This window comes from Streptomyces sp. NPDC006687, assembly GCF_040636215.1.
In the GTDB taxonomy this organism is placed as follows: Bacteria; Actinomycetota; Actinomycetes; order Streptomycetales; family Streptomycetaceae; genus Streptomyces.
Genome location: NZ_JBEYJJ010000010.1, coordinates 56,408 through 111,873 on the forward strand (window position 1 = coordinate 56,408; position 55,466 = coordinate 111,873).

Below are 55,466 nucleotides of genomic sequence, written 5' to 3' on the forward strand. Positions count from 1 at the left end.
GGGGCTCCGCCCCGGACCCCGCGCCTCAAACGCCGGCGGGGCTGGAATTGGTGCGGCCCGCCGGCCGCCCGCGGCTGGGTTCGCCGCGGAGCGGGGCCGGCGTTTGAGCGCACCGGGCGCGGAAGGCGCGGTGCCGGGGTCCGGGGCGGAGCCTTGGGAACGGTCGAAGTGGGGGTCCCCCCAGACTGAGTCCGGGGGAGGGTGGGGGGCGGCTCCGCGCAGCGGAAGGCGGCGGCACTACGCGGGCTTCGTGGCCGACAGGACCGCGGCCGTGGTGACCACCTGGGCGAAGTCGCCGCCGTGGAGGTTGACCGCGGTGGCCGCGGAGAGCTGGTCGGCGGTCAGGGTCAGGCCGGCCGGGCCCGTGAGGTCGAACGTGTGGGTGGCGTCCAGCGGGACCAGGACCTCGTAGCCGAGGTTGCCCGCCATCCGGGCGGTGGTCTCCACGCACATGTTCGTCTGGATGCCGGTCACCACCAGCTGCCGGATGCCCCGTCCGGCCAGCCACTCCCCCAGGTCGGGCGTGCCGTAGAAGGACGAGTTGACGGTCTTGGTGACCAGCAGGGACTCCTGCCCCAGCCGGCCGGCGACGAAGTCCTTGAAGGCGTGGCCGGGCTGGTCCGGTGCGAGGACGGAGCCGGGGCGGCGGGAGGCGTGCCGGACCAGCACCACCGGGCGGCCGGACTCCTGCCAGGCGTCCATCAGGGCGGCGATGTTCTCCTCGGCGGCCGGGTTGTTGCGCGGACCCCAGAAGGAGGGGTCGTCGAAGCCCTTCTGCACGTCGATGACGATCAGGGCACTGTCGGGGGCGATCTCGATCGCGTTCTCGGTCATGGGTCGATCATGTCCGTCGGGCCGCGGGCACCCCAGCGGCTCCGGGGACGCGAAACGATGAGATCCTGCCGGCCTGGCAGGATGGACCGATGCACCGCGTCGCCATCGTCGCCCAGCCCGGGATACGGGCCTTCGACCTCGCCGTCATCACCGAGGTCTGGGGTCCCGACCGCAGCCGCACCGGCGTACCCCCGTTCGAGCTGCGCCGCTGCGCGCTGGAGCCGGGGCCCATCACCCTGCCCGGCGGCCTCACCCTCGCCCCCGACCGGGGCCTGGACTGGCTGGACGAGGCCGATCTGGTCGTCGTACCGGCGCTCGCCGAGCCCGGCGACCCGACGCCGGGGCCGGTGCTGGCCGCCCTGCGGCGGGCGCACGCCCGGGGAGTGCCGGTGGCGGCGCTGTGCGCGGGGGCCTTCGTCCTGGCCGAGGCGGGACTGCTGGACGGCCGCCGGGCGGTGACGCACTGGTGGCTGGCCCCGCAGCTGGCCGCCCGCTACCCGGCGGTGCTGGTGGAGGAGGCCCCGCTGTTCGTGGAGGACGACGGGCTGTGGACCTCCGCCGGGGTCGCCTCCGGCATCGACCTGTGCCTGCACCTGGTGCGCGAGGCCCACGGCGCGGAGGCCGCCGCGGCCATCGCCCGCTCGATGGTCACGGGCCCCTTCCGCGCCGGGGACCACGCCCAGTACCTCGACCGGCCCACCCCGGGGGCCGACCGCACCGCCGAGGCGCTGGCCGCCGTACGCCAGCGGGCCCTGCGCCGGCTGCACGAGCCGCTGGACGTGGCCACCCTGGCCCGGTGGGCGGGGATGTCCCCGCGCTCCTTCGCCCGGCACTTCGCGGCCGCGACCGGCACCACCCCCCACAAATGGCTGCTCGGCCGACGGCTGGACGAGGCCCGCAAGCTCCTGGAACGCACCGACCACCCGGTGCCCGAAGTGGCCCGCCGGGCGGGCTTCGCCAGCGAGGTCACCTTCCGCCAGCACTTCCGGACGGCCTTCGGGCGCGGCCCGCGCGCGTACCGCACGGCGGCGGCCAACGCTCTCCCGGGCGGAGACAGTGTTAGAAAGGGCTCATGACCGGACGTTCGGGTCGGCACAGGGATACGCGGTCGGCGGGCCTGCTCGCGCGCATCTCGCTGGCCCGGGACAGCCTCGCCGGCCAGGTGTTCTCCCTCCAGGCCCTCATCGTGCTGCTTCTGATCACGGCCGCCGCCCTGGCGCTGGTCTTCCAGGCCCGCCACGACAGCGAGAAGGACGCCCGCAACCGCTCCCTCGCCGCCGCCGAAGCCTTCGCCCACGCCCCGGGGCTGCCCGCCGCCCTGGCGGCCGCCGATCCCACCGCCGAGCTCCAGCCGCTCGCCGACGGCGCCCGCAAGGCGTCCGGGCTCGACTTCATCGCCGTCATGACCCCCGACGGCGTCCGCTACACCGACGCCCGGCCCGACCTGATCGGCAAGCGCGCCACCGGCGACCTCGCCCGGGCGGCCGCCGGGCACTCCTTCACGGAGGTCTTCCGGGGCGCCCCCAGTGACGCCGTCCGCGCCGTGGTCCCCGTACGGGACGCGCAGGGCAAGGTGGTCGGGCTGGTCTCCACCGGCATAGAGGTCACCAACGTGGGCCAGACGGTCCAGGGCCAGCTGCCGCTGCTGATCGCCGCCGCCGTGGCCGCCCTGCTGCTGGGGACCGCGGGCGCCGCCCTGGTCAGCGGGCGGCTGCGACGCCAGACCCGGGGCCTGGGCGCCGCCGAGCTGGCCCGGATGAACGAGCACCACGAGGCGGTGCTGCACGCGGTGCGCGAGGGCGTGCTGATCGTCGGCGGCGACCACCGGCTGCTCCTCGCCAACGACGAGGCCCGCCGGCTGCTGGACCTGCCGCCCGACGCCGAGCAGCGGCACGTGGGCGAGCTCGGGCTCGATCCGGGCACCGCGGAACTGCTGCTGTCCGGGCGGGTGGCGACGGACGAGGTCCACCTGGCGGGCGACCGGCTCCTCGCCGTCAACGTACGGCCCACCGCGCCCTTCGCCGGGCGCCCCTCGGGCAGTGTGATGACCCTGCGCGACACCACCGAGCTCGCCGCGCTCTCCGGCCGCGCCGAGGTGGCCCGGGAGCGGCTCCAGCTGCTGTACGACGCGGGGGTGCGGATCGGCACCACCCTGGACGTGGCACGCACGGCGGAGGAGCTGTCGGACGTGGCCGTGCCGCGCTTCGCCGACTTCGTCACCGTCGAGCTGCTGGAGCCGGTGCTGCGCGGGGAGGAGCCCTCGCCGGTGGCGGGGATGCACACCAGGATGCGCCGGGCGGCGATGACGGGCGTACGCACCGACCAGCCGCTCCAGCCGGTCGGGGACACCATCGTCTTCGCGGTGCCGGACGCCCCGATGGCGGAGGCCCTGGACGCCGGGAGGGCGGTGCTGGCCGCCGACCTGAACGCCGCGCGGGGCTGGCGGGCGGCCGACGCGGACGGGACGCGGGTGGCCCTGGAGTACGGGTTCCACTCGCTGATCTCCGTACCGCTCCAGGCGCGGGGCGTGGTGCTGGGAATGGCGAACTTCTGGCGGGCGGCGGACACCCCGGAGGCGTTTGACGAGGAGGACCTGTCCTTCGCGGAGGAGCTGGCGGCGCGCGCGGCCGTCTCCATCGACAACGCCCGCCGCTACACCCGCGAGCACGCCACCGCCGTGACCCTCCAGCGCAGTCTGCTGCCGCGGGTGCTGCCGGACGTGTCCGCGGTGGAGACCGCCTTCCGGTACCTGCCGGCGAAGGCGGGGGTGGGCGGGGACTGGTTCGACGTGATCCCGCTGCCGGGGGCGCGGGTGGCGCTGGTGGTGGGCGACGTGGTGGGCCACGGGGTGCACGCGGCGGCGACGATGGGCCGGCTGCGCACGGCGGTGCACAACTTCTCGACGCTGGACATGCCGCCCGACGAGCTGCTGGGGCACCTGGACGAGCTCATCGACCGCATCGACCAGTTGGAGGGCGGCGCGGCGGCCGAGGGCGCCGACGCGGACGAGGAGCTCGGGCAGGTGGCCGAGGAGGCGACCGGGATCACCGGCGCCACCTGCCTGTACGCCGTCTACGACCCGGTGTCGGGGCAGTGCGTCATGGCCAGCGCCGGCCACCCGGGGCCCGCCCTGGTCCACCCCGACGGGCGGGTGGAGTTCCTCCAGCTGCCGACCGGGCTCCCGCTCGGGGTGGGCGGGATGCCCTTCGAGGCGGCGCGGCTGGCCCTGCCGGAGGGCAGCCGGCTGGTGCTGTTCACCGACGGTCTGCTGGAGGACCGCGACCGGGACTTCGACGCCGGGCTGGAGCTGCTGGGCCGGACCCTGGCCCGGCCGGAACGCAGTCCCGAGCAGGCGTGTGCGGACGTCCTCGCGGCGATGCTGTTCCCGGCGCCGAGCGACGACATCGCGCTGCTGATCGCCGAGACGCGGCGGCTGGATCCGCACCTGATCGCGGAGTGGGAGGTCCCCGACGACCCGTCGGCCGTCTCGCGGGTGCGGCGCACGGCGGCCGCGCAGCTGGAGGCGTGGGGGCTGGAGGACCTCTCGTTCACCGCCGAGCTGGTGCTGAGCGAGCTGATCACCAACGCGATCCGGTACGGAGGCGAGCCGATCCGGGTCCGCCTGCTGAACGACCGGAACCTGATCTGCGAGGTCTCCGACGCCAGCAGCACCTCCCCGCACCTGCGGTACGCGGCCACCACCGACGAGGGCGGCCGCGGGCTGTTCCTCGTCGCCCAGTACGCGGAGCGGTGGGGCACCCGCTACACGGAGCGGGGCAAGGTCATCTGGGCGGAGCTGTCACCCGCCTCGGGCGCGGAGCAGGCGCAGCCGTTCGAGCTGGACCTGGACGCCCTGGGGGACGCGGACTGGTGACCCCGCCCGGGGCTACGCCGTGGTGCGGGCCAGCAGGACCGCCACGTCGTCCTGCGGGGCGGCGGGCAGCAGCCGGGCCAGGATGTCCTCGCACAGCTCCTCCAGCGGCCGGGCGGGCCCGCGCAGGGCCCGGGCGAGCCGTTCCATGCCCTCGTCCAGGTCCCGGCCGCGGGCCTCGATCAGCCCGTCGGTGTAGAGGGCGAGGAGACTGCCGGGGGGCAGCGGGACGGTCTCGGTGCGGAAGGTGCGCCCGCCGGTGCCCAGGGGGGTGCCGGAGGGGCCGCGCAGGAAGGTGACCGTGCCGTCGGCGGAGACCAGGGCGGGCGGCGGGTGGCCGGCGCGGGCGATGACGCAGCCGCCGGTGGCCGCGTCGTGGACGGCGTAGACGCAGGTGGCCATGGTGTCCTCGCCGAGGTCGGAGACGGCGGCGTCCAGGGAGCGGAGCATCCGCGCGGGCGGTACGTCGTGCCGGGCGAGGGTGCGGACGGCGGTGCGCAGCTGGCCCATGACGGCGGCGGCGTGGATGCCGTGGCCCATCACGTCGCCGATGACCAGGCCGGTGCGGCCGCGGGGCAGCTGGATGACGTCGTACCAGTCGCCGCCGACGTCGTGCTCGCTGGCCGGCAGGTAGCGGCCGGTGAGCTCCAGGCCGGGGACGCCGGGCAGGGCGCTGTTGGTGAGGCTGCGCTGGAGGGTGAGGGCGGCGTGGCGCTGGCTGGTGTACATGCGGGCGTTGTCGATGTTGAGGGCGGCCCGGGCGACGAGTTCGTCGATGAGGACGCAGTCCTGCGCGTCGAAGGGCTCGCGGCTGCGCAGCCGGGTGACGGCGACGGCGCCGAGCACCTTGCCGCGGGCGACGAGCGGGACCATCCGGGCCGAGCCGAGGGCGGCGAGGTAGGCGCGCAGGGCCCCGGCGCGGGGGTCGGTGATCAGGGCGGGGACGTCGGTGGCGTAGAGGTTCATGGGCACGCCCTCGGCGAGGACCCGTTCGTAGACGGACCCGGCGGGGATCTGGATCTTCTGGCCGGGGGCCAGACGGTCGGTGGGGGCGCCGGGGTCGGGAAAGGTGGCGGCGAGGCGGCGCAGCACCCCGTGGGTGGCGGCGGGGGCCGCGTGGGTCTCGTCGGGGTCCAGGACGGCTTCGAGGAGCTGGACGTCGGCGGAGTCGGCGAGCTGCGGGACCAGCAGGTCCACGATCTCCTGGGCGGTGCGGCCCAGGTCGAGGGTGGTGCCGATGCGGGTTCCGGCCTCGGCGAGGAGGGCGAAGCGGGTGCGGGCCCGTTCGGCCTCCAGCTGGGCGCGCTGGCCCTCGGTGATGTCGATGAGGGAGGCGATCAGGCCGAGGACGCGGCCGCTGCCGTCGAGGAGCGGGGCGTAGGAGCAGGACCAGGTGCGGTCGTGGCCGGGGTCGGCGGGGGTGCGGCCGGTGCGGCGGACGTCGAGGACGGGGGTCCCCCGTTCGAGCACCTGGCGCATGGTGGCTTCGAGGGCGGTGGCGTTGACCCCGGGGACCACCTCGGTGAGGCGTCTGCCCAGGTGGTCGGCAGCGGGGACGCCGTTCATCCGGGCGAGGGCGTCGTTGACGCGTACGAAGCGCAGGTCGGGGCCGAGGGTGGCGAGTCCGATCGGGGACTGGGTGAACAGGCTCTGGAGGGCGGCGAGGGAGTCCCGCATGCGCAGGACCTCGGAGGTCTCGACCGCGATGAGGAGGGCGCCGGTGCGGCCCCCGGGGTCGGTGGCGGGCACGATCCACATCTCCATCGCGACCCGGTGGCCGTCGCGATGGCGGACGGGCAGCGTGCCGACGACGGTCTCGCCGGCCTGGACGCGGCGGGTCAGCTCCTCGGCGAGGTCCCGGTTGGTGTCGGGGACGAGGACGGCCGTGCCGGGCCGGCCGATGATGTCCTGGGGGCGGTGGCCGAGGAGTTCCTGGGCCGCCAGGGACCACTCCACGACGCGCCCGTCCGCATCCTCCCGCCACAGGGCGATCGGCAACAGCTCGCGCAGGACGCCCGCGTACCCGACGGCCGCCTCGGGCGGATCGGGCACCCTGCTCGCCGACTGGTACGTGTCCAATACACCGACCTCACCCCGGGGGGTCCAATTCGTACCGATTCACCCTATCCGAGCGCTCGGCCCGGGGCGCTGCGGCGCCGGGGCCTCCCCCGGCGCCGGCCGCCTCTCAGAAGTCGACCTGGGCGCGGACGTCGGCCCGGCCCACGGACTCCAGCTCCCAGGTGGTGCAGTACAGGCGGCGGATGTACTCGATGTCGGCGTTGCGGGCGGCGGCCTCGCGCACCGGGTACATCACGGTGAGCTCGTACGATCTCTCGCGGTTGATGTCGCCGTCCTTGTCACGCCACTGGCCGCGCCCCTCCTGGAGGGTCAGCCCGGAGGGGAACCGGGGGGTGATGACGTCGGCGACGAACTTGTTGAACTCCTCCTCGGTGATGGGCGGGTTCCCGTTGTGCCGGCCCGTGCCGAAGTACAGGTGCGTGGAGATGTACGGGCTGCCCTGCTCGGCGGCGGGCTGCGCGGCCGGGGCGGCCGAGGCGGCGGGCGTGCCGAAGGCGGCCTGTGACACCGGGCCGCCGAAGGCGAGCAGGAGGGCCGCCGTGGCCAGCAGGCCGGCCGCGGGCGTGGAGATCCTGATCCGTGGGGAGCGCATGTCGTCGTCCTGTCCGTGGGTGTGAGTGGGGTGGGGGGTGGGGCTGGGGGTGTGCGTCCGGCCGCGTCGCGGACGGCGGGGGCCGGTCAGGCCGGCAGGGATTCCCGCAGGTGGGCCGCCGCGTCCCGGAGCGGGGCCGGGACTCCGGGGCGGCGGCGCAGGCCGGCCGCCGTGGCGGCGAGGGTCTCGGTGGTGCGGACGGAGCCGATGCGGGCGGCGCCGGGGGCCACCCGGCCGATCAGCTCCTCCGCCTCCCGCCAGGCCCCGGCCCCGGCGAAGGCCGCGAGGAGCTGCGCGGTGAACAGGTGCCGGTAGGCGGGGCCGGGCGCGGTGGCCGCCTCGTACAGCAGGGGGACGGCCCGGTCCCAGCGCCGCAGCCGGGCCTGGACCCAGCCCTGGTGGCCGAGCAGCTCGGTCTCGTCGATCCACCAGGCCCAGTGCGGGTCGCGGCGCGAGACCCCGTCCAGGAAGCGGCTCCGGGCCCGGGCGATCAGTTCCAGGGGCTCGCGCCGGGCGCCGAGCAGGGCGGTGGCATGGGCCCGGCGGATCAGGACGAGGCTGGCGACCCGGGCCGGCAGCGGGCGCGGCCCGGCCACCCGGGCGGCGGCTTCGAGGGCGGCGCGGGGGCGGCCGGTGTGGGTGGTGAGCATGCTGTGGTTGAGCAGGGTCAGCCGGGCCGTCCAGCGGTCCCCGCAGAGCCCGGCCAGGGCCAGCGCGCGGGCGTTCATCCGGTGGGCGGCGCGGTAGCGGCCGGCGTCGAAGAGGATCCAGCCGATGACCTCGGACAGCTCGGCGAGCGCGGCGAGCCGGTCGGCGCCGAGGCCGCACAGCGAGGCGGGGTCGGCCCACAGCTGCGGGATCCCGCGCACGGATTCCCGTACGGCGGCCACGGCGGCGGTCGCGCCGTGCCCGGTGTCGAGGGCCACCAGACGGGCGACGGCCCGGGCGGCGCGGGGGGCCAGCCCCGCGGGGTCCCCGGCCTCCCCCTGCGGCGGCGTCATGACAGCAGGCCGGCGCCGGCCCGGCCGGGGCGGCCCTGTCCGAGCTGCTGGAAGGACGAGGCGACCTGGCTGAGCCACTCCACCTCGTCGCGGAAGTCCTCGTACGGGGGACGGACGGGGATCTCGGAGGCGTCGGCGCGTTCGGCCCGCTCCTCGGCCGGCCGGCTGAGCACCGCGCGCAGCTGGAGGGCCTCCCCCAGCGGCGAGGTGGGGTCCTCGGGCAGCTCCAGGGAGCGGGCCACCCGCGAGAAGTCCTCCAGGGACAGCGAGGTGCGCAGGATCAGCTGGCCGTCGCGGATCTCGATGACCCGGCGGTAGAGGCGGTAGTGGGGGTCCCGGGGCGGCACCAGGTCGCGCAGCCAGGACCGCGGCGGGTCCAGGGCGATGTCGGGCGACGCCTGGTACAGCGCCCACCACAGGGGCCGCAGCCGGCGCCAGGAGCGGTAGGAGCGGATCCAGCCCCGGGCGCGGGTGATCCGGATGCCCCAGGAGGGGATGGTCCAGCCGGCGATCTGGAGCAGGGCGCCGACGCTGCCGGCCGTCCACTGGACGGGGTCGAGGGCGCTGCCGTCGAAGTCCAGGCGGGTCCCGGCGATCTGCACGCCGCGGGTGACGCAGTAGACCAGGATCATGCTGGCGCCGACGGTGACGGTGCGCATGCCGACCTTGAGCCACTGGCGGTTGGCCATGGTGGTGAAGCGCAGCGACAGCCGTACGGTCTCGAACTGGCCGACCGCGCAGATCAGCAGGTAGAAGGACATGTACACGGCGTAGCCGCCGTGCTGGATGCTGAGCAGGATCGTGGAGGTCGCCGTCTCGGAGTGGGCCACCGGGCCGACGGCGAAGGAGGAGACGACCAGCACCGCGAGCGCGGCGCCGAAGCCGAGCACGCGGCGGCGTGCCATGCGGCGGGCCTCGGCGGGCGGCGAGGACCAGTAGACGAGGACGACCTGCTGCGCGGCGGTGAGCACCACGACCGCGGCCTGGGTGATCAGCGAGGTGATGTTGGGCAGCCCGAAGAAGGCGGAGATGTGCAGCCGCAGCGCGTCGAGGTCGACCAGGAAGCTGATGCCGGAGCAGAGGAAGTAGGTGCACAGCGCCCACAGGGCGACGTCGTGCCGTCGGCGCAGCAGGTCCGGGAGCCGGTAGGCGAAGGCCGCGAGGCCGACGAAGGCGCAGACCCACGCGAGGATCGCGTAGATCACGCCGGCCCCTGCTCGGGCCTGCCCAGGCCGCTCTCGATCCGGGCCACGATCTCGGCGGCCTCCTCCGGCACCCCCCAGGCGGGTTCGGTCCAGCGCTTGTTGGCGCGGGCCAGGATCAGGGAGGCCATCGTCTCGGCCTCCTGCTCCTCGTCGTCGCTGTAGCGGGAGCGCATGAGCACGCCGCGGACGGCCTCGGGGTCGACCTCGGAGAACAGCAGGCCCGCTTCGCCGGCCCCACCCGCACCGCCCGCACCGCTCGCCCCGCCTGTCGCGCCCGTACCGTCCGGCTCCTGTGCGGCGGGACCGGTTTGGTCCAGTCGCAGGGAGCCCTTGTGGTCGAAGGCGATATGGGCCAGTTCGTGGGCGATGATGTGTTCCTTGTGCGACGCCGAAGCCGCCTTCTCGAAGGCGATGATGTCGAAGTCATCTGTTTTCAGCCATATCCCGAACAGGTGGCGTTCGGGAAAGGCCGTGGGGATCAGATGGATGGGACGCCCGCGCTGCGCGCTGAGGTACGCGTGGAGTTCGTCGATGCCGCAGCCGTGCTCCATGCCCCATTCCGCGAGCAGTCCCTCGCAGGTCCGGCGTACCTTCTTCAGCCGACGCCTGATGGTCCGGTCCTCCGACGCCGGTAACGCGGAGCCAGGCAACTTCATCCCTCAGTCCTCCGGCGAACCCAGCGGTCGACAACGCGGCCATGATGCCACAGGGCCAACTCGCCACCGGGGGACGTGAGTTCTATCCGGCCATTCTCCAGGGGCCTTCGACCGGCGCGCACCGCCGGTTCAGCGGCCGGCGAGCACCCCGGCCACTCCCCGTGCGAGGCAGCCGATCCGGTCCGCGCCGATACCCGCGATGTTGATCCGGCCGGCGGTGGTCCCGTAGATCGCGTACTGCCGCCGCAGCCTCAGCATCTCCTCGGCGGTGAGCGGCAGCATCGAGAACATCCCCCGCTGACGGGCGAGCGAAGCCGCCTGTGCCTCCCAGCCCCGCTGCGCCAACTGCGCGGCGAGCTCCGAGCGGTTGGCCTCGATACGGCCGCGCATCAGGTCGAGCTCGGCCCGCCAGGCGGCCCGCAGGCCCGCGTCCTCCAGGACGGCCGTCACGACGGCGGCCCCGTGCTCGGGCGGCATCGAGTACAGGGTCCGGGCGGCGTTCTGCAGGGCCGTCTCGGCGTGCCGCACGGCCCGCTCGGAGGCGCCCAGGACGATGGCGCAGCCGGTGCGGTCGCTGTACAGGCCGAAATTCTTCGAGCAGCTCACGGCGACGAGCATCTCCGGCACCCGCTCGGCGAGCAGGCGCGTGGCCCGCAGGTCGGCCTCCAGCCCGTCGCCGAGGCCGTGGTAGGCCAGGTCGACGAAGGGCACCCAGCCGTCGCGGGCCGCGAGGGCGGCCAGGGCCTCCCAGTCCTCGGGCTCGGGGTCCACGCCGGTGGGGTTGTGGCAGCAGCCCTGGAGCAGCACGACGTCGTCGCGGCGGGCGCGGGCCAGGTCGCGCAGCACTCCCGCCGCGTCGAAGCCGCCCTCGGCGTCGCGCCAGCCGTACGTGCGGACCCTCAGCCCGGCCGCCTCCAGGATGGGGCGGTGGTTGACGTAGGCCGGGTCGCTGATCCACACCGTGGCGCCCGGGCGGGTCCGGCAGATCAGGTCGGCCAGCAGCCGCAGCGCGCCCGAGCCGGCCACGGTCTGGACGGCCGCGGCCCGGCCGGAGGGGCCCCCGTCACCGAGGACGAGGGTGAGCAGGGCCCGGTTGAAGGCGGCGTTGCCGGACAGGCCCCGGTACTCCTTGGACTCCGAGCGCTCCGCCAGCCGGATCTCGGCCTCCCGGACGGCGGCCATGACGGGCGTCCGGCCCGTGTGGTCGCGGTAGACGCCCAGCACCAGGTTCAGCCGCTCGGCCCGCTCGTCGGAGCCGAACTCGTACGTCAGGTCCCACAGCGGGTCGGTGGGCGGCGGGGGGAGGAGCTCAAGCATCTGCGGGGACCTCGGGACGGGGGTGGACGGAGGGGCGGGTACGGGTTCCGGGGCGCCGGTTGGCGAGGACCACACCGGCGGTGATGAGGGGGACGCCGACGAGTACGGCGGCGGTGGGCGACTCGCCGAGCACGGGGACGGCGAGCAGGACGACGACGACGGGGCTGAGGCTGCCCACGACGGAGCTGCGCTCGGCGCCCAGCCGGCGGATGGCGAAGGCGTACAGCAGACCGGCGCAGAGTCCGACGCCGAGCCCCTGCACCACGAGGAACAGGGCGATGTCACCGCCGGCCGCGTGCCCCAGGCCCGTCGGCAGGACCCCGGCGAGGACCAGCAGCCCGATCACGGCGAAGGAGGGCAGGCACAGCAGGCCGATCGACCCGACGGGGTCGAGCTCCACGTCGCGCAGCCCGACGGTGTACAGGGCCCACAGGCCGCTGGCCACGAGCAGGGTGCCGGCCCCCTCCAGCACAACGGCGTCGACGGGGACGACGTAGCGCCACACCAGGGCGGCCACGCCGGCCGCGATCAGCGCGAGTCCGGCCACCTGCGTGCCCCGGGGCAGGCCGTGCCCGCGGGCCGCCATCAGGGCGGAGACGAAGAGCGGGACCATGCCGGGGACGATCGAGCCCACGAAGGCCGCCGAGGTCAGGGAGCCGCCGTGCATCGCCGCGAGGAAGAACGGCACACCGGCCCCGCAGACGATCTTCAGAGCGGCTCCGGGCCGGACCGCGGCGATGCGCCGCCTGCGCCGCCACAGGGCGGGGGCCAGCACGAGGACGGGGACGCCGAAGCGCAGCAGGGCGGCGTCGGCGGGCAGCAGGGTGGAGGCGCTGAGGGCGCGGGCGCTCAGGGCGAAGGCGGCCCAGATGGCCACGGTCACCGTGAGGGCCACCATGCCCTCGGCGTGCGGGGAGAGCCCGAACCGGCCCCGGTGGGAGGCCGGCGGGGACGCCGCGGCGGAAGGCGCGGACGCGCCGGTGGTGTGGGTCGCGCCCAAGGGATGCACTCCAGCCTGTGAGAGCGGGCCGGTCCGGCCCGTTCACCGGCAACGTTAGGGCGTGGGCCGGGGCAGCCGATTGCCAGTTCTGCCGTTCGGACATACGTTTGGGGCAGGATCTGCCAAGAATCGCTGAGAAGACACCGCGAAGACACCGCGAAGGCACCGAGAAGGCGCCACGGAACCCCCGGGAGTGGCCATGGACGCCGTCGACCTCCAGATCATCCGGGAGCTCCAGGCCGACGGACGGCTGTCCAACCAGGACCTCGCCGACCGGGTCCGGCTGTCGCCCTCGCCCTGTCTGCGCCGGGTCCGCCGGCTGGAGGAGGCGGGCCTGATCCGGGGCTACACGGCGGTGGTGGACCAGGTCGCCTTCGGGCTGCCGATCACCGTCTTCGTCCGGATCCGGCTGGAGCGGCACACGAAGGAGGCCGTCGCCGCGTTCGAGCAGCACGTGGCGGTCATCGAGCACATCCAGGACTGCTATCTGATGGCGGGCAGCAGCGACTACCTGCTCCGTGTGGTCATCGAGGACCTGGAGGCGTACGAGGCGCTGGTCCGCCACCGGATCCACGCCATCCCCGGCATCGCCTCCATCGAGTCGAGCTTCGCGTTCGGCAGCGTCAAGCAGTCCCGTACCTACCCGCGGCCCGCCCCGGGGACGGCCGCGCGGAGCCTGTGAGGCCGGGCCACGGGGCCGGGCCTCTTCAGCCGTCCCCCCGGAAGTGCGCGACGGCGTAGGCCGCGAAGTCGCGGACGGCGGCGGGCGTGAAGGCGTCGCGGGCGCGGACGAGCCACAGCACCCGGTGGCTGTCGGAGGTCGCCAGCCGCGCCCAGGCGACGCCCGCGCGCGGGCCGGCGACCCGGGCCATCGCCGGGAGCAGGGCGACGCCGAGGCCCGCGCCGGCCATGTCGAGGAGGGCGCCGGGCTCGTTTCCCTCGCAGACGATCTCGGGCCGCAGCCCGGCGCGGGCGAACAGCCGGTCGGCGAGCTCCCGCTGCCAGTGCCCGGGCCCGGGGGTGAGGAACGGCTCCCCGGCCAGTTCGGCGACGGCGACGTCCTCCCGTCCGGCCAGCCGGTGCCCGGCGGGTACGGCCAGCAGCACCTCCTCGCGCAGCAGTTCCACCGCCTCCAGCCCGGGCCCGGGGAGCGGGGCGGAGGCGAGGCAGAGGTCCGCCTCGCGGGTGCGCAGCAGGTGCGCCATCGCGTCGGCGGGGCACTGGCGCAGCCGGACGTCCACGCCGGGGTGGGCCCGGCGGTGGCCGGGGAGCAGGGCGGCGACGGTCATCAGGGTCTCGGCGGCCACCGTCACGCCGCCGCTTCCGGTGCCGGCCGCCTCGGCCAGTTCGCGGCGGCCGTCCTCCAGTTCGCCGAGCGCCCGGTCGACGCGGCGCAGGAACGCGGCGCCGTGCCGGTTCAGGCGGATGCGGCGGCCGCGGCGCTCGAAGAGCTCCACACCGAGCTCGGCCTCCAGCCGGGCGACGGTCCGGCTCACCGAGGGCTGGGCCACGCGCAGTTCGGCGGCGGCCCGGCTGATGTGCTCGTGGCGGGCGACGACCTGGAAACAGCGCAGCGCGAGCAGGTCCATGGCCCCTTTATAACCGTGCGGGCATCTTTTCATGGCCGAACCGGTCGTGGACCGCATGAACGGCCCGCGCCTAGCGTGCGGGGCATGACCGAGAACACCGCGAACGGCCCCGTCCCGTTCACCAGTTATGTCCACGCCGTCCTGGAGGTGCTGGCCCGCTCCCCCGGCCGCCCGGCCCTGATCCCGGAGCGGGGGCCGGCCGTCACGGCCGGGGAGGTGCGGGACGACGTCCTGCGGATGGCGGCGGAGCTGGCGGAGCGCGGCATCGGACGAGGCTCCGGTGTCGCCTTCCTGACCGGCAACGAGCCCGAGGCGCTCACCGCCCGGTACGCGGCGAACCTCCTCGGCGCCCGGGTGGTGTTCCTGAGCGGGGGCATGGCCCCGCAGGCCCAGGCCCAGATCGTGGAGAGCGTCGGCCCGGCGGCGCTGCTGGTGGCCCCCGGCTCCGAAGCCGGCGCCGGGGCGCTGCTGGCGCTCGCGCCGGTGCCCGTCGTACTGGCGCTGGGGCCGTCCCCGGTCCACGAGGGCCTCACGGCCGCCGCCGCGCTGCGGGCCCCCTCCCCGGTGGCGACCGCGGTCCGGCCCGGGGACGACTGGTGCCTGCGCTTCACCGGCGGCACCAGCGGGGTCCCCAAGGGGGTGCGGATGGCGCACGGCCCGTACGCCGAGGTGCTGGCCCTGTACGCCGGACGGCTCACCGCCGGGAGCCCGCCCCGGACCCTCGCCTGCACCCCGCTCGCGCACATGGCCGGCATCCTCGCCGACATCACCCTGCTGGCCTCGGGCACGGTCGTGCTCCGGCCCGGGTTCGAGGCGGGAGCGGTGCTCGCGGCCCTCGCCCGCGAGCGGATCACCGACGTCTGGCTCCTGCCGCCGCTGCTCTACGAGCTGCTGGACCACCCGGACCTGCCCGCGACCGACCTGTCCGCCCTGCGCCGCGTGTTCTACGGCGGGACCCCCGCCTCGGCGCGCCGGCTGCGGGAGGCGGCCCGGGCGCTCGGGCCGGTGCTGCACGGCTGGTACGGGCAGACGGAGGCGGGCAACATCGCCGAGGTGCTGCCGCACGAGCACGCGGTGACGGGCCCCGGCGGCCGGCCGACGGCCGGGCGGCCGGCGCCCGGGGTGACCATCGAGATCCGCGGCGACGGCGACGTACCGCTGCCCGCCGGGGAGAGCGGGGAGATCGTCGTGCGGACGCCGATGACGATGAGCGGGTACTGGGGGCAGCCCGGGGCGACCGCCGAGGTGCTGCGCGAGGGCTGGATCCGTACGGGGGACGTCGGCTGCCTCGACGCCGAGGGCCGCCTGTTCGTCCTGGACCGGCTCGGGGACCGGATCGTCGTGGTGGGCGGGCACGTCCACCCGGCGGAGGTGGAGGAGCTGCTGCTCGCCCATCCCGCCGTCGCCCGGTGCGCGGTGTTCGGGGTACGGCGGGAGGACGGGACCGAGGAGGTGCACGCGGCGGTCGTACCCGTGCCGGGGCGGGACGCGGGGCCCGGGGTGATCCGGGAGTACGTCACACAGCACAAGGGGGCGATGTACGCGCCGCACGCCGTGCACCAGGTGGAGCGGATCCCGCTCACCGGGGTCGGCAAGCCGGACAAACGGCTGCTGGCCCGCTCCCTGGGCGGGGAGCCGGGGGCTCAGGCGTAGCGGTCGAAGAGGGCCCCGACGTACTCCTCCAGCCGGGCCGCCAGCACCGCCGGGGTGAGGTCGGTCCGGCCCAGGGCGCGCCAGGGGACGGCGACCTTCTCGGCTTCCGGGGCGAAGGCGAGGGCGTCCAGCAGGCGCCAGTAGAGGTGGTCGGGCCCGGCTTCGGCGAGGGCGCCGCCCGCCGCCGTGTAGCGGTCGGCGAAGTCCAGGCCGGCCGCTGCCCCGTGCAGCAGGGCCAGGGAGGTCGCGCAGTGGGCCACGTCCAGGTCGGCCGGCCCCCAGGAGGTCTCCACCCAGTCGACGACCCCGCTGATCCTGAGGTCCTCGCCGACGCCCTCGAAGAGCACGTTGCCGGGGTGGAAGTCCCGGTGCAGGAAGTACGCCCGGTGCCGCGGGGGTTCGCCGCGGATGACCTCCACGGCCCGCCGCCACAGCTCCGGCCGCCGGGTGTGCCCGGGCGGGGTGACCCGTTCGGCGGAGGTCCACGCCTCGTAGACGCGGGGCCGGTCCTGCGGGGCCACCGCGATGCGGTGGATGTCCAGCAACTGGCAGGCCAGCAGCTCCGCGCGCCGCGCTGCCCCTTCGCCGTCGATCCGTACCGTCCCGGGGAGCAGGGACATCAGCAGGGAGGGGTGGTCGCAGTGCTCCGCCGTCGCGTCCACGGCCACGAGGGCGGCCGCCGGGACGTCCGTGGCGCCGAGCAGGCCCAGCACCGCCGCCTCACGGGTCAGCAGGGCGTCCGCGTGCCGCAGGTAGAACGGCTTGACGAAGGACCGCAGCACCAGCGAACGGGGGCCCGACGCACCGCCGTCCAGCTCCAGACGGCGCATCCGCGAGGTCCAGCCGCCCTGGAGCGGGGCGGCGCCCACGATCCGCTCCCCGCCGGGCAGCACCTTCTCCACCCAGGCACGGGTCGCGGCCCACTCCGTGCCGTCCTGCTCCTCCTGCGCGTACGTCACCATGGCCGACAGCCTAGAGGTGTACGGAGCGCGGGCGGGGGGGAAATCCAGCGGCACTCCGGTACCCCGCCGCCTAGGCTCGCCCCGTGACGGACCCTCGGATACCGCAGATCACGGCCTTCCTCTCCTCCTTCGCGCGCCGCAGGGCCGCGCGGACGGTCCCCGTTCCCGGCGGATTCGCCGCCCTGGACGACGAGTTCGCCCTCTCCTACGCCAACAACCAGCTCGTCATCGACGCGGCGACCGACCCCGAGGCGCTGCCCGGCCTGGCGGACGAGGTGCTCGGGCACCTGCCGTACCGGCTCGTCTCGGTCCTGGACGAGCAGACGGGGGCGGCCTGCGCGGGGCCGCTGCTGCGGGCCGGTTACACGCACTGCACCTACCTCGTGATGCTGCACGGCGGCCCGGTGCCCGCCGGCGGCCGGGCCGGTGAGGTGGACCTGGACGCGCTGCGCGTACCGCTCGCCCGGCGCTGGCGCGACTTCCTGCCCGACGCCGGCGCGGAGGTGATCCGTCAGCTCGTCGAGCGCCGCGAGACCGGCCGGCGCGGCGCCGCCGACGTGCGGTTCATCGGCGCCCGCACCCCGGAGGGCGAGGTCGCCGCCTGGGCCGACCTCTACCTGGACCCCGCCTCGGGCACGGCCCAGATCGAGGACCTGGTCACCTCGGAGCTCCACCTCGGGCGCGGGTACGGCGACGCCGTCCTGGCCGCCGCCCTGCGCGCGGCCGCCGACGCGCACTGCGCCACCCGCTTCCTGATCGCCGACGCGGAGGACTGGCCGCGGCACTGGTACGAGCGCCGGGGCTTCGCCGTCATCGGCCGCAGCCACGGGTTCGAGCGGTTCTGATCCCCGCGCCCCCTACCCGAGCGGCAGCCCGGGCAGGTACTGCTCGAAGAAGACCTGCCCGACCAGCTCGCGGCGGGAGCGGACGCCGGTCTTGGCGAACACCGACTTGAGGTGGTCCTGGACCGTCAGCGGGGACAGGGCCAGGCCCGCCGCGATCTGCGCCGTCGAGGCTCCGCGCAGCACCTGCCGCAGCACCTCGCACTCCCTCGGGGTCAGCGCGTAGGCCCGCAGCAGTGCGGCGATCCGGTCCGGGGGCTCGGCCGGGCCGACGGACAGGGCGATCTGCGGCGCCGGGCCCCCGTCCAGGCGCCAGCCCTCGATGCCCGCCCAGCCGCCGGTGCGGGTCGGCACGCACACCCGGCTGCCGCCCGACGTACTGCGCAGGGCGGCCGCCGCCACCCCGTACGCGGCGGCCGGCAGCCCCACGCCGGAGGCGGGCACCTCGGCCAGCTCGGCGAACCAGCCCTCGGCCGTGGCGGAGGAGGTGAGCACCTCGTACTCCGCGCTGAGCAGCACCATCGCCCGGGCCCCCGGGCCGCGCCCGCCGGGCGCGGCCGTGAGGGAGTCGCGCAGGGCCCGGCCCAGCGGGGCTGACAGCCGGGCGGCGAACTCCGTCTCGGCGGCGGAGAAGGGCGGCCCGTCGGCGGAGCGGACCATCACCAGCGCTCCCCACACCCGGCCGGCGTCGCGCAGCAGGACCCGCATCTCGTCGCCGAGGCCCTGCGGGCGGTAGATGTCGCGGTAGCGGGCGCTGCGGTCGAGCCGGCCGCCGAGCCGGGTGTGCAGGGTCCCCACGGGCGCGGTGCCCGGCCGGGCCAGGGCGGGCATCTGGAGGGCGTCGCCCTCGCGGTACTCGATGTCGAGCATCCGGGGCATCCAGCGCGCCTCCACGCCGTGCCGGTAGACACCGCCGACGTTGAGCAGGGTGTCCGGATCCAGCAGCACCCCGGCCCAGAGTGCGAAGGGGACGGTGCGCGCCAGTTCGGCGGCGGCGGCCTCCAGCACCGGTACGGGGCCGGTCGCGTCCCGCGCGGCCCGGACCGTACGCCGGTAGGCGCCCTCCCCGTACCTGGACCCGGTCATGCGTCCTCCCGATCGCCGCACGCGCCCGTCAGGGCGGCCGTGGGTACAGATTCGGCCATGGCGCTGAACGTTCGATAAACGGCCGCGGGCCGGCGACCGCGCCCCCAGATTCCTGGGATGGCGCGCCCGACGCACCGTCCGCACACTGCGGAGGACCGTGGGGTCGGGGGACGTGCGTACGGGGGAGGACCATGACGGGGAAATCAGCGGGCCGGGGGGTGCTCGACGGGGCGTTCGCCCTGCTCGACGCGTTGCGGCGGGCGGGCGGGGAGGCGGGTCTGACGGAGATCGCCGTGGCGTGCGGGGTGCCGAAGGGGACGGCCCACCGGCTGCTGGAGCAGCTGGCCGCGCTGGGGGCGGTCGAACGGCGCGGCCGCAAGTACGTCCTGGGGCCGGAGCTGTTCCGGCTGGGCCAGTCCTGGCAGCCGTATCCGGGGCTGCGGACGGCCGCGCGGATGCCGCTGCTGCGGCTGCGGATGACGACGGGCGCCAGCGCCGTCCTGGTGGTGCTGCGCGACGGGATGGCGCTGACGGTGGCCTCGGTGCCCGGGTGCGCGGAGCCGCTGGTGCCGGTGCGCGACGGGATGTGCTTCCCGCTGGCCACCGCCGCCGGGCTGGCCCTGACCAGCCGGGAGCGGGGCCCTTTCGTGGACCGGGAGCGCGTGGTGGCGGGGCTGTGCTGCGCGGCGCTGCCGGTACGGGGCCCGGGCGGCCGCGTGGTGGCCGCGCTGGCGGCGATGACCCCGTCGGACCGGCCGCTGGCCCCCTTGACGGCAGCGGTCGCCACGGCCGCCACCACCCTCACCACCCGCCTGCCCCGCCGGTGCGCCGGCGCCGGGGAGGCGGAGGCGGAGGCGGCGGGCGCCTAGCCCAGTGCCGCCTGGAAGGTGGCGTAGGCGGCGGCGTCGAAGAGGACGAAGCGGACCTCCTCCACCTGGGTGGGGGTGGTGCGGACGGTGTCGATCGCGATGCGGGCGCCGTCGTCCATCGGCCAGCCGTAGATGCCGGTGGACAGGGCGGGGAAGGCGACGGTGCGGGCGCCGAGTTCGTCGGCGACGCGCAGCGACTCGCGGTAGCAGGAGGCCAGCAGCTCCGAGCGGTCCTCCTGGCGCGACCAGACGGGGCCGACGGTGTGGATGACGTGCCGCGCCGGGAGGCGGCCCGCCGTGGTGGCGACGGCCTGGCCGGTGGCGAGGCCCTTGCCGTAGTGGGAGCGGCGCAGGTCCTCGCAGGCGGCGAGGATCTCGGGGCCGCCGCGCCGGTGGATGGCGCCGTCCACGCCCCCGCCGCCGAGCAGGGAGGAGTTGGCGGCGTTGACCACCGCGTCGGCCGTCACGGCGGTGATGTCGCCCTGGACGAGGGTGATCCGGACCATCAGCGTCCCTTTCGCAGGTGGCGCCAGACCGCCTTGGCGGCGTTGTGGCCGGACATGCCGTGCACGCCGGGGCCGGGCGGGGTGGCCGAGGAGCAGAGGAAGACCGCCGGGTGGGCGGTGGTGTAAGGGGAGAGGGTGATCTTGGGGCGGAGCAGCAGCTGGAGTCCGGCGGCGGAGCCGCAGGCGATGTCCCCGCCGACGTAGTTGGGGTTGCGGGCGGCGAGCTGCGGCGGCCCGGCGGTGGCGCGGGCGAGGACCAGGTCGCGGAAGCCCGGGGCGAAGCGCTCCAGTTGGCGTTCGACGGCTTCCGTGAGGTCCCCGTCCCAGCCCGCCGGGACGTGCCCGTACGCCCAGAAGACGTGCTTGCCCTCCGGTGCCCGGCCGGGGTCGACGAGGCTGGGCTGGGCGGTGATGAGGAAGGGGGTGCGGGGCGCGCGGCCGCCGTGGGCCAGCTGGAGGGCGGCGTCGATGTCGCGGCTGCCGGGCCCGATCTGGACGGTGCCGGCCCGCCGGGCGGCCTCGGCGGTCCAGGGGACGGGGCCGTCCAGGGCGTAGTCGAGCTTGAAGGCGGCGGCCCCGTACCGGTAGCCCTCGTAGGCCCGGCCCAGGCGGGCGATGCGGGCCAGTGCGGTCGGGGAGGTGTCGAAGACGTAGGCGCGGGCCGGCGGCAGGTCGTCGAGCCGTTTGACCTCGAAGCCGGTGTGGACGGCGCCGCCGAGGTCGGCGAGGTAGCCGGACAGGGCGTCGGAGAGGGACTGCGAGCCGCCGCGCGGCAGCGGCCAGCCGCCCGCGTGCGCGGCCAGCGCGAAGACCAGGCCGACGGCGCCGGTGCCGATGCCGTTCAGCGGGGCGATGACGTGCGCGACGAGCCCGGCGAACAGGGACCGGGCGCGGTCGTCCTGGAAGCGGCGCATCAGCCACGTGGAGGGCGGCAGACCGGTGAGGCCGAACCGGGCCAGGAGGAGCGGGTCGCGGGGCAGGGCGGTGCTGGGCAGGGACATGAAGTCCCGGGCGAGGGCGTCCCAGCGGCCGAGGTACGGCTGCACCAGCCGCCGGTACGCGCCGGCGTCCCGGGGCCCGAAGGAGGCCGCCGTCTCCGCGACGGAGCGGGAGAGCACGGCGGCCGTGCCGTCGTCGAAGGGGTGCGCCATCGGCAGCGGGGCGTGCAGCCACTCCAGCCCGTACCGCGCCAGCGGCATCGTCTTGAACACCGGCGAGCCGACCCCCAGCGGGTGCACCGCCGAGCAGGTGTCGTGCCGGAAGCCGGGGAGGGTGAGCTCCTCGGTACGGGCCCCGCCGCCGGCCGAGCCGGCGGCCTCGAAGACGGCCACCGAGTGGCCCCGGCGGGCCAGTTCGACGGCGGCCGTCAGCCCGTTGGGCCCCGCCCCCACCACGACTGCGTCGAGAATCGACAACCCTGACAGCTCCTTCGTCCGGCGCCGGCCACTGCCTCCAGCCTAGTGCGCGCCTGCGCGTCCGCTCAGCCCTCGCCGCGCAGCAACTCGCGGACGCGGACCGCGGTGGCCTCGTCGCGGCCCACCGCGAAGGGCAGGGCGTTGTCCCGGTCGATCCGGAAGGGGACGCCGTCCACCGTGCTCTGCGCCCCGCCCGCCTCCGCGACCAGCAGCAGCCCGGCCGCGTGGTCCCAGGCCGAGGGCCAGGTGAAGGCGAGGGCGTCCATCTCCCCGCGCGCCACCCTCAGGTACTCCAGGCCCGCCGAACCGCAGGGGCGGGCGGCGACTCCGGGCACCTCCAGCCGGGACAGGTGGCGCCGGTCCTCCTCGGAGGTGTACAGCGGATGGGCGGTCGCCACGCGCAGTACGGCGCCGGGCTCCGGCGAACCGCTGCGCAGGCGCTCCCCGTTGGCGTACGCGCCCTGTCCGCGCACGGCGGTGGCCAGCACGTCCAGGGCCGGGGCGTAGGTCCAGCAGGCGAGGATCTCCCCGTGCAGGGCGAGGGCGACGAGGGTGCAGAAGTGGGGGTCGCCCTCCACGAACTGCCGGGTGCCGTCGACCGGGTCGACGATCCAGACGGGGGCGTCGCCGCGCAGCGCCTTGTACACCTCGGGGTCGGCGTGCACCGCCTCCTCGCCGACGACGGCCGAACCGGGCAGCAGCCGGGTCAGCGCGGCCGTGAGCCGCACCTCGGCCAGCCGGTCGGCATCGGTGACCAGGTCGTGCGGTCCGTTCTTCTCGTCCACCTCGTGGTCGGCGAGCTGCCGGAACCGCGGCATGATCTCCGCCGCCGCGGCCTGGCGGATCGCTTCTTCGACGGCGGGCAGCTCATGGGTGAGGAATGCATCGATCATGCCCCCATCACATCACGGCGGCCCCGGAGCACCGCCACCGCGGCCGACGGGACACCTCCCGGCGGCGGGGCTAGCCTGAGAAGGGGACGTCCGTGCGTGGAGAAAGGCGGCGGGCTCATGAGGGGACGTTCCAGGAGCGCCGTGGCGGTGGCGACGATGGTGGTACTCGCGACCGGCAGCAGCGCGGTGGCGTTCGCAGACGACCTGTCGCCCAAGGAGATCTACGAACGCGCCGCACCGGCGACGGTGCGCATCATCGGCACGACCGCGTCGGGTACCGGATTCATCTATGACGCCGGGAAGGGTCTCATCGTCACCAACGCGCATGTGGTGCTGGACGAGCCGTCCCTGAGGGTCGGCGTCGAGGACCGGGCGCCGGTGGCCGCGCGGGTGCTGGGGATCGACCCGTGCGAGGACGTCGCGGTGCTGGCGTTCTCCAATCAGCAGCCCGACCTGAAGGCGCTGAAGTTCGCCGACAGCAAGAAGGTGGCGTTCGCCGACAACGTCACCGCGCTCGGGTACCCCGAGTCCATCGAGGCGCAGGGCGCGCAGAAGCCGGTGTTCACCACCGGCGCGGTGCAGAACCCGGACGTCAAGGACTCCGCGCCGAACCCGGATCTGCCGCGCTACGCCGAGACCATCCAGCACTCGGCCACCATCAACCCCGGCAACTCCGGCGGACCGCTGCTCAACGGCAAGGCCGAGGTGGTCGGCATCAACACCCTCACCCTCACCGGAGAGGGCGTCCAAGGGCAGTACTACGCCATCAGCAGCAACCATGTGCAGCCGCTGCTCGACCAGTTGGCCGCGGGCGACGTGAAGAACGACCCCGGATGGCAGCTGGTGTCCGTGCAGGACCCGGACCTCGCGGACTACTTCCTCCCGGAGGACGCCGCCAAGGTCGCCGCCACCCAAAAGCAGTTCAAGGACCAGGACGCCATGGTCGTCACCTATGCGCGGACCAACTCCCCCGCCGCCAAGGCGGAGCTGGAACCGGGCGACGTGATCACCGGCATGAAGGACACCCCCGTCGCCTCTTACGCGGACGTCTGCGACGTGCTGCAGTCCGCCGCACCGGGCGAGACGGTCCCCGTGACCGGCGTGTACTCCCCCATCACCGCCAATGGCAAGGACATGAAGGCCGGCGACGCCTGGACCACCGACCTGGTCGTGGACAAGGGCAGCAAGTAACGGAACGCGCCCGGAGCCTGGCGAGGCTCCGGGCGCGTGCGGCACGCTGTGGGACGGTTGATCAGAAGGTGAGCTTGAAGTCGTTGATCGTGCCGGTGTCAGCGGCTCCCTTGTCCTGGACCTTCAGCTTCCAGGTGCCGTTGGCCGCGACGGCCGAGGCGTTGACCGTGTAGGTCTTGTTCAGGTTCGCCGTGGAGTCCGACGAGGAGCTCTGCAGGCGGAACGTGGTCCCGTTGGGGGCCACGAGGTCGATCTGCAGGTCACCGATGTAGGTGTGCGTGATCTTCACACCGACCTGGAGGGTGCTCGGGGCGTTGCCGGTGATCCCGGTGACGGCGACCGAGGAGGTGACGGCCGGGCCCGGGGAGTCCGGGATGGCGACCTGGGCCGTGCTCTCGAAGACCTTGCCGGTGGTGCCGCCGCCGGAGCGGGTGCCGACGTTGACCGCCGCCCAGGCGTCGGTGACGCTCTTGACCTCGGCGCTGCCGGCCCCGTACAGCTCGGTCGCCGCGGCGATCGTGCCGGCGCGGGCGCCCGCGTAGTTGGTGGTGGAGTTGAACTTGGTGGTGAGCGCCTTGTACCAGATCAGCTGGGCCTTGTCCCGGCCGATGCCGGTGACGGGCAGCCCGTCGGAGGTCGGCGAGTTGTAGCTCACGCCGTTGATCACCTTGGCGCCGGAGCCCTCGGAGGCCAGGTAGAACCAGTGGTTGGCCGGGCCCGAGGAGTAGTGGACGTCGAGGTTGCCGACGCCGGAGTACCAGGCGTCGGCGGAGCCGCCGTCCTTGCTCGGCTTGTCCATGTAGCGCAGCGGGGTGCCGTCGCCGTTGATGTCGATCTTCTCGCCGATGAGGTAGTCGCCCGGGTCGCTGGCGTTGTTGGCGTAGAACTCGACGGAGGTGCCCATGATGTCGGAGGTGGCCTCGTTCAGGCCGCCCGACTCGTTGCTGTACTCCAGGCCCGCGGTGGCGGCGGTGACGCCGTGCGACATCTCGTGGCCGGCGACGTCCAGCGAGGTCAGCGGGTCGTTGTTGGCGGTGCCGTCGCCGTAGGTCATGCAGAAGCAGCTGTCGTCCCAGAACGCGTTGACGTACGCGTTGCCGTAGTGGACGCGGGAGTAGGCGGCGACGCCGTCGCCGCGGATCCCGGAGCGGCCGAAGACGTTCTTGTAGAAGTCCCAGGTGACCCCGGCGCCGTAGGCGGCGTCGGCGCCCGCCGTGGCGGCGTTGGAGTTGGCCCCGTTGCCCCAGGTGTCGGTGGACTGGCTGAAGAGCGAACCGGTGCCGGACGTACCGTGGTTCAGGTTGTACGTCTTGTGGCCGCCGCGGGCGGCGTCGTTCATCGTGAAGGTGGAGCCGGACTGCGAGGTGCCCAGGGTGACCTGGCCGCTGTAGTGGGTGTTGCCGACACCGGTCTCGATGCCCTGCCACTGGTGCAGCTTGGCGCCCGTCTTGGCGTCCGTGATGACGTGGAGCTGGTTGGGGGTGCCGTCGTCCTGGAGGCCGCCGACGACGGTCTCGTAGGCCAGGGTCGGGACGCCGTTCGCCATCCACACGATCTTGCGCGCGGAGTCGGCCTTGTCGGCCTTGGAACCGACGGCCTTCGCGGCGTCGAGGGCCTTGGCGGTGGCGGCGGCCGGGGCGTCGGCCGGGGCCTCGGTGGAGACGCCCTGCAGCTGGGCGTTGGACGCCTTGCTGACGCTCTGGGTCTTCTGCGCCGCGGTGCGGCTGACGACCAGGTCGCCGCCGAGGACGGGCAGGCCCTCGTAGGTCCGCTCGTAGCGGGTGTGGGTGGTACCGTCCTGGTCCTTGACCACGTCGTGGACGAGGAGCTTCTCCTGCGGGCCGAGGCCGAGCTCCTTGGCCGTGGCGGCGCTGGTGCTCTGGGCCTTGGCTATGAGCTCGGCGCGCTGGGACGGGGTGAGCTGCGCGGGCAGCGCTCCCGGGTTGCGTACCGACTGGCCCTTGGCGGCGGCGTTGGCGGAACCGTCGGGCTGCGCCGAGGCGGTGCCGGCCTGGACGCCGACGGTGAGCAGGGCTGCGGCGGCGAGCAGTGCGCCGGTGGCGGTGGCGTTCCGCCGGTGCGTGGACTTCACGCGGACTCCTTCTGCGTGTGGGGGGTGGAACCGGGCAGCCGGGATGGGGCCGCCCGGGGCAGAGCGTGCGGAGCTGATCGTGTTGGGGATGGGGAGAGGTTGCCAGCGATCTTCATGATCGCCATGGACACGACAGCAATTGGCCGAAACGAGTCCGGATTTCGCCCCCACGCGTCCGCTGAGCGGACACTCTCGGGCAGGGCAGAAGGTCAAAAACGCCCGTGAACCCACCCATTCCGGACGCCATTTGACCAGATCGTGGTACTTACCCGCGTCTTACATGATCAGGTAAAGCGTTCGGCATCAAGCGTCAAACAATCTTGTCCCGCCCATGACTTGACGGGGCGGAAGCCGGAGCCGCCCGCGCGGGCGCCGGCCCCTGAGGGGTCAGCAACGCACCGTTCCGCCGTGGATGACGACGGCGTCGGTCCGGGTGACCCCACCCGGACGCGGGCATCTCACGGCGGAACGGTGGCCGCCCGCCCCGTCAGGCGGGAAGGGGCAGCAGGAGCAGGGGGTCCGTGGTGGGCCGGGGGGAGCCCCCGGCGGGTTCCAGGGTGAGTCCGACGGCGGCGGCGTCGGCGGGGCTGCCGGTCAGGACGACGGTGCCGTCGTGGTCGATCAGTCCGGCGGGGCGCATGGTGCCGCCGTGGTCCAGCCACAGCTGGTACGTCCTGCCCTCCGCGGGTGCGGGAAGGCCGGCGGCGGAGAAGACGGCCTTGTTCTGCCGGCCGGAGGTGACGACGGTGGTCACGGCGCCGTTGCTCGCCCGGCCGTGGACGGTGCGCGCGTCCGGGGCCGCCAGGACGGCGCTGACCGCGTCGAGTTGCCGCTGGACCTGCCGGGTCTGCTGCTTGAGGTCCTGTCCGTTCTGCCTCTGCCATGCCGCGAGGCCCCCGAGTGCGGCGGCTGCCACGCAGGCGGCCAGTGCCAGGGGCACCGCCCGGCGGCGCAGCATGCCGCCGGAGGCGGGATGCGCGGTGGGCGCCGGGATGCGCGGCGGAAGCTGGCGGACGCCGTCGATGGCAGCCATGACCTGGGCTTTGGACGCGGCGGCCGGCGGCTGGGAGACGGCTGCCGCCAGGCGTGCCGCGGTCGCTTCGAACTCGGCGGCCTCCTGTCGGCATGCCTCGCAGGTCTGGAGGTGGGCGGCGAAGTCCTCGCGTTCCTCATCCTCAAGTGCGCCGAGAGCATAGGCGGCGACGAGCGTGTGGGCGTCGGTGGCGTGGTGTTTCATGTGGTCACCCCCATGCAGTCGCGGAGCCGGACCAGTCCGTCGCGCATGCGTGTCTTGATCGTGGGAAGCGGAGTGCGCAGGGCTTCGGCGACTTCACGGTAGGTCAGCCCCTGGTAGTAGGCCAGCGTCACGGCCTGGCGCTGGATCTCGGTGAGGCCGCGCATGCAACGGCGGACCTGCTCGGACTCCAGGCGGGTCTCGACCTGTTCGGCGACCTCGTCGAAGGCGGTGGTGTGCTCGCGGGCGGCCTGGGCGTGCTCGCGGTCGGTCGCGGCCTGGGCAGAGCGCACCCGGTCCACGGCCCGCCGATGGGCGATCGTCGCCGCCCATGTGGTGACGGAGCCGGCGTCGGCGCGGTAGCGGGCCGCCTGCCGCCACAGGTCGATCATGACCTCCTGGGCGACCTCCTCGGACTGGGCCCGGTCGCGGACCACTTTGACCACGATCCCGAAGACCAGGGGGGCGAGGGCGTCGTAGAGCGCGGAGAACGCCTGTTTGTCACCGTGGGCGACCTTCCGCATGACCTCGCTCAGGTCGCTGCGGGCGGAGTCGGCGGAGCGGGCGCCGTGGAAGGGGATCGGTTGGTTCACCTGCCGCGCTCCGGCCGTGGAGAGGAGGCGAAGCGGCGGCCTGGGGCGGCCGTCGGAGGGCGGGGCGTCCATCGCATGCCGGTCCTTGACTCTCGTGTGTACGGGGCCGGACCGCCCCGGCGGGACGGTCCGGTCTTGGGAAGCTGTGCGGTGTCGATGGTTCTTCGTAGCGGACGGGCCTGCGGATGGGGGTCTCTTCGGTGGCCGCACCAGCCGGGGCCAACCCTTTGGAGGGAAGCCGGGCTCCCCACCGGTTGCGCGTGACCCGCGCGGCCGCGCGCGGTCGCGGCGAACCGGACGGCCTGGCGCCGCCGGGCGACGGTCCGCCTACCAGGTGAGGACCGCGATGACGTGTTTGCCGCGCCCGGACCGGCTGACGAAGAGCTCCGCGCCCAGGGCCCGGACGATCTTCAGTCCCCGGCCCCCGGACCCGACCCGCTGCGCGGGTCCATGGTGTCCGGAGAGGTCGGCGGACCCGTCGCTGACGGCGATGCCCGCCCGCCGTTGCTCCAGGCTGACGGTCAGCGCGTAGGGGCCGTCCGCGTGCAGGACGGCATTGGTGACCAGCTCCGAGACGATGAGCACGATGTCCTCGGCGATGCCGCAGGGGCAGGCGGAGTCTCCCTCTGCCATCAGGCTTGCTGCCGCCTGGCGGGCCTGGTGTGCCGCTTGCGCACGCGACGGGAGCCGGATGTGCAGCGTGGCCGGACCCGTGCAGGGCGCGATGGCGGTGTCCATGATGATTCCTCACGGTGTGCGGACCCGCCGTCAAGACGGGGTCGGAGAAGGTTGTGGGGCCCCAGGACCGCCGGAACGGCCGCTTCCGCAGGGTTTACGCGGATGATTCGGGACGACACCGGTGCCGGATTGCATGAACCTGCGGTCGGTACGGGGCGGCCGTTCCGGCCGGCGCTCGGCAGCCGTCCGGTGACCTGGCCGCCCGAAGGCCGTGACGACCGCGCCGCGTGGGCAACACGGGCCACCGGTTCACTCTTTCGGGTGTGGGACCAATCCGCCGGACGGGTGCTGCCGAATGGCCGGTGTGAGCAGCTTCCGCAACACCCTGTTCCGCGCCGCGCCCGGCGCGCTGGCCGGTCTTCTGGCCTCGTTCACGGCTCTGGCCGTGGCCGAGCTGGTCGCCGCCCTGCTGCGGCCCGCCGCGGGACCGGTGACCGTGGTGGGCGGCGCGGTCATCGACCGGACACCGGCACCGGTCAAGGACTTCGCGATCCGAACCTTCGGAGAGAACGACAAGACCGTCCTGCAGATCGGGATCCTCGCCCTCCTCGCGCTGTTCGCCGTCGGCCTGGGCACGCTGAGCCTGCGCCACCGGCGGACCGGCGCGGCCGGAGTGCTGCTGTTCGGCATCGCCGGTGCGGCCGCGGCCCTGAGCCGGCCCGACTCCGCCGGAATCGGTGACGCCCTTCCCTCGGTCGCCGGAGCCCTCGCCGGCGCGGGCGTCCTCTACCTCCTGGCGGGCAGGGCAGCGGCCCCCGCACCCACGGACGACGAAGGCGACGGCTCGGGATGGAGCAGGAGGAGGTTCTTGACCGCCGCCGCCGTGACCGCCGGTACGGCCGCCTCAGCCGGTGCGCTCGGCCGGTTCCTCGCCGGCCGGAGAGGTGAGGGCGCCGTGGCTTCCCGCAACGCCCTCGTCCTCCCCGCGCCGGCCTCACCGGCCCCGGCCGTCCCGGCGGGCGCCCAGGTGAAGGTGCCCGGCACCAGCCCCTTCACGACGCCGAACCGGGACTTCTACCGTGTCGACACCGCACTCGTCGTGCCCCGGGTCGACGCGGGCACCTGGCGGCTGCGGATCCACGGCAAAGGCGTCACCCGGCCCCGTACCTACACCCTGGACCAGCTCCTGGCCCGCCCCCTCATCGAACGCGACATCACTCTCACCTGTGTGTCGAACGAGGTCGGCGGACCCTACATCGGCAACGGCCGCTGGCTCGGCGTCCCCCTCGCCGAGCTCCTGCGGGAGGCCGGCGTCCGTCCCCCCTCGAAGGGCGGGAAGGCCGATCAGCTGGTGGCACGCTCCGTGGACGGCATGACCCTGGGTTCCCCGGTCGAGGACCTCCTGGACGGCCGCGACGCCATCCTCGCCGTCGGCATGAACGGCGAGCCGCTGCCCTTCGACCACGGCTTCCCCGTCCGCATGCTCGTGCCCGGCCTCTACGGCTACGTGTCCGCCTGCAAGTGGATCGAGGACATCGAGCTGACCACCTTCGACGCCTACGACCCCTACTGGGTCAAGCGGAAGTGGGCCCGCAGGGCACCCGTCAAGACCCAGGCCCGCATCGACACCCCCAAGCCATTCGGACGTCCCGCCCCCGGCCCCGTCATGGTCGCCGGTGTCGCCTGGGCCCAGCGCCGCGGCATCACCCGCGTCGAGGTCCGGATCGACGACGGGCCCTGGCAGGACGCGGACCTCGCCGCCCAGGACAGCGTCGACACCTGGCGCCAGTGGTCCTACCGCTGGGACCCCACCCCGGGCGGACACACCGTCACCGTCCGCGCCACCGACGGCACCGGAGCGGTGCAGACCGAGGACCGCACCCGGACCATCCCCGACGGGGCCAGTGGCCGGCACAGCGTCTTCGTCACCATCCCCTAGACCACCGGACCGCCCGCTCAGGGCCGGATCCGGCAGCACGACCGGCATGTACCGAGAACCCACTCCCCAAGGAGCGAACCGTCATGAACAGCATGAAGATCCGCCGTACCGCGATCGCCGTCGCCGCAGCCGCCCTGCTGCCCTTCTCCCTGGCCGCGTGCTCCGACTCCGGCAGTGACACCAAGGCCGCCCCGACCGCGGCCGCCGGCGATGAGGCGAAGACCGGCGCCGGCACCCCGGCGGCCGACACGATGACCGGTGACAAGCCCTTCGGCCCGGCCTGCGCCGGCGTACCGAAGGACGGTGCGGGCTCCTTCGACGGCATGGCCAAGGACCCCGTCGCCACCGCCGCGTCCAACAACCCGGCCCTGTCCACCCTGGTCGCCGCCGTCAAGAAGGCCGGTCTGGTCGACACCCTCAACAACGCCAAGGACATCACCGTCTTCGCGCCCACCAACGACGCCTTCGCGAAGATCCCGAAGGCCGACCTCGACAAGGTCCTCGCCGACAAGGAGCAGCTCACCAAGATCCTGACCTACCACGTCGTCGGCCAGAAGCTCAGCCCCAAGCAGCTGGAGAACGGCAGCTTCGAGACCCTCCAGAAGGGCATGGTCACCACCACCGGCTCCGGCGAGGCGTACGCGGTCAACGACACCGCGAACGTGGTCTGCGGCAACGTCAAGACCGCCAACGCGAATGTCTACATCATCGACAGCGTCCTGATGCCGAAGTAACACCCCCTGCCTCGGACCGGGAAAGCCAGGTGGCCCCGCACCCCCTTGTACGGGGGCGTGCGGGGCCACCGGCCTGACGGGAGCAGGGGCACGGGGATCAGTCGCGCAGCGCCGGGATGACGTGCTGTCCGTACGCGTCGATGGTGGCCTCCCGCGCGTCGTGCATGTCGTAGACGGCGAACTGGTCGACCCCGAGGTCCCGCAGGACCCGCAGCTTCTCGATGTGGGCCTCGGCCGGGCCCAGGAGGCAGAAGCGGTCGATGATCTCGTCCGGGACGAAGTCGGTGGAGGGGTTTCCGGCGCGGCCGTGGTGGCTGTAGTCGTAGCCCTGGCGGGTCTTGATGTAGTCGGTGAGGGCGTCGGGGACCATGCCCGAGTGCTCGCCGTAGCGGGAGACGAGGTCGGCGACGTGGTTGCCGACCATGCCGCCGAACCAGCGGCACTGGTCGCGGGCGTGGGCCAGGTCGTCGGTGACGTAGGCGGGGGCCGCCACGCAGATGGTGATCGACTCCGGGTCCCGGCCGGCGCGTGCCGCGGCCTCGCGGACCGCCTTGATCATCCATTCGGTGAGGTAGGGGTCGGCGAGCTGGAGGATGAACCCGTCCGCCTTCTCTCCGGCCAGCGCGAGGGCCTTCGGGCCGTACGCGGCCATCCAGACGGGGAGCCGGCCGTCCTTGATCCACGGGATGCGCAGGGGTTTGCCGTCGACGAGTGCCTCGCGCCCCTCGGCCAGGTCGCGGATGACCCCGATGGCCTCGCCCAGGCGGGCCAGGGTGTTGGGGGCGCGGCCGGCGACCCGCATCGCCGAGTCGCCGCGGCCGATGCCGCAGACCGTGCGGTTGCCGTACATGTCGTTGAGGGTGGCGAAGGTGGAGGCGGTGACCTCCCAGGTGCGGGTCCCGGGGTTCGTCACCATCGGGCCGATGTGCAGCTTCTGGGTATGGGCGAGGATCTGGCTGTAGATGACGAACGGCTCCTGCCACAGGACCGCCGAGTCGAAGGTCCAGCCGTAGCGGAAGCCGTTGCGTTCGGCGCGCTTCATCAGGCTGATGACCTGGGAGGCGGGCGGGTCGGTTTGCAGGACGAGGCCGAAGTCCATGCGGGGACTCTCCTTACAGGTACTGGCAGGTGGAGCGGTGGACGAAGGCCCCGTGGCCGGCCCGGCCGGTGAACTCACGTCGGTCGATGACGAGTTCGCCCCGGGAGAGGACCGTCTCGACGCGTCCGGTGATCCGCCTGCCCTCGTACGCCGAGTAGTCCACGTTCATGTGGTGGGTCTCGGCGGAGATGACCTGCTCGGCGTGCGGATCGTAGAGGACGATGTCGGCGTCGGAGCCCGGTGCGATGGTGCCCTTCTGCGGGTAGAGGCCGAACATCCGGGCCGGGGTCGCGCAGGCGATCTCGATCCAGCGGCGGCGGCTGATGTGCCCGTCCAGGACGGCCTGGTGGAGGAGGTCCATACGGTTCTCCACCCCCGGCAGCCCGTTGGGGATCTTGGAGAAGTCGCCCCGGCCCAGCTCCTTCTGGCCCCGGAAGCAGAACGGGCAGTGGTCGGTCGAGACCACCTGGAGGTCGTTCGTGCGCAGCCCCCGCCACAGGGCCGCCTGGTGTTCGCGCGGCCTCAGCGGCGTGGAGCAGACGTACTTGGCGCCCTGGAAGTCGGGTTCCGCGAGGTTGTCGGTGGACAGGAAGAGGTACTGGGGGCAGGTCTCGCCGAAGACGGGCAGGCCCTTGTCGCGGGCCGCGGCGAGCTCCGCCACGGCTTCCTCCGCCGAGACGTGCACCACGTACAGCGGGGAGCCGGCGACCCGGGCCAGCTGGATCGCGCGGTGGGTGGCCTCGGCTTCCAGGAGGACCTTGCGGACCTCGCCGTGGTGGCGGGGGTCGGTCTCCCCGCGCGCGAGGGCCTGTTCGACGAGGACGTCGATGGCGATGCCGTTCTCGGCGTGCATCATGATCAGCCCGCCGTTGCCGGAGGCCCGCTGCATGGCGCGCAGGATCTGCCCGTCGTCGCTGTAGAAGACGCCCGGGTAGGCCATGAACAGCTTGAAGGAGGTGATGCCCTCGCCGACGAGGTGGTCCATCTCCTTCAGGGTGTGCTCGTTGACGTCCGAGAGGATCATGTGGAAGGCGTAGTCGATCGCGCAGTTGCCGTCTGCCTTGGCGTACCAGGTGTCCAGGCCCTCGCGCAGGGAGCGGCCGGTGCTCTGTACGGCGAAGTCGACGATGGTGGTGGTGCCGCCCCAGGCGGCGGCCCGGGTGCCGGTCTCGAAGGTGTCGGAGGCGGCGGTCCCGCCGAAGGGCAGTTCCATGTGGGTGTGCGCGTCGACCCCGCCGGGGATGACGTACTTCCCGCTCGCGTCGAGCGTACGGTCCGCCGTCCAGGCCCCGGCGGCGGCCGAGCCGGTGGCGGCGAGGGCCGCCACGCGGCCGTCCTCGATGAGGACGTCCGCGTGGAGCTCGTCGGCGGCGGTGACGACCAGGCCGCCTCTGATCAGGGTGCGGATGCTCATGTCGGTCCCCCTACTCGATGCCGCGCAGTGCCTGTCCGAGGATGTCGGCCCCCTCTTCCGCCTCGGCGACGGTGAGGGAGAGCGGCGGTGCGATGCGCAGCACGCTGGTGTCGTGCCCGCCGCCCTTGCCGATGAGCAGGCCGCCCGCGCGGGCGGTTTCCAGGACGGCGGCGGCCGCCTGCGGGTCGGCGCGGTCGGTGCCGGGCTCGGTGAGCTCCAGTCCGGCCATCAGGCCCCGGCCGCGGACCTCCCGTACGGCGGGCGAGGCGGCGGCGAGGGCGCGCAGCCGCTCCAGGAGGAGGCCGCCGACGCGGCGGGCGTTGCCCTGGAGGTCGTGGTCCAGGAGGTAGGCGAGGTTGGCGAGGCCGGCCGCCATGGTGACGGGGGAACCGCCGAAGGTGGAGATGGAGTTGGCGTCGAGGCAGTTCATCACCTCGGCTCGGGCCACGACCCCGCCGATGGACATGCCGTTGCCGATGCCCTTGGCGAAGGTGAGCATGTCGGGCGGGCCGCTCTGCGCGTGGGCCTGCCAGCCCCAGAAGTGGTCGCCGGTGCGGCCCCAGCCGGTCTGCACCTCGTCGCTGATCCAGAGGATGCCGTGCCGGTTGAGAACCTCGCGGAAGGCCCCGTACAGGCCGTCGGGGGGCGAGGTGAAGCCGCCGACGCCCTGGACGGGTTCGGCGATGAGGGCGGCCACTCCCCCGCGGGCCTGGCCGAGTACGTCCTCCAGGTCGGCGACGGCCGCGGCGGTGAAGGCGGCGTCGTCGAGGGCGGCGAAGGGGCCGCGGGTGCGGACGGCGCCGTGGACGTAGTACGTCTGGAGCGGGGACAGGCTGGTCGGGGACCAGCCGCGGTTGCCGGTGATGCCGACGGTCGAGAAGGACCGGCCGTGGTAGCTGTTGCGCATCGCCAGGATCTGGTTGGAGCGGCGGTACGTGGTCGCGAGCAGCAGGGCGGCGTCGTTGGCCTCGGTGCCGGAGGTGGTGAAGAAGACGCGGGCGTCGGGGATGCCGGAGAGGGCGGCGATCCGTTCGGCCAGCTCGATCACGGGCCGGTTGAGGTAGAGGGTGGAGGAGTGGATGAGCCGCCCGGCCTGTTCGGAGACGGCCTTGGTGACCTCGGGCAGGGCGTGGGCGGTCATGGTGGTGAGGATGCCGCCGAAGAAGTCGAGGTAGCGGTTGCCGTCGGCGTCCCAGACGTGGCGGCCCTCGCCGTGGGTGAGCTCGATGGGACGTTCGTAGTAGAGCGTGAGCCAGTCGGGCAGGACGGTGCGGTGGCGGCTGTGCAGGGGGGTGGGGTTGGTCACGGCTGAACGAGCCCTCCGTAGGCGTCGGGGCGGCGGTCGCGGTAGAAGGCCCACTGGTCGCGGACCTCCTTGATCAGGTCGAAGTCGAGGTCCCGGACGAGGAGTTCCTCCTCCTTGTCGCTGGCGACCTCGCCGACGAACTGGCCCCGGGGGTCGACGAAGTAGCTGGTGCCGTAGAAGTCGTTGTCGCCGTACTCCTCCTGGCCGACGCGGTTGATCGCGGCGATGAAGTACTCGTTGGCGACGGCGGAGGCCGGCTGCTCCAGCTGCCACAGGTACGCGGACAGGCCGCGGGAGGTGGCGGACGGGTTGTATACCAGCTGGGCCCCGGCCAGGCCCAGTTGGCGCCAGCCCTCGGGGAAGTGGCGGTCGTAGCAGATGTAGACGCCGACGCGGCCGACGGCGGTGTCGAAGACGGGCCAGCCGAGGTTGCCGGGGCGGAAGTAGTACTTCTCCCAGAACCCCTTGACCTGCGGGATGTGGTGCTTGCGGTATTTGCCGAGGTAGCTGCCGTCGGCGTCGATGACGGCGGCGGTGTTGTAGTAGAAGCCCTCGTCCTCCTTCTCGAAGACGGGGACGACGACGACCATCCCGGTCTCCCGGGCCAGCTCCTGCATCCGGCGGACGGTGGGACCGTCGGGGACGGGCTCGGCCCAGCGGTAGTGCTCGGGGTCCTGGACCTGGCAGAAGTAGGGGGCGTTGAACACCTCCTGGAAGCCGATGATCTTCGCACCCTGAGCGGCCGCCCTGCGGGCGTGCTCCTCGTGCTTGGCGATCATCGACTCGGTGTCTCCGGTCCAGGTGGCCTGGACGAGTGCGGCGCGGACGACTTGGGCCATGAGCTGCTCCTCGCGACGGGAACGCCGGCTTCTACGCACGTAGACGGTGTGCGTAGGGAGTCGAAGGTAGGCCCCGGCACAGCGCGGGGCAAGACCGCCTTGCGCGGTTGGAGTAGTCGATCAGGTTACGTCGCCACCCGGTCGTTCCCGGTCACCGGACGGACGGTTCCGGCAGGGCCAGGGCGTGCGGAGGCCCCGCCGCGCGGAGGGCGTGGGAGGCCGCGGAGGCGGGCGGGCGAGACATGCCCGGCGGGGCCGCGTCCGCCGGGGTGGAGCAGGCGGCGGCCAGCAGGCCGGCCGCGAGGACGGCGCCGAGGAGCGCGAGACCGAGCCGTTTGGACGCGTTCATGGTCGACACGCCTTCACCCTGCCCGGGACTGCGCCGCCGCGATCGGCGATTGCGCCGTCCGGCCGCCGGAGACGACCCGGCGGGGGCCCGTCAGGCGGGGGCCCGTCAGGCGGGGACCAGCGCGCAGCGGTGCACGACCTCGTCCAGCGAGAGGCCCAGCGCCCCGGCCAGGGCGGCGACGGTGAAGAAGGCGGGGGTCGGCGCCCGGCCGGTCTCGATCTTGCGCAGGGTCTCGGGCGAGAGCCCGGCGCCGGCCGCGACCTCGACCATGCTCCGCGCGCCGCGCGCCTCGCGCAGCAGCGCGCCCAGCCGCTCGCCGCGCTCGCGCTCTTCGGGGGTCAGGGGGGTTCGCACCATGCCCCCATCCTACCCCGCCCACCGATAACTATCCCGTTACTCTTATACCGGTATAGTTATTGGCATGGTGCACTTGAAAACCGATGAAGCGATCGACGAGATGCGCGGTGCCGGCCGGGTGGTCGCGCATGCCCTGACAGCCGTACGGGAGGCCGCCCGGGTGGGCGTCTCCCTCCGGGAACTGGACGCGGTGGCCCGGGCGGTCCTGCGCGAGGCGGGGGCCGGCTCCCCCTTCCTCGGCTACCGTCCGCACTTCGCGCCCGTCCCCTTCCCCGCGGTCGTGTGCGCCTCGGTGAACGACGCCGTCGTGCACGGCATCCCCGGCGGCTACCGGCTCCGCGACGGCGACCTCGTCAGCATCGACTGCGGGGCCCAGCTGCGCGGCTGGGCCGGCGACGCGGCCGTCAGCTTCACCGTCGGCCGGCCCCGCCCCGCCGACCTGCGGCTGATCGCCACCGCCGAGGCGGCCCTGGCGGCCGGCATCGCCGCCGCCGTACCCGGCAACCGGATCGGCGACATCGCGCACGCGGTGGGCAGCGTCTGCCGCGCCGCGGGCTACGGCATCCCGGAGGGCTTCGGCGGGCACGGCATCGGCCGCGCCATGCACGAGGACCCGGGCGTGCCCAACGAGGGCCCGCCGGGGCGCGGGATGCGGCTGCGCCCCGGCATGGTCCTGGCGATCGAGCCGATGGTGATCGCGGGCGGCGGGGACGACTACACCTGCGACCCCGACGGCTGGACCCTGCGCACCACCGACGGCTCCCGCGCCGCCCATGTGGAGCACACGGTCGCCATCACCGCCGCCGGCCCCAGGATCCTGACGGCCCTGTGACCCGCAGCCGGCAGGGCCTTACGGCCTCCCCTGCGGGCGCACGACCATCGCCGAGCCCCCGCCCCGCCGGGTGGTCTCGGCGGCCGCCAGCCAGCGGCCGTCCGGGAGCCGCTGGACACCGGTGGCGGCGCCGATCTCCGGGTTCTGCCGGAACGCCTGGCCCAGTGCCTCCAGTTCGCCGCGCAGCGGACTGTTCCACAGGGCCGGTTCCAGCTCCGTCGTCGTCTGGTTGCGCTGGCTGGCGCGCGGTGCCTTGATCGCGTCGACCAGCGGCAGGCCCCGGTCCAGATGGCCGAGGAGGGTCTGCAGGACGGTGGTGATGATGGTCGCCCCGCCCGGGGAGCCGACGGCCAGGACCGGGCGGCCGTGGTCGAGGACGATGGTCGGGGACATGGAGGAGCGCGGCCGCTTGCCGGGGCCGGGCAGGTTCGGGTCCGGGACGCCGGGGGCGGCCGGGGCGAAGGAGAAGTCGGTGAGCTCGTTGTTGAGCAGGAAGCCGCGCCCCGGGACCGTGATGGCGCTGCCGCCCGTGGACTCGATGGTCAGGGTGTAGGAGACCACGTTGCCCCAGCGGTCGGCGACCGTCAGGTGCGTGGTGTTCTCCCCCTCGTAAGTGGTGGGCGCCGTCTGTCCCGTGCCGCCGCAGGGTGCCGGGTGGCGGGGGTCGCCGGGGGCCAGCGGGCTCGTCAGGGCCTTGTCCGGGCTGATCAGGCAGCCGCGCGAGTCGGCGAACCGCTGCGAGAGCAGCTCCCGGGTCGGGACGTCCTGGGCGGCCGGGTCGCCGACCCAGCGGCCCCGGTCGGCGAAGGAGATCCGGGACGCCTCGATGAACCGGTGCAGGTACTGGGCCTCGGAGAGCTTCGACAGGTCGGTGCGCTCCAGGATGTTCAGCGCCTCGCCGACGGTGGTGCCGCCGGAGGAGGAGGGCGCCATGCTGTACACGTCCAGGCCCCGGTAGCCGATCTGGGTGGGCGCCTGCCGCTTGGTCGCGTACGCGCGCAGGTCGGCGGTGGTCAGGTCGCCGGGGCGGACCTTGCGGGTGGCGGCCGGGTCGACGGGGGGCTTGCGGACGGCGTCGACGATGTCCTCGGCGATCGGGCCCCGGTAGAGGGCGCCGGTGCCCTTGCGGGCGAGTTCGGCGTAGGTGGCGGCGAGGTCGGGGTTCTTGAAGACCGAGCCGACGACGGGGAGCTGTCCGCCGGGCAGGAACAGCTTCCGGGTGTCGGGGAAGTCCTTGAAGCGGTCCTGGTTGGCCTGGGTCTGGGCGCGGAAGGTGCTGTCGACGGTGAACCCGTCGCGGGCCAGCTTCTCGGCGGGGCGCAGGAGCTGGGCCAGCGGTTTGCTGCCCCAGGCGTCCAGGGCGGTCTTCCAGGTGGCGGGGGTGCCGGGGACGCCGACGCTGCGGCCGCTGGTCTGGCCCTCCTCGAAGGGCAGGGGGACGCCGTTCTCCTGGAACAGGGTCTCGGTGGCCGTGGCGGGCGCGGTCTCGCGGCCGTCGATCGTCTGCACCCGGCGGGAGGCGGCGTCGTAGTAGACGAAGTACCCGCCGCCCCCGACACCGGCCGAGTACGGTTCGGTGACCCCGAGCGCGGCGGCGGTGGCGACGGCCGCGTCCACGGCGTTGCCCCCGGCCCGCAGGACGGCGATCCCGGCCGCCGTGGCATCGGCGTCGACACTGGCGACGGCCCCTCCGTAGCCGACGGCCACCGGCACCTTGGCCGGGGCGGCGGACGGCGGGGGCGCGGCGGCCCCGGTGGAGACGAGCGCCCCGGCGAGGGCGGCGAACGCGAACTGACGTGCTGCGCGAGGGCGCATCCGGTTCCTCCAGTCGACTGCCTGTCAGACCATGGACCGGCAGCCTAGCTTCGCCGCACCCCCCGCGTCAGGGCGGCGATGCGGCGGCTAGCATCCGCCGCATGAACGACGACGTGCGCAACATCGTGCTCGGAGTGCTGGCCACCGCCATCAGCGGCGGTTCGGGCTGGTTCACCCGGACGTACCTGTGGCGCCGGGCGCTGCGCCGCAAGCAGGCGTTCTTCGGGCTGCCGACCGGCTCGGACTGCCTGTTCGTGGTCAACCGGCAGATGGGCGGGACGGAGAACTCGCTGCACCGCAACGACGCCTTCGCGCTGCTGGAGATATCGGCCCTGATCAAGGACTGCGGGGCGACGGTGCGGATCGTCACGCACGAGGCCCGCCAGGGCTTCGGTGAGCGCGCCGAGTTCTGCGTCGGAGGTCCCGCCTCCAACATCCGTACGGTGGCGCACCTGCACTCCATGCTGCCGGGGGTCCGGGTCGACCACTCCTCCGAGGCCGGTCCGGACCGGGGGGCGATCCGCGTCGGCGGGGAGACGTACCGCTGGGAGCCGGGCCTGGTGGAGTACGTGCTGCTGGCCCGGCTGACGACCGGTCAGGGCGCGCGGCCGGTGTTCCTGCTGTCGGGCCAGACCGCCAACAGCAACCAGGCCGCGGCCCGTTACCTGGCCCGCCACCACGAGAAACTGGCCCGCACCTACCGCGGGGCCTCCTTCTGCCTCCTCCTGAAGGTGATCAACTCCGAGGCGTACGGGCCGGACGTGACGGAGCTGGTGGCGGACGTCACCGCCGCGGCCCGGACACCCGCAGCGGCAGCCGTGTGATCCCGTTGATGAAGTGGGACACCAGCCGGCGCGGCTCACCGGCGAGTTCGGGCGGGGGCATCGCAGCGCACCACTCCTCGTAGAGGGTGCGCAGCTGGAGCCGGGCGAAGTGGGCGCCCAGGCAGACGTGCGGGCCGTCGCCGAAGGAGACGTGCGGGTTCGGGGAGCGGCCGAGGTCGAGGCGGTGCGGGTCGGTGAAGACGCGCTCGTCGTGGTTGGCGGAGGCATGGAAGACCACCACCTTGTCCCCGGCGCGGATCGGGGTTCCGGCGAGTTCGGTGTCGCGGGCGGCGGTGCGGCGGAAGCTGAGCACCGGCGGGTGGAAGCGCAGGAGTTCCTCGACGGCGGCGGCGGACGGGACGGCTCCTTCGGCGAGGGTGCGGTAGGCGCCGGGGTCGCGGGCCAGGGCGAGGAGGCCGCCGGGGGCGGCGCCGCGGACGGTGTCGTTGCCGGCGACGGTCAGCAGGAAGAAGAACATCTCCAGCTCGGCGGGGTCCAGCCCGGCGTGGGCGAGGACGGTCATCACGTCGTCGGCGGGGTGTGCCCGCTTGTACGCGGCGAGTTCGCGGGCGTAGCCGAACATCTCCCCGAGCAGGGCCGGTGAACGCGGGTTGAGCGGGGTGCCGTCGGGGCCCAGGAGCGGGACCGGGGCGTCCTCGGGGTCCTGGTAGCCGATGACCCGTACGGTCCACTCCAGCAGCAGGCCCCGGTCGGCGGCCGGGACGCCCAGCAGGTCGGTGAGGCCCAGCAGGGCGTACTCGTCGGTGACGGTACGGACCACGTCGGCGGCGCCGCCCTCGGCGGCGTCCCGGGCGGCGGCCAGGAGCGTACGGGCCCGCTCCCGCATCCGGCCGGCGAAGGCGCCGACCCGGGCGGGGGTGAAGGCCCGGGAGACCAGGCGGCGGAGCCGGCCGTGGCGCGTGGGGGTCTCCCCGGGCCCGCACGGCCCGGGGGAAGGGTCCTGGTTGAGCATGGTGCGCCGCAGGAAGGGCAGGTCGGCGGGGTCGGGGTCGCGGATCTGGGTGGCGCCGAGCCAGGAGGAGTACGTGGTGTGGTCGCGCAGGACGCGGACGACGTCGGCGTGCCGGGTGACGGCCCAGAACCCGGGCCCTGCGGGCCAGCCCGCCACCTCGGGCTCCTCCTGCCATGCCACCGGGTACCGGTCGCGCAGGACGCGGTAGCGCTCGTGCGGGATGCCGGCGGCGTACAGGTACGGGTCGAACACGTCGGGCACACCGGGCCGGCGGCGGGCACCCGGACGGGCGGCGGGGGCGGCGGACACGGCGGGATCGTCTGCGGCGGGTTCCATGGTCCACACGGTGGCCCCGCCCGGGGCCCTCCCACAAGGCCCGCCGCTCAGAGCCCCGCATCGCAGCGGGCCGGATCCAGGGCGGTGTCGGTGCCCCGCAGGACCACCCCGTACCGCGGGTCCACCGTGGACAGGGCGCTGCACACCAGCTGACGGCGGCCCAGCGGGTCGAGTCCCGCGACGGGGAAGGGCAGGCGCACCTCCAGCCGGTCGGTCACGGTCACGCTCACCCCCGCCTCGGCCGCCTCCCCCTCCACCACCGGCACCCGGCTGCCCAGCCCCGCCTCCCGCTCCGCCGGGCCGGGACCGCGCAGCAGCCCGATCACACTGCCCCGGGGGCCGCCCTGGGTGTACTCGGGCTGCGGCGCGGGGGCCAGGAGCCCGTCGGGGGTGACGAAGTAGGCCATGGCGGCTCCGGCGCGCGCGACGGTGACCCGCGCGGCGGCGCCGCTCTCCACCACCCCCGTGGGCTTGATCCCGCAGGCGGTGGCCGTGAGCAGGGGGACCAGCAGCGCGGCGGCCACACCGGGCCCCCGCAGCGGCCGGGTGACCGGCCGGCCGCGCAGCGTCCGGGTCACGGCGCCGCCTCCAGGGGCATGTCGAGGGTGAACACCGCTCCCCCGAAGCCGCCGGCCCCGTCCGGGGCGTTGGCGGCGCTCAGGGTGCCGCCGTGCAGCCGGACGTTCTCCAGGCTGATGGCCAGGCCCAGCCCGCTCCCGGCCGAGCGGGTACGGGCGGCGTCGGCCTTGAAGAACCGGTCGAAGATGTGCGGCAGCACCTCGGGGCCGATCCCGGCTCCGCTGTCGGCCACCTCCACGAGGAGCCGTTCCCCTTCCGCGGCGGGGGCGGTGCGCACGGTGATCCGGACGGGGGCGGCGCCGTGCCGCAGCGCGTTGCCGACGAGGTTGGCGAGGACCACGTCGAAGCGGCGCGGGTCGAGGCGGGCGCGGATCCCGTCGGGGAGGTCGGTGGTGACCCGGTGGTCGTCCCAGTGGCGGCGCTGGAGGGTCTTGCCTACGGCCTCGGCGACGTCCACCTCGTCGAGGTTGAGGCCGGCGGCGCGGGCGTCGAAGCGGGATATCTCCATCAGGTCCTCGACGAGCACGGCGAGCTTCCCGGTCTCGGCGCTGATCAGCCGCAGCGCCTTGGCCGTGTCGGGGTCGAGGTGCTCGGCGTCCTCGTCCAGGACCTCGGTGACGGCGAGCATCCCGGCGAGCGGGGTGCGCAGTTCGTGGGAGACGTCGGCGGCGAACCGGCGGGCCCGGGCCTCCGCCTCGCGCAGTTCGGCCACGGACTCCTCCAGGGCCCCGGCGGTCTCGTTGAACGTGCGGGCCAGTCCCGCGAGTTCGTCGGCGCCCCGGACCTCGATGCGGGTGTCGAGGCGGCCCCGGCCGAGGTTCTGGGCGGCGCGGCGCATATCGCGTACGGGACGCAGCACGCTGCGCGCGGCGAGCAGGGCGGGGACCAGGGAGATGGCCAGGCCCGGGACGGCGCCCTGCTTGGCCGCCTGGACCATGGCGTCGACGGTCTGCTGCTCGGTGGAGAGCGGCATGACGGCGTAGAGGACGGCCCCGGTGGCCTCCCGGACGCCGTTGTGGCGGAAGACGGCGGGCATCCCGATGGTCAGGTACGGCTCGCCCCGGTCGTCGGTCACCCGCTGGAACGCCCCGTGGGGGTGGGCGGCGACCTGGGAGCGCAGCGTGGCGGTGAGGACGTCGGAGACGGGCGCGCCGAGGTCGGCGGAGGAGGCGCGCAGGGTGCCGTACTCACCGAAGACCACCCAGGGGTGCGGTTTGCCGCGCCGTCCGAGGTCGTCGACGACGCGCTGGAGCTGGGGCTGGTCCATCGGGAGGGTCAGGGCCACGGCCTCCAGCTGGTCGCGCAAAGTGCTGACGGCGGTGTCCTGGCTCTGGGTGAGGACGGCGCTGCGCGCCTGCCGGTAGGTGAGGGCGGCGGTGCTGACCGCGCAGATCGCGGCGACCAGGAGGAACGCGGCGATCAGGCGGGTGCGCAGGCCGAACGGCGCGCGGCTGGGCACAGAGATCTCCTAGAGCGGCCCGAAGCGGTAGCCGAAGCCCCGCACCGTCTGTATGTAGCGGGGGCCGTGGGCCCGGTCCCCGAGCTTGTGGCGCAGCCGCCGGACGCAGGCGTCCACCAGCCGGGCGTCGGCGTGGTAGCTGTGCTCCCAGACGCTCTCCAGCAGCTGCTGGCGGGAGTGGACCTGTTCCGGGGCGGCCGACAGGTGGAGCAGCAGCTTGAGCTCGCTGGGGGCGAGGGCGAGCCGTGCGCCGTTCTTGGCGACGGTCAGTGCGGCGCGGTCGATGGCGAGCTCGCCGTGGTGTTCGACCCCGAGGCGGCCCAGGGGGTCGGGGCGGCGGCGCAGGACGGCGCGGACACGGGCCTCGATGATCGCGGTCCGGGCGGGCTTGACGATGTAGTCGTCGGCTCCGGCCTCCAGGCCGACGACGATGTCGAAGTCGTCGCCTCGGGCGGTGAGCATGATGACCGGGACCAGGCTGGTCTCGCGGATCCGGCGGCAGACCTGGACGCCGTTGATCCCGGGCAGCATCAGGTCGAGCAGGATCAGCTCGGGCCGGAAGGAGGCGGCCAGGGCGAGGCCCTCCTCGCCGGTTGCGGCGGCCGCGACCTCATGGCCCCTGCGGCGCAGGCCGAGGGCGACTCCTTCCCGGATGGAAGGGTCGTCCTCGATCAGCAGTACGCGTGGCATCCGGTCCAGTGTCCCAAGGCGGTGTGCGCCGTTCCTCCCCTTATCGGCCGGTCTTGCGGCGCAGGGAGTCCAGCAGGTCGGTGATCTCGTGCAGGCGCAGCGGCCTGGCGAGGAGTACGACGACCAGGGCCAGCGCGGCGGTTCCCGTCCCGGCCGCGGCGAAGGCCCCGAGCCCGTCGGCGGCGCGGGCGGCCCCGTATCCGGCGGCGGCCGCGGGCAGGCAGGCGGCGAGCAGCCGCAGGTGGGTGCGCAGGGCGGTGGCGCCGCGGGGGCCGGTGCGCGGGCCGAGCCGGCGGGAGAGGGCGTACGCGGTGACGGCGGCCCCGCCCGCGAAGGCGAGGGAGGTCGCGCCGGCCATGCCGGTGACGGCCCAGCGGGCGGGCAACAGCAGGTAGGCGGCGTAGGAGAGCCCGGCGTTGAGGGCGACGACGACCAGGTTGAGGAAGAACGGGGTGCGGGTGTCGGACAGGGCGTAGAAGCCGCGCGCGAGCACGTACTGGGCGGAGTAGGCGAGCAGACCCGGGGCGAAGGCGACGAGCATGCCGGCCATGGCCTCGACCTCGCCGGGGGTGACGTCCCCGTACCCGGCGACGCAGTCCATCAGCCACGGGGCCAGCGCGGCGAACAGCGCCGCGGCCGGAACGACGAGGGCGGCGCTGGAGCGCAGGGCGTAGGAGACGTCGGCGCGGACGGCCCCGGGGTTCCCCTCGGCGGCGGCGGCGCTCATCCGGGGCATGAGGGCGGTGACCAGGGAGACGGTGATGATGCCCTGGGGGACGACCCACAGCTGGTAGGCGCTGGTGTAGGCGGCGTAGCCGAACCCTCCCGGCCGGTGTCCGGCGGTGGTGGAGAGCTTGGTCACCACCCAGTAGGCGATCTGGTTGCTGAACACCAGCAGGACCAGCCAGCCGGCGCTGCGCAGGGGGCGGGTGAGGCCGCTGCCGCGCCAGTCGAAGCGGGGGCGCCAGCGGAAGCGGGCGGCGCGCAGCGAGGGGATCAGGGCGAGGGCCTGGACGAGGATGCCGGCGGTGGTGCCGAGGCCCAGCAACCGGGTGTCGGCGGCGTCGAGTCCGTCGCGGCCGCCGTGGGAGGCGTGGAGGAAGAACCCGAACACCCCTATGATCACGAGGTTGTTGAGGACGGGGGTCCACATCATCGCCCCGAACCGGCCGCGGGCGTTGAGTATCTGGCCGAGCAGGGTGAACAGCCCGTAGAAGAGGATCTGCGGCAGGCAGAAGCGGGCCAGGGCGACGACCGTGTTCCGCTCCGCCGCGCTGTACGAGGCGGGGGTGTACGCGTCCACGATGAGCGGCGCGGCGAGGACCGCGGCGGCGGTGAGCGCGAGGAGGGCCAGGGCGCAGGCCGTCAGCAGCCGGTCGGTGTACGCGGCGCCACCGTCGCGGTGCTGCCGGGCGGCCCGCACCAGCTCGGGGACGAAGACGGCGTTGAGCGCGCCTCCGATCAGCAGCATGTAGAGGATGTTCGGGACGGTGTTGGCGACGGCGTAGCCGTCGCCGAGGAACCCGGCGCCCAGGGCGGCGAGGACGACGGCGGAGCGGACGAAGCCGGTGGCGCGGGAGACGACGGACCCGGCCGCCATCAGGGCGCCGCTGCGCAGCACCGAGCTCCCCGCCGCAGGCGTCTGCCGCGCCTCGGCGGCAGGCGCCCTGGTGTCGGTGGCTGTCACGGGCGGTCTCCCAGGGGTCGGGACGGCGGGGGTCGGGGGTGGACAGTACCCGGGCGGAGGATCACATGGAATTCCGTCACACCAAGAGGGCGTTCGCCCCCTTCCGGGGAGGCGAAGGTCCTTTTATCCGGCGGCTGTGTTTGTGACCGTTCGGCAACCGTTTCGCTGCGGCCCTCGTCACAAGGGGAAGAGCGATATCTTCCGCGGAATGGGCAACCTAAAGTCATGCCGTTCACTCCTTCCTTGTGGACGATCATTACTTCGGAGGGGTTTTCCTTGAGCCGCACACGCCGTACCGCACTTCCGCGCCGCCGGCTGCGTCATGCCGCACTCGCCGGCACCGCGCTGCTGGCCGCCGCGCTGACCGCCTGCTCGGGCGGCTCCGGCGGCGGTGCGGGCGGCGACGGGAAGGCGGACGCCAAGAACAAGCCCCCCATGGCCGTCTCGGTGAACCTGACGGGAAGCCAGGTCAAGGCGGGCGAGCCGGTCAGGGTGACCGTCGCCGAGGGCAAGCTGGCGCAGGTCAAGGTGACGGACGGCAAGGGCGGGGAACTGGCGGGGCAGATCGCCGCCGACGGGAAGACCTGGACCTCCGGCCGCAACGCCGCGCCGGACACCGACTACACGGTGGAGGCGCAGAACACCGACAGCCAGAGCGCGAGCACCCGGTTCAAGACCTCGGCCGCCGACAAGGTGAACAAGGTCTCCATCAACATCTCCAAGGGCAGCACGGTCGGGGTCGCGATGCCGGTCTCGCTCGTCTTCGACAATCCGGTGAAGAACAAGGCCGAGGTCGAGAAGCAGCTGAAGGTGACCACCTCGAACAGCACCGAGGGTTCCTGGGGCTGGGTCAAGGACTATTCCGGCAACGACCGGGTGGACTGGCGGCCGAAGGACTACTGGAAGTCCGGCACCGAGGTGAAGGTGGCGATGAACCTGAACGGTGTGGACTCCGGCGCGGGCGGCGGGCTCTTCGCCCGCGATTACACCACCGAGTTCACGATAGGCAAGGACCGCCGGATGGAGGTCAGCCTCGACACCAAGAAGATGTCGGTCACCGAGGACGGCCAGGTGGTCAGGACGGTGCCGGTCTCGGCGGGCACGCCGGGCGGCCAGAAGGCGTCCTGGTCCGGGAAGATGGTGCTGATGGCGAAGGAGGGCACCATCCGGATGGACTCCCAGACGGTGGGCCTCGGCGACGCCTACGACAAGATGGTCGACTACGCGATGCGGCTGACCTGGTCGGGCATGTACGTGCACGCCGCCCCCTGGAACGCCGACCACTTCGGCAACGCCAACACCAGTTCCGGGTGCGTGGGCATGAGCGACGCCAACGCCAAGGCCGTATACGAGCAGGTGCAGGCCGGCGACCCCCTGGAGGTGGTCGGCAGCGGCTCCAAGGGCACCGCAGACCTCGGCAACGGCTACGGCGAGTGGAACCTGTCGTGGGAGCAGTGGAAGGCCAAGAGCGCCCTGGCCGGCGGCACGAACGGAAGCAGACATTCCGTCAATTGTTACCAGTACGTAACTTACTCGCGGGTTACCATCGGTAAGCCCCTCCGGTTACCGTCGGGTCACTTTCGGACTCCGGCGCACGCGAGGAGCGTTCGATGAGAACCCGCCCCCACACCGCAGCGGCCGCGGCCGCCCTGATCGCGGCGACCGCCCTGGGCCTGGCCCCCCACCAGGCCCAGGCGGCCCCCACCGCCCCTCAGCCGTCGGAGCAGCAGTCCTCCGGCGTACGCTTCCACGACATCCCCGGCTCCGGCGGCATCACGCTCAAGGGCAACGTCTTCACCCCCTCCGGCGCCGAGCCCGGCCGGAAGTACCCGCTGATCGTGCTGCCCACCAGCTGGGGGATGCCGCAGATCGAGTACCTCGCCCAGGCCAAGCAGCTCGCCGACTCCGGCTACACCGTGGTGAGTTACACCTCCCGGGGCTTCTGGCTCTCCGGCGGGCAGATCGAGACGGCCGGCCCCGCCGACATCGCCGACGTCTCGGCCGTCATCGACTGGGCCCTCGCCACCACCCCCGCCGACCCCGGCCACGTGGGCCTGGGCGGGGTCTCGTACGGGGCGGGCATCAGCCTGCTGGCCTCCGCGCACGACCCCCGGATCAAGGCCGTGGTCGCGCTCAGCGGCTGGGCGGACCTCGTCGACTCGATCTACTCCGGCCGCACCCAGCACCTCCAGGCCGCCGGGATGCTCGGCGCCGCCGGCGCGCTCACCGGCCGCCCGGGACCCGAACTCCAGCGGATCCTGGGCGACTTCCTCGGCTCGAAGCTGGAGAGCGAGCCGGCGATGATCGAGTGGGGGAAGAAGCGCTCCGCCTCGGAACAGGTCGACCGGATCAACGCGGGCGGCGCCGCCGTCATGCTCGGCAACGCCTGGGGCGACACCATCTTCCCGCCCAACCAGTACGCGGAGTTCTTCGAGAAGCTCACCGGCCCCAAGCGCCTGGAGTTCCGCCCCGGCGACCACGCCACCGCCGAGGCGACCGGCCTGCTCGGACTGCCCAACGACACCTGGACCGACGCCCACCGCTGGTTCGACCGCTACCTCAAGGGCGAGCGCAACGGAGTCGACACCGAGGCCCCCGTCCAGATCAAGTCCCGCAGCACCGGCGGCTACGAGGGCTACCCCGACTGGAAGTCGGTCGGCTCCGGCGGCCGCGAGCAGCTCCCGCTCACCGGAACCGAGCACCTGCTGACCGGCGTCGACTCGGGCGCCGACGGCGGGGTGATCTTCCTCTCCAGCATCCTCGACCAGTTCGCCCAGGCTCCCCCGGTCGCCTCCATCCCGCTCCTGCCCCGCGCCTTCGCCGCCGTCTGGCAGTCCCCCCGCTACGCCACCGAGCGCCGCGTGCGCGGCATCGTCCGCCTGCACACCACCGTCACCCCCACCCGCGGCGACGGGACCTTCGTCGCCTACCTCTACGACGTGGGCCCCCTCGGCGTCGGCAAGCTGGTCACCCACGCCCCCCAGACCTTCCACGGGAAGGAGCCCGGGCAGCCCTTCGGCGTGGACCTGGACCTGTTCTCCACCGCCTACGACGTGCCCGCGGGCCACCGGCTCGCCGTCGTCATCGACACGGTCGACCCCCTCTACGCCGAGCACAACCCCGCCGGCGCGCAGTTGACCTTCTCCTCGCCGCGCACCGACCCCTCGTACGTCTCGGTGCCCCTGCGCGAGCAGTGATCCACGGCTGCGGCCGGCGGAGGAGGCTCCGCGCCTACCTCCCCGGCAGCACGGGGCCCGGTTCGGCGGGGGCTACGTCGACCGCCCTGGTCTTCGGGCTGCGGCGCTCCCGCCGCGCCACCCAGGTGGCGAACCAGGACAGCGCCATGCACATCCCGATGTAGACCGGCGAGATGACCAGGACGACGGGGATGAACGGCAGGTCGTAGTCCAGGGTGGAGGCGATCAGCTTGCCGGCGTGGAGGAACTCCTCGTAGGTGATCAGGAAACCGAGGGAGGTGTCCTTCAGGGCCACCACCAGCTGGCTGATGATCGCGGGCAGCATCGCCCGGACCGCCTGCGGGGCCAGCACGCTGGTCATCACCTGCGTCTTGCGCATACCGAGTGCGTACGCCGCCTCCCCCTGGCCGCGCGCCACGGAGTTGACGCCGGTACGGAAGAGCTCCGCCAGCACCGAGCCGTTGTACAGGGTCAGCCCCGCCACCAGGGCGGGCAGCGGCTGCACCTTCAGCGCGACGAAGATGAAGAAGATCATCACCAGTACCGGCATGGCCCGGAAGAACTCCACGCACAGCGTGGCCGGCCAGCGCAGGGCCCGGTGCTCCGAGAGCCGGCCGGCGGCGAGCACCGCGCCGAGCACCAGGGAGAGCACCGAGGCGTACGCGAAGGCCCGCAGGGTGTTGCCCAGGCCCTTGAGCAGCAGCTCCTGGATGCCCTCGTAGGCGAAGGGCCGCCACTTGACGGCCGTGAACTGGTGCGTGTCGAAGAGCAGGTAGAGGATCCAGACGAGCAGGCCGAGGATCACCACCGTCGAGACGATCCCGTAGAGGAAGTGCCGGCGCCGGGCTCTGGGTCCGGGCAGGTCGTAGAGGGCCGTGGACCCCAGGTCCCCGTGCAGCGCGTGCGCGGTCATCGGGCGACTCCGTACCGCTTCTCCAGCACGTTGAAGAGCGCGCTGATGGACAGGGTGATGATCAGGTAGCCGACGGCGATCCAGACGAAGGTCCAGACGATGCTGTAGCCCAGCTCGTTGAGTGGCTTGTAGGTGCCCAGCAGCTCGGTGACGCTGAAGGAGCCCGCGATGGCCGAGTTCTTGGCGAGGGCGATCAGGGTGGAGCCGATGGGCGGGATGACGGAGCGGAACGCCTGCGGCAGCACGACCGCGCCCAGGGTCTGGCCGAAGCTCATCCCGAGGCTGCGGGCGGCCTCCCCCTGCCCCTTGGGCACGGTGTTGATGCCCGAACGCAGCGCCTCGCAGATGAAGGCGGAGGTGTAGCAGCCGAGGGCGAGGACGGCGAAGAGCTGGAAGGGAAGGACCAGCCCGAAGCGCGGCAGGCCCAGCAGCACGGCGAAGAAGAGCAGGGTCAGCGGGGTGTTGCGCAGCACGGTGACCCAGACCGTGCCGAAGACCCGGAAGGAGCCGACGGGCGCCACGCGGAAGGAGGCCATCAGGAAGCCGAGGACCAGGGCGAGGAGCGAGGCGTAGACGGTGAGCTCGACGGTGCCGAGGAAGCCCTTGCCGTAGAGCGCGAAGTTCTCGGTGAGTACGTCCATGGTGGTGCGCTCTCCCCTCAGCCCGCGGGGTAGCGGTCGATGGCGGGCGGTTTCGGGGCGGGCTGTCCGGACAGGCCCAGGGTGGCCTCGTACGCCTTCTTCCAGTCGCCGTTCTTCTCGTGCGCGGCCAGGGCGTCGTCGAGGGCGAGGCGCAGCTGGTTGTCGGAGCGGGGGACGCCGATGCCGTAGGGCTCCTGGGAGAAGGGCCTGCCGACGACCTTGAGTTCCTCGGGGACCTTGGCGGCGTAGCCGAGGAGGATGGAGTCGTCGGTGGAGACGGCGTCGACCTGGAAGGTCAGGAGGTTGTCCACGCAGACCGCGTAGGTGTCGTAGGCGACGAGGACGGCCCGGGGGAACTCGCTCTGGAGGCGCTGGTAGGAGGTGGAGCCGGCGGCCGAGCAGACGCGTTTGCCGGCGAGGTCCTCGGGGCCCTTGATGCCCTTCTCGCTCCGGCGGACCAGCAGGGACTGTCCGGCCAGGTAGTAGGGGCCGGCGAAGCCGACCTGCTGCTTGCGTTTGTCGTTGATCGTGTAGGTGCCCACGTAGTAGTCGATCTGGCCGTTCTGCAGGGCGGTCTCGCGGTTGGCGGAGGCGATGGTCCTGAACTCGGTCGTCCCGGGGGCGAAGCCGAGGGAGGCGGACATCATCTTGGCGATCTCGATGTCGAAGCCGGAGTAGACGCCGGTGGCGGGGTCCTTCTGCCCCATGTACGGCTGGTCCTCCTTGGCTCCGACCACGAGGTGGCCGCGCCGCCTGGCCTTCTCCCAGGTGGGCGATCCGGGCAGCCGGAAGGCGGTGTCCACCCGGTAGGCGGGCAGGTCCTCGGGCTGCGGCCCCTTGACCGGGGGGCTGCCGCTCCTGCCGCAGCCGCTGACGGCCGCGAGGAGGACGAGGGCCAGGGCCAGGGCGCGCGGGGTGTGCTTCATCGGGCGGCCCCTCAGTGCTTGAGGATCTTGGAGAGGAAGTCCCGGGCCCGCTCGCTCTCGGGGGCGGTGAAGAACTCCTCCGGGGTGCGGTCCTCGATGATCCTGCCGTCGGCCATGAACACGACGCGGTTCGCGGCGGAGCGGGCGAAGCCCATCTCGTGGGTGACGACGACCATGGTCATGCCCTCGGCGGCGAGCTGCTGCATGACCTCCAGCACCTCGTTGATCATCTCGGGGTCGAGGGCGGAGGTGGGCTCGTCGAAGAGGAGAACCTTGGGGTCCATGGCCAGGGCGCGGGCGATGGCCACGCGTTGCTGCTGTCCCCCGGAGAGCTGGGCGGGGAACTTCCCGGCCTGGTCGGCGAGGCCGACCCGGTCCAGGAGTTCCCGGGAGCGCTGGTCGGCCTCCTCGCGGCCCCGCTTCCTGACCTTGATCTGGGCGAGGGAGACGTTGGCGAGGACGGTCTTGTGCGCGAAGAGGTTGAAGGACTGGAAGACCATGCCGACCTCGGCGCGCAGCCGCGCCAGTTCCTTGCCTTCGGCGGGCAGCGGCCGGCCGTCGAGGAGGATCTCGCCGGAGCCGATGGTCTCCAGGCGGTTGACGGTCCGGCAGAGGGTGGACTTCCCCGAACCGGAGGGACCGATGACCACCACCACCTCCCCGCGGCCGACGGTGAGGTTGATGTCCTGGAGGACGTGCAGGTTCCCGTAGTGCTTGTTGACGTCCCGCAGCTCGATCAACGGTTCGACGGCCATACGCTGCCCTGCCCACTTGTCGGTGTGTCGAGGTCAGCGCAAACTATCCAGCCCCCTCAAGGGACTTCTCCGCGACACGCCTGAAGGTGCATAAAGCACATCGGGCCCTTGGGGGGAACCGCTGAGTGAGCGGCCGGGGCAGCGGCTCAGGAAGCGGCACGGTCAGCCCTCGGACGCCTCCGCGTACGCCTGGCTGAGCTCGGGGGAGCCGGTCATGGCCCAGGACACCCCCGACTCGACCACGTTGAGCTCGCGCCCCGAGGCCAGCCGGACCACGGGCCGGCCGCCCGGCCACACCCGCCAGCCGGTGCCGGGGACGGTCGCCACGATCACGGTCCCGAGGTAGAAGCCCGCGTCGCTGCCCAGCCAGGGCACCGCCTCGGGGTCGCGCCGCCAGCGCGGCATCAGCTGGTCCAGCGCCTCCAACGAGGCCGGGGTCCGGTCGAGTTCCAGGCCCGCGGCTCTCGCCTGGGCCCGCAGCAGCTCGCACTCGGCGAACAGCTCGCCGACGCCCTCGGGGTCCTCCGCGAGGGCGGTGGCCAGTCCCACGGCGCCCTGCTCCGTATCGTCCCGGTGGAGCCAGCCGGCCAGGAAGGGGATGCGCATACCGCCCAGCGTGACACCGGGACCCCCGCCTGGCCACAGGGCGCGCCCCGATCCTGGAGGCTTCTACAGATCGAGGTCGACCACGACCGGCGCGTGGTCGGAGGCGCCCTTGCCCTTGCGCTCCTCGCGGTCGACGTAGGCGTCCTTGACCGCCGTGGCGAAGGGGTCGTTGCCGTAGACCAGGTCGATGCGCATGCCGCGGTTCTTGGGGAAGCAGAGCTGGCGGTAGTCCCAGTACGTGTAGGGGCGGTCGTACTTCAGGGGGCGCGGCACCACGTCCGACAGGCCCGTGCCGCGCAGGGCCTCCAGGGCGGCGCGCTCGGCGGGGGTGACATGGGTGAGCCCCTCGAAGAGGGCCGGGTCGTAGACGTCCTCGTCGGTGGGGGCCACGTTGAAGTCGCCGAGCACGGCGAAGGGGCGCGGGCCGGCCGCGTCCTCGGCGACGGCGGCGGCCAGGGCGCGCAGCCACTGGAGCTTGTAGCCGAAGTGGTCGTGCGCGACCTCGCGGCCGTTGGGCACGTACACCGACCACAGGCGCACCCCGCCGCAGGTGGCGGAGATCGCGCGGGGCTCCTGCACGCCCTCGTAGTCCGGGCCGCCGGGCAGTCCGGTGACGACGTCCTCCAGGCCGACCCGGGAGAGCAGGGCGACGCCGTTCCACCGGCCGGTGGCGTTGACGGCCGACTCGTAGCCCAGCTCGCGCAGCGCGTCGGCCGGGAACTGCTCGGCCGTGCACTTGGCCTCCTGGAGGCAGAGCACATCGGTGCCCGACGCCTCCAGCCAGGCCAGCAGGCGGGGCAGCCGGGCGGTGATCGAGTTGACGTTGAAGGTGGCGATACGCATGTCCCCCAACCTACCGCCCGGCACCGACACTCAGAGGTCGGCGCTCTCTCCGGCCCCGAGCCGGCTGTGGGGGGCGCGGGCGAGGTTGCCCAGGACCGTGTCGTACACGGGCCGGGCGAGGTCGGCGAGGTAGGCGTCGTGGATGTCGATCGCCCGGCGTGGTGCGACCTCGCGGACGTAGTCGATCACTTCGGCGATCTTGTTCCAGGGGGCGTGCACCGGCAGCATCAGCGTGTCCACGGGGGCGTCCGGGACGGTCAGGGCGTCTCCGGGGTGGAAGAGGGAGCCCTCCACGAGGTAGCCGACGTTGGTGACGCGGGGCAGGTCCGGGTGGATCTCGGCGTGCAGTTCGCCGTGGACCTGGACCTCGAACCCGGCGGCGGTGAAGGTGTCCCCGTGGCCGACGGTGTGCACCCGGCCCGGGTAGGCGGCGGCCATCCGTCCGGCGACGCTGCGCAGGGTCCACAGGGCCGCCGCCGGGTTCGCGTCGAGGGCGGCGCGCAGCCGGCCCTCGTCGAAGTGGTCGGGGTGCTCGTGGGTGACCAGCAGGGCGTCCGCGCCGAGGCCGGCGTCCGGTTCGCTGAAGGCGCCCGGGTCGATGACGAGGGTGCGCCCGTCCTTCTCCAACTGGACGCAGGAGTGCAGCCGTTTGGTGAGCTTCATGATCCCCACCCTATGCCGCGCCGCTTACGGAACGGTGGTGGAGACCACGTAGACGCGGGGGGCGGCTGGGTTGGTGAAGTCGACGGTGACGTCCCGGGTGGGGCGCGGGTCCTGGGCCTCCAGGGTGACCCCGGACCACTGGTGCCGCGGGTTCCAGCTCCAGCCCGCGACGTGCGCGTCGCGCTCGGAGACCGAGACGCCGGGGGTGAGCGCCCCGCGGCTGGTGCCGAGGTCGGCGAGGAAGGTGTCCAGCAGCTCGGGGGTGGCCTGGAACTGGACGTAGAGCCTGCTGGTGTGCCAGTTGTTGGTCTCCAGGTAGCCGACGGAGGAGGCCATCAGCGGGATGGGCACCTCGTAGATGCTGCGCTGCACCTTGGACGGCCAGTCCGGGCGCACCTTGACCGCGCCGACCCGGGCGGCCTTGTCCCGGCCGCTCTCGCGGCTCTGCTGGGCGGAGACGAACAGGTAGCCCGCCGGGACGCCGACGAGCAGCAGGATGATCACCGCGGTGACCCAGCGGCGGCGCACGGTGCTGCGCCGCTCCTCGGGGGTGGGGGGCCGGTCCGCGCCCGCCTCGGGGGAGGTGGCCTGACGGGGCAAGGTGGGCGGGGTCACGGCTGTTCCTGCTCCTCGGGGCCGGCGGCGGCGCGCCGGCCGAACTGCGCGTAGCGCTCGTGGCGCTCGACGCGCCGGCGGGTGGCGCGGCGGAAGCGGCGGGCGACGAGCCGGGCGAGGTCCGCGGCGCCGACCATGCCGGCCTCGGGGCCCAGCTCGGCCTTGGCGATCCGGGCCTCGGGGCGGTAGCCGCGGCCGGTGAGGTGGCGGCGGAAGGCGTCCCGGGCGGGCCCGATCAGCAGGTCGTCGGCGGCGCTGACGCCGCCGCCGATGACGAAGCAGGAGGGGTCGAGGGCGGCGGCGAGGTTGGCGATGCCGACGCCGAGCCACTGGCCGATGTCCTGGAGGAGCTCGACGCACATGGCGTCGCCCTCGCGGGCCAGCTCGGTGATGAGCGGCCCGGTGATCTCCTGGACGTTGCCGCCGACCCGGGCGATGATGTTGTGGGCGACCGGGGAGTCGGCGGCGGCCAGCTCGCGGGCCTCGCGGACCAGGGCGTTGCCGGAGCTGTACTGCTCCCAGCAGCCGCGGTTGCCGCAGGGGCAGCGGTGGCCGCCGGGGACGACCTGCATGTGGCCGAACTCGCCGGCCACGCCGTAGCGGCCGCGCTTGACCTGGCCGCCCTCCAGGATGGCCCCGCCGATGCCGGTCCCCAGGGTGATCATCACCAGGTGGTCCTCGCCGCGGCCCGCGCCGAAGCGCCATTCGGCCCAGGCGGCGGTGTTGGCGTCGTTGTCCACCATGACGGGGACGGCGAGGCGCGACTGGAGGGCGTCGCGCAGGGGCTCGTCCCGCCAGGCGAGGTGGGGGGCGAACAGGACGCGGGAGCGGTCGGCGTCGACCCAGCCGGCCGCGCCGATGCCCACCGCGTGCACGTCGTGCCGGTCGGAGAGGTCCAGGACCAGCTCCACGATGGT

The 55,466-nt window shown here is 73.6% G+C and carries 51 protein-coding genes and 1 pseudogene (1 of these 52 cut by a window edge); 13 read left to right on the forward strand and 39 right to left on the reverse strand.

Annotated elements, in window-relative coordinates; genetic code table 11:
- Nucleotides 1–237 precede the first annotated feature (237 nt).
- Nucleotides 238–834: a cysteine hydrolase family protein gene (locus ABZ716_RS15155; protein ID WP_358959226.1), complete on the reverse strand. Its 597-nt coding sequence runs from the start codon at nt 832–834 to the stop codon at nt 238–240.
- Between the two features lie 89 nt (nt 835–923).
- On the opposite strand from ABZ716_RS15155, the gene ABZ716_RS15160 reads away from it, so the two are divergent.
- Nucleotides 924–1,910: a helix-turn-helix domain-containing protein gene (locus ABZ716_RS15160; protein ID WP_358959229.1), complete on the forward strand. Its 987-nt coding sequence runs from the start codon at nt 924–926 to the stop codon at nt 1,908–1,910.
- A complete protein-coding gene (locus ABZ716_RS15165; RefSeq protein WP_358959231.1) occupies nt 1,907–4,708 on the forward strand; it encodes a SpoIIE family protein phosphatase in 2,802 nt (933 codons plus the stop codon). The genes ABZ716_RS15160 and ABZ716_RS15165 overlap by 4 nt, the downstream gene beginning before the upstream one ends.
- 12 nt (nt 4,709–4,720) lie before the next feature.
- On the opposite strand, the gene ABZ716_RS15170 is transcribed toward ABZ716_RS15165, so the two are convergent.
- The 7 genes from ABZ716_RS15170 to ABZ716_RS15200 form a co-directional block, all read right to left on the reverse strand.
- A complete protein-coding gene (locus ABZ716_RS15170) occupies nt 4,721–6,784 on the reverse strand; it encodes a SpoIIE family protein phosphatase (protein WP_358959233.1) in 2,064 nt (687 codons plus the stop codon).
- A 106-nt stretch (nt 6,785–6,890) separates the two neighbouring features.
- Nucleotides 6,891–7,376 (reverse strand): DUF3574 domain-containing protein, encoded by a 486-nt coding sequence (locus ABZ716_RS15175; RefSeq protein WP_355969766.1) that lies wholly within the window; start codon nt 7,374–7,376, stop codon nt 6,891–6,893.
- An 86-nt stretch (nt 7,377–7,462) separates the two neighbouring features.
- Nucleotides 7,463–8,377 (reverse strand): DNA-binding protein, encoded by a 915-nt coding sequence (locus tag ABZ716_RS15180; RefSeq protein WP_358959236.1) that lies wholly within the window; start codon nt 8,375–8,377, stop codon nt 7,463–7,465.
- Nucleotides 8,374–9,582 carry an MAB_1171c family putative transporter gene (locus ABZ716_RS15185; RefSeq protein ID WP_358814570.1) on the reverse strand — a complete coding sequence of 403 codons (1,209 nt, stop codon included), beginning with the start codon at nt 9,580–9,582 and terminating at the stop codon, nt 8,374–8,376. The genes ABZ716_RS15180 and ABZ716_RS15185 overlap by 4 nt, the downstream gene beginning before the upstream one ends.
- Complete coding sequence (locus tag ABZ716_RS15190; RefSeq protein ID WP_358959239.1) at nt 9,579–10,238, reverse strand: hypothetical protein; 660 nt, start codon at nt 10,236–10,238, stop codon at nt 9,579–9,581. Before ABZ716_RS15190 ends, ABZ716_RS15185 begins: the two co-directional genes overlap by 4 nt.
- 129 nt (nt 10,239–10,367) lie before the next feature.
- Nucleotides 10,368–11,555, reverse strand: coding sequence for an aromatic amino acid transaminase (locus tag ABZ716_RS15195; RefSeq protein WP_358959241.1), 1,188 nt, complete (start codon nt 11,553–11,555; stop codon nt 10,368–10,370).
- Nucleotides 11,548–12,555 carry a DMT family transporter gene (locus ABZ716_RS15200; protein WP_358959243.1) on the reverse strand — a complete coding sequence of 336 codons (1,008 nt, stop codon included), beginning with the start codon at nt 12,553–12,555 and terminating at the stop codon, nt 11,548–11,550. The genes ABZ716_RS15195 and ABZ716_RS15200 overlap by 8 nt, the downstream gene beginning before the upstream one ends.
- A 199-nt stretch (nt 12,556–12,754) precedes the next feature.
- Between ABZ716_RS15200 and ABZ716_RS15205 the strand changes: the two genes are divergently transcribed.
- The gene (locus tag ABZ716_RS15205) at nt 12,755–13,237 is read left to right on the forward strand and encodes an Lrp/AsnC family transcriptional regulator (protein ID WP_351879876.1); all 483 of its coding nucleotides are present in this window, start codon (nt 12,755–12,757) and stop codon (nt 13,235–13,237) included.
- Between the two features lie 25 nt (nt 13,238–13,262).
- Here the strand turns inward: ABZ716_RS15205 and ABZ716_RS15210 are convergent, their stop codons facing one another.
- Complete coding sequence (locus ABZ716_RS15210; RefSeq protein ID WP_358959246.1) at nt 13,263–14,144, reverse strand: LysR substrate-binding domain-containing protein; 882 nt, start codon at nt 14,142–14,144, stop codon at nt 13,263–13,265.
- A gap of 84 nt (nt 14,145–14,228) precedes the next feature.
- Between ABZ716_RS15210 and ABZ716_RS15215 the strand changes: the two genes are divergently transcribed.
- Nucleotides 14,229–15,797, forward strand: a complete 1,569-nt coding sequence (locus ABZ716_RS15215) for an AMP-binding protein (protein ID WP_358959248.1) — start codon at nt 14,229–14,231, stop codon at nt 15,795–15,797.
- Here the strand turns inward: ABZ716_RS15215 and ABZ716_RS15220 are convergent.
- Nucleotides 15,788–16,759 (reverse strand): aminoglycoside phosphotransferase family protein, encoded by a 972-nt coding sequence (locus ABZ716_RS15220; protein ID WP_358959251.1) that lies wholly within the window; start codon nt 16,757–16,759, stop codon nt 15,788–15,790. The two genes, ABZ716_RS15215 and ABZ716_RS15220, sit on opposite strands and share 10 nt — an antisense overlap.
- Before the next feature lie 83 nt (nt 16,760–16,842).
- On the opposite strand from ABZ716_RS15220, the gene ABZ716_RS15225 reads away from it, so the two are divergent.
- Nucleotides 16,843–17,604: a GNAT family N-acetyltransferase gene (locus tag ABZ716_RS15225; RefSeq protein WP_358959253.1), complete on the forward strand. Its 762-nt coding sequence runs from the start codon at nt 16,843–16,845 to the stop codon at nt 17,602–17,604.
- 12 nt (nt 17,605–17,616) lie between these two features.
- On the opposite strand, the gene ABZ716_RS15230 is transcribed toward ABZ716_RS15225, so the two are convergent.
- Nucleotides 17,617–18,687 carry a helix-turn-helix transcriptional regulator gene (locus ABZ716_RS15230; protein WP_358959256.1) on the reverse strand — a complete coding sequence of 357 codons (1,071 nt, stop codon included), beginning with the start codon at nt 18,685–18,687 and terminating at the stop codon, nt 17,617–17,619.
- Nucleotides 18,688–18,878: 191 nt separating this feature from the next.
- Between ABZ716_RS15230 and ABZ716_RS15235 the strand changes: the two genes are divergently transcribed.
- A complete protein-coding gene (locus tag ABZ716_RS15235) occupies nt 18,879–19,556 on the forward strand; it encodes a helix-turn-helix domain-containing protein (RefSeq protein ID WP_358959258.1) in 678 nt (225 codons plus the stop codon).
- Here ABZ716_RS15235 and ABZ716_RS15240 read toward each other — a convergent pair.
- The 3 genes and pseudogenes from ABZ716_RS15240 to ABZ716_RS15250 all read right to left on the reverse strand — a co-directional run bounded on the left by ABZ716_RS15240 (nt 19,553) and on the right by ABZ716_RS15250 (nt 22,370).
- A complete protein-coding gene (locus ABZ716_RS15240; RefSeq protein WP_351879855.1) occupies nt 19,553–20,062 on the reverse strand; it encodes an O-acetyl-ADP-ribose deacetylase in 510 nt (169 codons plus the stop codon). The two genes, ABZ716_RS15235 and ABZ716_RS15240, sit on opposite strands and share 4 nt — an antisense overlap.
- Nucleotides 20,062–21,489, reverse strand: a pseudogene (locus ABZ716_RS15245) (NAD(P)/FAD-dependent oxidoreductase); the annotation flags it as partial. The gene ABZ716_RS15240 and the pseudogene ABZ716_RS15245, both read right to left, overlap by 1 nt.
- Before the next feature lie 53 nt (nt 21,490–21,542).
- Nucleotides 21,543–22,370, reverse strand: a complete 828-nt coding sequence (locus ABZ716_RS15250; RefSeq protein WP_358959260.1) for an inositol monophosphatase — start codon at nt 22,368–22,370, stop codon at nt 21,543–21,545.
- Nucleotides 22,371–22,487: 117 nt separating this feature from the next.
- Here ABZ716_RS15250 and ABZ716_RS15255 point away from each other — a divergent pair, with 117 nt between their 5' ends.
- The gene (locus tag ABZ716_RS15255; RefSeq protein WP_358959262.1) at nt 22,488–23,561 is read left to right on the forward strand and encodes a trypsin-like peptidase domain-containing protein; all 1,074 of its coding nucleotides are present in this window, start codon (nt 22,488–22,490) and stop codon (nt 23,559–23,561) included.
- 61 nt (nt 23,562–23,622) lie between these two features.
- On the opposite strand, the gene ABZ716_RS15260 is transcribed toward ABZ716_RS15255, so the two are convergent.
- The 4 genes from ABZ716_RS15260 to ABZ716_RS15275 all read right to left on the reverse strand — a co-directional run bounded on the left by ABZ716_RS15260 (nt 23,623) and on the right by ABZ716_RS15275 (nt 28,218).
- Nucleotides 23,623–25,653, reverse strand: a complete 2,031-nt coding sequence (locus tag ABZ716_RS15260; protein ID WP_358959264.1) for a M4 family metallopeptidase — start codon at nt 25,651–25,653, stop codon at nt 23,623–23,625.
- A 487-nt stretch (nt 25,654–26,140) separates the two neighbouring features.
- Entirely contained in the window at nt 26,141–26,890 is a 750-nt protein-coding gene (locus ABZ716_RS15265) for an anti-sigma factor (RefSeq protein WP_358959266.1), read from the reverse strand.
- The gene (sigK, locus tag ABZ716_RS15270) at nt 26,887–27,411 is read right to left on the reverse strand and encodes an ECF RNA polymerase sigma factor SigK (protein ID WP_358959446.1); all 525 of its coding nucleotides are present in this window, start codon (nt 27,409–27,411) and stop codon (nt 26,887–26,889) included. The genes ABZ716_RS15265 and sigK overlap by 4 nt, the downstream gene beginning before the upstream one ends.
- A gap of 396 nt (nt 27,412–27,807) precedes the next feature.
- Nucleotides 27,808–28,218, reverse strand: coding sequence for an ATP-binding protein (locus tag ABZ716_RS15275; protein WP_358959268.1), 411 nt, complete (start codon nt 28,216–28,218; stop codon nt 27,808–27,810).
- 295 nt (nt 28,219–28,513) lie between these two features.
- Here ABZ716_RS15275 and ABZ716_RS15280 point away from each other — a divergent pair, with 295 nt between their 5' ends.
- Both ABZ716_RS15280 and ABZ716_RS15285 read left to right on the forward strand, forming a co-directional pair.
- On the forward strand, nt 28,514–30,097 hold the full coding sequence (locus tag ABZ716_RS15280) for a molybdopterin-dependent oxidoreductase (protein ID WP_358959270.1): 1,584 nt from the start codon (nt 28,514–28,516) through the stop codon (nt 30,095–30,097).
- Between the two features lie 83 nt (nt 30,098–30,180).
- Nucleotides 30,181–30,831: a fasciclin domain-containing protein gene (locus tag ABZ716_RS15285; protein WP_358959272.1), complete on the forward strand. Its 651-nt coding sequence runs from the start codon at nt 30,181–30,183 to the stop codon at nt 30,829–30,831.
- A 97-nt stretch (nt 30,832–30,928) separates the two neighbouring features.
- Here the strand turns inward: ABZ716_RS15285 and ABZ716_RS15290 are convergent, their stop codons facing one another.
- The 6 genes from ABZ716_RS15290 to ABZ716_RS15315 all read right to left on the reverse strand — a co-directional run bounded on the left by ABZ716_RS15290 (nt 30,929) and on the right by ABZ716_RS15315 (nt 36,195).
- Nucleotides 30,929–31,930 (reverse strand): TIGR03842 family LLM class F420-dependent oxidoreductase, encoded by a 1,002-nt coding sequence (locus ABZ716_RS15290; RefSeq protein WP_358813243.1) that lies wholly within the window; start codon nt 31,928–31,930, stop codon nt 30,929–30,931.
- 13 nt (nt 31,931–31,943) lie between these two features.
- Nucleotides 31,944–33,344: a dihydropyrimidinase gene (hydA, locus tag ABZ716_RS15295; RefSeq protein ID WP_358813242.1), complete on the reverse strand. Its 1,401-nt coding sequence runs from the start codon at nt 33,342–33,344 to the stop codon at nt 31,944–31,946.
- A gap of 10 nt (nt 33,345–33,354) precedes the next feature.
- Nucleotides 33,355–34,650 carry an aspartate aminotransferase family protein gene (locus ABZ716_RS15300; RefSeq protein WP_358959275.1) on the reverse strand — a complete coding sequence of 432 codons (1,296 nt, stop codon included), beginning with the start codon at nt 34,648–34,650 and terminating at the stop codon, nt 33,355–33,357.
- Entirely contained in the window at nt 34,647–35,489 is an 843-nt protein-coding gene (locus ABZ716_RS15305; RefSeq protein ID WP_358959278.1) for a nitrilase-related carbon-nitrogen hydrolase, read from the reverse strand. Before ABZ716_RS15305 ends, ABZ716_RS15300 begins: the two co-directional genes overlap by 4 nt.
- 151 nt (nt 35,490–35,640) lie before the next feature.
- Entirely contained in the window at nt 35,641–35,838 is a 198-nt protein-coding gene (locus ABZ716_RS15310; protein ID WP_358959281.1) for a hypothetical protein, read from the reverse strand.
- A gap of 105 nt (nt 35,839–35,943) precedes the next feature.
- On the reverse strand, nt 35,944–36,195 hold the full coding sequence (locus ABZ716_RS15315; RefSeq protein WP_355969725.1) for a helix-turn-helix transcriptional regulator: 252 nt from the start codon (nt 36,193–36,195) through the stop codon (nt 35,944–35,946).
- A 64-nt stretch (nt 36,196–36,259) separates the two neighbouring features.
- Between ABZ716_RS15315 and map the strand changes: the two genes are divergently transcribed.
- Complete coding sequence (map, locus tag ABZ716_RS15320) at nt 36,260–37,027, forward strand: type I methionyl aminopeptidase (RefSeq protein ID WP_358813239.1); 768 nt, start codon at nt 36,260–36,262, stop codon at nt 37,025–37,027.
- 18 nt (nt 37,028–37,045) lie between these two features.
- Here map and ggt read toward each other — a convergent pair whose 3' ends face one another.
- Nucleotides 37,046–38,842: a gamma-glutamyltransferase gene (gene ggt, locus ABZ716_RS15325; RefSeq protein ID WP_358959283.1), complete on the reverse strand. Its 1,797-nt coding sequence runs from the start codon at nt 38,840–38,842 to the stop codon at nt 37,046–37,048.
- 101 nt (nt 38,843–38,943) lie between these two features.
- Here ggt and ABZ716_RS15330 point away from each other — a divergent pair, with 101 nt between their 5' ends.
- Nucleotides 38,944–39,666, forward strand: a complete 723-nt coding sequence (locus ABZ716_RS15330; protein WP_358959285.1) for a hypothetical protein — start codon at nt 38,944–38,946, stop codon at nt 39,664–39,666.
- On the opposite strand, the gene ABZ716_RS15335 is transcribed toward ABZ716_RS15330, so the two are convergent.
- The 5 genes from ABZ716_RS15335 to murJ all read right to left on the reverse strand — a co-directional run bounded on the left by ABZ716_RS15335 (nt 39,626) and on the right by murJ (nt 45,390).
- Nucleotides 39,626–40,891, reverse strand: a complete 1,266-nt coding sequence (locus ABZ716_RS15335) for a cytochrome P450 (protein WP_358959449.1) — start codon at nt 40,889–40,891, stop codon at nt 39,626–39,628. The two genes, ABZ716_RS15330 and ABZ716_RS15335, sit on opposite strands and share 41 nt — an antisense overlap.
- A 131-nt stretch (nt 40,892–41,022) precedes the next feature.
- Nucleotides 41,023–41,553: a hypothetical protein gene (locus ABZ716_RS15340; RefSeq protein WP_358959287.1), complete on the reverse strand. Its 531-nt coding sequence runs from the start codon at nt 41,551–41,553 to the stop codon at nt 41,023–41,025.
- Nucleotides 41,550–43,013 (reverse strand): HAMP domain-containing sensor histidine kinase, encoded by a 1,464-nt coding sequence (locus tag ABZ716_RS15345; protein ID WP_358959289.1) that lies wholly within the window; start codon nt 43,011–43,013, stop codon nt 41,550–41,552. The genes ABZ716_RS15340 and ABZ716_RS15345 overlap by 4 nt, the downstream gene beginning before the upstream one ends.
- Nucleotides 43,014–43,022: 9 nt before the next feature.
- The gene (locus ABZ716_RS15350; RefSeq protein ID WP_358959291.1) at nt 43,023–43,703 is read right to left on the reverse strand and encodes a response regulator transcription factor; all 681 of its coding nucleotides are present in this window, start codon (nt 43,701–43,703) and stop codon (nt 43,023–43,025) included.
- Between the two features lie 40 nt (nt 43,704–43,743).
- Entirely contained in the window at nt 43,744–45,390 is a 1,647-nt protein-coding gene (murJ, locus tag ABZ716_RS15355; protein ID WP_358959293.1) for a murein biosynthesis integral membrane protein MurJ, read from the reverse strand.
- A 315-nt stretch (nt 45,391–45,705) separates the two neighbouring features.
- On the opposite strand from murJ, the gene ABZ716_RS15360 reads away from it, so the two are divergent.
- Both ABZ716_RS15360 and ABZ716_RS15365 read left to right on the forward strand, forming a co-directional pair.
- A complete protein-coding gene (locus tag ABZ716_RS15360) occupies nt 45,706–47,004 on the forward strand; it encodes an Ig-like domain-containing protein (protein ID WP_358959451.1) in 1,299 nt (432 codons plus the stop codon).
- Nucleotides 47,001–48,587: an alpha/beta fold hydrolase gene (locus tag ABZ716_RS15365; RefSeq protein WP_358959295.1), complete on the forward strand. Its 1,587-nt coding sequence runs from the start codon at nt 47,001–47,003 to the stop codon at nt 48,585–48,587. The genes ABZ716_RS15360 and ABZ716_RS15365 overlap by 4 nt, the downstream gene beginning before the upstream one ends.
- Before the next feature lie 34 nt (nt 48,588–48,621).
- On the opposite strand, the gene ABZ716_RS15370 is transcribed toward ABZ716_RS15365, so the two are convergent.
- From ABZ716_RS15370 to ABZ716_RS15410, 9 genes are all read right to left on the reverse strand, one after another.
- On the reverse strand, nt 48,622–49,500 hold the full coding sequence (locus ABZ716_RS15370; RefSeq protein WP_358813231.1) for an amino acid ABC transporter permease: 879 nt from the start codon (nt 49,498–49,500) through the stop codon (nt 48,622–48,624).
- Nucleotides 49,497–50,141, reverse strand: a complete 645-nt coding sequence (locus ABZ716_RS15375; RefSeq protein ID WP_358813230.1) for an amino acid ABC transporter permease — start codon at nt 50,139–50,141, stop codon at nt 49,497–49,499. The genes ABZ716_RS15370 and ABZ716_RS15375 overlap by 4 nt, the downstream gene beginning before the upstream one ends.
- Before the next feature lie 17 nt (nt 50,142–50,158).
- Entirely contained in the window at nt 50,159–51,067 is a 909-nt protein-coding gene (locus tag ABZ716_RS15380; RefSeq protein WP_358813229.1) for a glutamate ABC transporter substrate-binding protein, read from the reverse strand.
- An 11-nt stretch (nt 51,068–51,078) separates the two neighbouring features.
- Entirely contained in the window at nt 51,079–51,822 is a 744-nt protein-coding gene (locus ABZ716_RS15385; RefSeq protein WP_358813228.1) for an amino acid ABC transporter ATP-binding protein, read from the reverse strand.
- Between the two features lie 162 nt (nt 51,823–51,984).
- Nucleotides 51,985–52,428 carry a DUF6278 family protein gene (locus ABZ716_RS15390; protein ID WP_358813227.1) on the reverse strand — a complete coding sequence of 148 codons (444 nt, stop codon included), beginning with the start codon at nt 52,426–52,428 and terminating at the stop codon, nt 51,985–51,987.
- Nucleotides 52,429–52,491: 63 nt separating this feature from the next.
- Nucleotides 52,492–53,271 (reverse strand): exodeoxyribonuclease III, encoded by a 780-nt coding sequence (locus ABZ716_RS15395; protein ID WP_351879781.1) that lies wholly within the window; start codon nt 53,269–53,271, stop codon nt 52,492–52,494.
- Between the two features lie 30 nt (nt 53,272–53,301).
- Nucleotides 53,302–53,934: an MBL fold metallo-hydrolase gene (locus ABZ716_RS15400; RefSeq protein WP_358813225.1), complete on the reverse strand. Its 633-nt coding sequence runs from the start codon at nt 53,932–53,934 to the stop codon at nt 53,302–53,304.
- Between the two features lie 24 nt (nt 53,935–53,958).
- Complete coding sequence (locus tag ABZ716_RS15405) at nt 53,959–54,549, reverse strand: hypothetical protein (protein WP_358813224.1); 591 nt, start codon at nt 54,547–54,549, stop codon at nt 53,959–53,961.
- Nucleotides 54,546–55,466, reverse strand: partial view of an ROK family glucokinase gene (locus tag ABZ716_RS15410; protein WP_358813223.1) — the 3' portion only. The gene runs 240 nt beyond the window's last position; 921 of the gene's 1,161 nt are visible here — the last part of the coding sequence; its start codon lies beyond the right edge, outside the window; the stop codon is at nt 54,546–54,548. Before ABZ716_RS15410 ends, ABZ716_RS15405 begins: the two co-directional genes overlap by 4 nt.

Coding starts and splice junctions, on each gene's coding strand:
- sigK (WP_358959446.1), bottom strand. CDS start 27,411: ATGCGGAAGGTCGCCCACGGTGACAAACAGGCGTTCTCCGCGCTCTAC.
- ABZ716_RS15290 (WP_358813243.1), bottom strand. CDS start 31,930: ATGGACTTCGGCCTCGTCCTGCAAACCGACCCGCCCGCCTCCCAGGTC.
- ABZ716_RS15210 (WP_358959246.1), bottom strand. CDS start 14,144: ATGGACCTGCTCGCGCTGCGCTGTTTCCAGGTCGTCGCCCGCCACGAG.
- ABZ716_RS15235 (WP_358959258.1), top strand. CDS start 18,879: ATGACGGGGAAATCAGCGGGCCGGGGGGTGCTCGACGGGGCGTTCGCC.
- ABZ716_RS15190 (WP_358959239.1), bottom strand. CDS start 10,238: ATGAAGTTGCCTGGCTCCGCGTTACCGGCGTCGGAGGACCGGACCATC.
- ABZ716_RS15275 (WP_358959268.1), bottom strand. CDS start 28,218: ATGGACACCGCCATCGCGCCCTGCACGGGTCCGGCCACGCTGCACATC.
- ABZ716_RS15160 (WP_358959229.1), top strand. CDS start 924: ATGCACCGCGTCGCCATCGTCGCCCAGCCCGGGATACGGGCCTTCGAC.
- ABZ716_RS15385 (WP_358813228.1), bottom strand. CDS start 51,822: ATGGCCGTCGAACCGTTGATCGAGCTGCGGGACGTCAACAAGCACTAC.
- ABZ716_RS15195 (WP_358959241.1), bottom strand. CDS start 11,555: ATGCTTGAGCTCCTCCCCCCGCCGCCCACCGACCCGCTGTGGGACCTG.
- ABZ716_RS15395 (WP_351879781.1), bottom strand. CDS start 53,271: ATGCGTATCGCCACCTTCAACGTCAACTCGATCACCGCCCGGCTGCCC.
- ABZ716_RS15165 (WP_358959231.1), top strand. CDS start 1,907: ATGACCGGACGTTCGGGTCGGCACAGGGATACGCGGTCGGCGGGCCTG.
- ABZ716_RS15240 (WP_351879855.1), bottom strand. CDS start 20,062: ATGGTCCGGATCACCCTCGTCCAGGGCGACATCACCGCCGTGACGGCC.
- ABZ716_RS15215 (WP_358959248.1), top strand. CDS start 14,229: ATGACCGAGAACACCGCGAACGGCCCCGTCCCGTTCACCAGTTATGTC.
- ABZ716_RS15330 (WP_358959285.1), top strand. CDS start 38,944: ATGAACGACGACGTGCGCAACATCGTGCTCGGAGTGCTGGCCACCGCC.
- ABZ716_RS15250 (WP_358959260.1), bottom strand. CDS start 22,370: ATGATCGATGCATTCCTCACCCATGAGCTGCCCGCCGTCGAAGAAGCG.
- ABZ716_RS15310 (WP_358959281.1), bottom strand. CDS start 35,838: ATGAACGCGTCCAAACGGCTCGGTCTCGCGCTCCTCGGCGCCGTCCTC.
- ABZ716_RS15265 (WP_358959266.1), bottom strand. CDS start 26,890: ATGAAACACCACGCCACCGACGCCCACACGCTCGTCGCCGCCTATGCT.
- map (WP_358813239.1), top strand. CDS start 36,260: ATGGTGCACTTGAAAACCGATGAAGCGATCGACGAGATGCGCGGTGCC.
- ABZ716_RS15280 (WP_358959270.1), top strand. CDS start 28,514: ATGGCCGGTGTGAGCAGCTTCCGCAACACCCTGTTCCGCGCCGCGCCC.
- ABZ716_RS15365 (WP_358959295.1), top strand. CDS start 47,001: ATGAGAACCCGCCCCCACACCGCAGCGGCCGCGGCCGCCCTGATCGCG.
- ABZ716_RS15175 (WP_355969766.1), bottom strand. CDS start 7,376: ATGCGCTCCCCACGGATCAGGATCTCCACGCCCGCGGCCGGCCTGCTG.
- ABZ716_RS15155 (WP_358959226.1), bottom strand. CDS start 834: ATGACCGAGAACGCGATCGAGATCGCCCCCGACAGTGCCCTGATCGTC.
- ABZ716_RS15230 (WP_358959256.1), bottom strand. CDS start 18,687: ATGACCGGGTCCAGGTACGGGGAGGGCGCCTACCGGCGTACGGTCCGG.
- ABZ716_RS15305 (WP_358959278.1), bottom strand. CDS start 35,489: ATGGCCCAAGTCGTCCGCGCCGCACTCGTCCAGGCCACCTGGACCGGA.
- ABZ716_RS15400 (WP_358813225.1), bottom strand. CDS start 53,934: ATGAAGCTCACCAAACGGCTGCACTCCTGCGTCCAGTTGGAGAAGGAC.
- ABZ716_RS15315 (WP_355969725.1), bottom strand. CDS start 36,195: ATGGTGCGAACCCCCCTGACCCCCGAAGAGCGCGAGCGCGGCGAGCGG.
- ABZ716_RS15390 (WP_358813227.1), bottom strand. CDS start 52,428: ATGCGCATCCCCTTCCTGGCCGGCTGGCTCCACCGGGACGATACGGAG.
- ABZ716_RS15380 (WP_358813229.1), bottom strand. CDS start 51,067: ATGAAGCACACCCCGCGCGCCCTGGCCCTGGCCCTCGTCCTCCTCGCG.
- ABZ716_RS15285 (WP_358959272.1), top strand. CDS start 30,181: ATGAACAGCATGAAGATCCGCCGTACCGCGATCGCCGTCGCCGCAGCC.
- ABZ716_RS15370 (WP_358813231.1), bottom strand. CDS start 49,500: ATGACCGCGCACGCGCTGCACGGGGACCTGGGGTCCACGGCCCTCTAC.
- ggt (WP_358959283.1), bottom strand. CDS start 38,842: ATGCGCCCTCGCGCAGCACGTCAGTTCGCGTTCGCCGCCCTCGCCGGG.
- hydA (WP_358813242.1), bottom strand. CDS start 33,344: ATGAGCATCCGCACCCTGATCAGAGGCGGCCTGGTCGTCACCGCCGCC.
- ABZ716_RS15350 (WP_358959291.1), bottom strand. CDS start 43,703: ATGCCACGCGTACTGCTGATCGAGGACGACCCTTCCATCCGGGAAGGA.
- ABZ716_RS15180 (WP_358959236.1), bottom strand. CDS start 8,377: ATGACGCCGCCGCAGGGGGAGGCCGGGGACCCCGCGGGGCTGGCCCCC.
- ABZ716_RS15375 (WP_358813230.1), bottom strand. CDS start 50,141: ATGGACGTACTCACCGAGAACTTCGCGCTCTACGGCAAGGGCTTCCTC.
- ABZ716_RS15220 (WP_358959251.1), bottom strand. CDS start 16,759: ATGGTGACGTACGCGCAGGAGGAGCAGGACGGCACGGAGTGGGCCGCG.
- ABZ716_RS15205 (WP_351879876.1), top strand. CDS start 12,755: ATGGACGCCGTCGACCTCCAGATCATCCGGGAGCTCCAGGCCGACGGA.
- ABZ716_RS15255 (WP_358959262.1), top strand. CDS start 22,488: ATGAGGGGACGTTCCAGGAGCGCCGTGGCGGTGGCGACGATGGTGGTA.